The sequence below is a fragment of the Streptomyces sp. SX-6 genome, from assembly GCF_059089585.1.
Genome location: NZ_JBTHHU010000046.1, coordinates 1 through 56,744 on the forward strand (window position 1 = coordinate 1; position 56,744 = coordinate 56,744).

The following is a 56,744-nucleotide window of genomic DNA, read 5'->3' on the forward strand; positions in this document are numbered from 1 at the left end:
TTTTGCCCCTTTCTTTCCCCCCCCCACGGCCCTTGTCATGACCGCCACTTGAGCGCGAACCACAGCTCCATCCGCACATCCGCGTCCCCCAGGTCCGCGCCCAGCAGCGCCTCGGCCCGCGCGACGCGCTGCCGGACCGTGTTGCGGTGCACGCCGAGCGCCACGGCCGTACGGTCCCAACTCCCGTGCAGGGAAAGCCAGGTGTGTACGGTCTCCAGGAGCGCCCGCTGTCCCTCCAGCGGCGCCAGCCGGCGGCCGGCCAGGGCCCGCGCCCCGGCCTCGTCCACGAGCGACGCGAGCCCCGCCCCGTCGTCCGCCCGGTGCCGTACGAGCGGTACGCGCTCGGCGAGCGCCCGCCGCAGGGCCCCGGCCGCCTCCGCCGCGCCGCGCGCGAGCTCCGCCACGGGCACGGGCGCCGCGGCGCCCAGCGTCCAGCCGGGCTGCGCCGACAGCGTTCCGCCGCCCGGTACGAGCGCGGCGAGCCCGTCCCCGTCGACAGCGATCAGCGACGTGCCCAGCCCGGCCGCGAGCGCGCCCGCCGCATGGGGGTCCCTCCCATGCCCTTCAGGCCATGGGGGAGGATCGCCGGGCGCGGTACGCCCCTTGCGCCGACCGCGGACGACGGTCCACTGCGCCTCACCCGTCAACAGGCCCGCCACATCGGCAGGTCGGTCCCCCAGGAGCAGCCGGACGAGCGCGGCCGTGCGCTCCGCTTCGCCCGACGCCGGGCGGGCGGCGGTCAGCAGCGTGAGCAGGACGACGGCGACGCCCGCGATCGCGTCGTCGGCCGCGTCACGACGCGGCACACACACGCCGAGCACCAGCGGCTCGGGCCCGCCGAGGCCATATGCGCACAGGCTCGCCCCGTCCGCCGCTGAGGACAGGCCGCCGCGCACCCGCGCGGCCAGTTGAGCCAGCGCCTCGCGGACGGAGCCGGCCGGGCGGGCGCCGGATGCGACGACTTCACTCCCGTCGTACGCGAACAGAACGGCCCAGCCGTCGAGTTGGGCCGCGAGTCGGCCCAGGACGGCGGGCACGGGGTGCGGCCGGGCCGCGGCCGTGGTCAGCGCCTGCTGGGCCTCCGCGAGACGGTGCAGGGCGCGGTGCCTCAGCGCCGCGGCCAGTTGCCCCATGGCGCGGCCGACGGCCGTGAACGGCGTCGGCTCCGGCACCTCCACGAGCCGCAGCCCGTGCCGGTCGCAGGCCGTGGCGAGCGCCTCCGGCACGGCGTCGTGCACGGGTGCCACGCCGAAGCCGAGCGCCGCCGCTCCCGCCTGGACCGTACGGGCCGCGTAACGGTCCCAGTACGTGTCCCGGCCGCGCTCCGGGGCCGCGACGCCCGCGCTCAACAGCAGCTCGCCGCCGAGGAGATAGGGGACGGGGTCCGACATCTCGCTGGTGTGCACGGAGTGCACCCCGACGTCCGTACGCGGCCCGGCGATCTGCCGCAGCCCCAGCTCCGGATGGCCGAGGAGCGCGGACAGGGGGACGGGAACAGCCTGGGGAAGGATCTCGCGCATCTCATGGCCCCCGATGGATGGTTCGTCCGGCACATGGCCGACGGATGGAGGAAAAGTACACTTCACGGCCGCTTCACGGGACGCCTAGGGTCACGGCCATGTCCGTCGTCGACTACGCGGTGATCGTCCTCTATCTCGCGGGCATGCTCGCCATGGGCTGGTGGGGCATGCGCCGCTCCACCACCGCGGGCGAGTTCCTCGTCGCGGGCCGCCGCCTGGGGCCCGGCCTGTACTCCGGCACGATGGCCGCGATCGTGCTGGGCGGCGCGTCGACGATCGGCGGCGTGGGGCTCGGCTATCAACACGGCCTGTCGGGCGCGTGGATGGTCTTCACCATCGGCCTCGGGCTGCTGGCGCTGAGCGTCTTCTTCTCCGCGCGCATCGCCCGGCTCAAGGTCTACACGGTCAGCCAGATGCTCGACCTGCGGTACGGCGGTTCCGCCGGGCTGATCTCCGGCGTCGTGATGTGGGCGTACACCCTGATGCTGGCGGTCACCTCGACCATCGCCTACGCGACCGTCTTCGACGTCGTCTTCGGACTCGACCGGGTCGTCTCCATCCTCCTGGGCGGGGCCATCGTGGTCTGCTACTCGACGCTCGGCGGCATGTGGTCGATCACGCTCACGGACATGGTGCAGTTCGTCGTCAAGACGGTGGGCGTGCTGCTGATCCTGCTGCCCGTCGCGGTCGTCAGGGCCGGCGGCTTCGCGCGGATGAAGGCGGAGCTGCCGGGCGGGTTCTTCTCCCCCATGGGCATCGGTGCGCAGACGGTCTTCACCTATGTGCTGATCTATTCGTTCGGCATGCTCATCGGCCAGGACATCTGGCAGCGCGTCTTCACCGCCCGCAGCGACAAGGTGGCCCGCCTCGGCGGCACAGTCGCCGGTACGTACTGCCTGCTGTACGCGCTCGGAGGTGCCGTGATCGGCACGGCGGCGCGGGTGCTGTATCCCGGACTGGGCAGTCCGGACGAGGCGTTCGCGACGATCGTGCGCGACGCGCTGCCGATGGGGCTGAAGGGGCTGGTACTGGCCGCCGCGCTGTCGGCCGTGATGTCGACGTCGTCGGGCGCGCTGATCGCGTGCGCCACGGTCGCCAACCACGACATCTGGGCACGCCTGCGGGGCGGCCGTCCGGCGCCCGGCAACCGGGTCTTCGTGGTGGTCATGGGCGCCGCCGTCATCGGCATCGCCGTCTCCCTGAACAGCGTCGTCGAGGCGCTGACGGTTGCCTACGACCTGCTCGTCGGCGGACTGTTGATACCGGTGGTCGGCGGACTGGTGTGGCGGCGCGGCACGGGTGCGGGGGCACTGGCGGCGGTGTGCGCGGGGGGTGTCACGGTCGTCGTGCTGATGGCCTGGCTGGGCGTGCTGGCCAACGAGCCGATCCTGTACGGGCTGTTGGCGTCGCTGGCGGCGTACGTCGCGGTGAGTCTGTGCACGGAGCGGACGGATGCGGTGGTGCTGGACGCCTGGCAACGCCGCCTCGCGGGCGCGCCATCCAGCCCGTCCGGCGTTTGAGGCTGCGCTCGATGTGCGGCTCCGCCGCGTGGCCGCGCGAAGCGCGGTTTCGGGGCCCGGGGAGGAGCCCCGGAGGAAACGGTGAAAGGGCGGGGCCGGGGCACAACTCCCCACCCCACAAGCGAAAGGCACCCCCATGGGAACACCCCGCACCGGCGGCGACCTCACCCTCGAATCACTCGCCGCACTCGGCGCCCGTACCGTCTTCGGCCTGCCCGGCCAGCACGCCCTCGCCCTCTTCGACGCCCTGCGGCGCTCGCCGCTCAGCTATGTCGGACTGCGGGCCGAGAACAACGCCGGCTTCGCCGCCGACGCCCACGCGCGCGTGACCGGCACGGTCACACCCCTGCTGGTCTCGACCGGACCGGGCGCACTGCTGACGCTCGCCGCCCTCCAGGAGGCGGCCGCCGCATCGGCCCCCGTGCTCGGCATCTCCAGCCAGATCCCCACCCCCGGCCTCGGCGGCGCCCGCAAGGGCTACCTGCACGAACTCCGCGACCAGCAGGCCTCGTTCCGCGACGTCGTCAAGAGCGTGCACACCGTCCGCACCGCATCGCAGATACCGTCCGCGCTCGCCGCCGCCTGGCGCTCCGCACTCGAGGCACCGGCGGGACCGGTCTGGGTGGAGATCCCGCAGGACGTCCTGCTCGCCCCCGCCACCGCACCGCCGCCGCGCTCGCTGGACGCGCACCCGCGCCCGCTCCCTCCCCGGCCGGAACTCATCGAGGAGGCCGCGGCCGTCCTGGGCGCGGCCGAGCGCCCGGTGATCCTCGCGGGCGGCGGCGTCGTACGGGCCGGAGCCCGGCACGCACTCCGCGCCCTGGCCGAGAAACTGGACGCACCCGTGGCCACCACGTTCGGCGGCAAGGGCGCGTTCCCCTGGGAACACCCGCTCTCACTCCGCTCCTGGCTGGAGGACCGGCACACCACCGACCTCCTGGAGGACGCGGACGCCCTGCTCGTCGCCGGGTCCGGCCTCGGCGAACTCTCCTCGAACTACCACACGTTCCGGCCCCGGGGCCGGCTCGTCCAGATCGAGGCCGACCTGGGCAAGCTGGAGGCCAACCACCCCGCACTCGGCATCCACGCGGACGCCCTCCCCGCGCTGGAGGCGCTCGCCGCCACCGTGCCCGCGCGGCCCGCGGGCCGGGGCGCGAAGGCGGCGCGGGCACTGCTGGAGCGCGTACACGGCCGCATCGCGGCGCAGGCGCTGGACACGGAACAGCGCGTGCTCGCGGACGTCCGCGCCGCTCTGCCGGACAATGCCCCGAGTTTCTGGGACATGACGATCCTGGGCTACTGGGCCTGGTCCGCGTTCGACCCCCGCACCGGCCCGTTCCACTCCGCACAGGGCGCGGGCGGCCTCGGCTACGGCTTTCCCGCAGCTCTGGGCGCCGCGGCGGCGGACCGCACCCGCCCGGTGCTCGCCGTCTCCGGCGACGGCGGCGCGCTGTACTCGATCGCCGAGCTGGCCACGGCCCGTCAGTACGGGCTGCCCGTCACCTGGCTGATAGTCGACGACGGCGGCTACGGCATCCTGCGCGAGTACATGACGGACGCCTTCGGCGAGGCGACCGCGACGGAGCTGGCCCGCCCCGATTTCGTCGCGCTCGCCCAGTCCTTCGGCGTCCCCGCCGTCCGCAGCGCGCCGGACCGGCTGCGCACGGATCTGGCCACCGCGCTCGCCGCGCCGGGCCCCTCGGTCGTCGTACTCCCGGCCGTACTGCGCATGTTCGCACCAACTCACCTGTAACCCCTCGGTCCATGAGCCCGATGGGAGGAAAGTGGGTCCTTCCCGCGCCGAGCCTGGACCGGGGCTAGGATCTCGGTTCCGTACGGTGCCAGTGACCCAATGGCCTCCGGTTCGTTCACCCGGACAGGGGAACGGACCCTCCAGCGACCCGAGGTGTGCTCGATATGGTGGCCCCGCCGGACAACGACGTGCTCTGGGCACGTGGACTGCACTACTCCTACAACGGTTCCCCGGCCCTGGCGGGTGTCTCCGTCGGGGTCCGTGAGGGCGAGATCCTCGCCCTCACCGGGCCGCGCGGCTCGGGAAAGACCACGCTCCTCAAATGCCTGTCCGGCCAGCTCGTGCCGGATCCCGGCGAGGTGTGGTTCAACAGCGCACCCGTGCACACCCTGTCCCGTCCGGCCCGCGAGCGGCTGCGCCGCGAACGGTTCGGCTGGATCGACGACACCCCGCACCTCGTACCGGAGCTGACCGCGTGGGAGAACGCGGCCCTGCCCCTGCTGGCGCGCGGGGTGGGCCACCGGACCGCGAAGCAGACCGCCCACGAATGGCTCGAGCGCCTCGACGTGGGCGACTGCGTACGCAAGCGCCCCGGTGCGCTGCTGCGCGCCCAGTGCCAGCGGATCGCCGTCGCACGCGCCCTGGCCGGGGAGCCGACCGTGGTCTTCGCGGACGATCCGGCCGCCCCCCTGCACAGCACAGACCGGGCCCAGGTGCTGCGCACCCTGACCACGGCCGCCCGCTCGCACCACATCACGGTCGTCCTCGCCACGCTCGACGAGGAGAGCGCCGGTCTGGCCGACCGCGTGGTCCATCTCGCCGACGGGCGCCGCGGCGGCGCCATCCCCGCGCCCGACGCGTCCGAGGGAGAGGGCAGGGCCGCGTGCTCAGTCTCCGCCTAGCGCGCGGCGCTCACCCGCTCGTCCTGCTCAGACGGCTGCTGGTCGCCGCCGCGGCGGCGGGTGTCGGCTTCCTGCTGCTGTGCGCCCTCGGGTACGCGGCAGCACACCCGACGCAGACGGAGACCTCGGTCGTACGGCTGCTGTGGTGCGCGATCCCGTTCGCGGCAGCGATGCAGTTCGCCGTCGCGGTGGCCCGTACGGACCCCGCCACCCGGCCCCGGGACGGCCTGGACGCGGCCGGTTTCGGCCCGGTGCGGATGTCGGTGCTCGCGGCCACGTCGACGGCCGTCTCGTGTGCGCTCGGCAGCGCGGCCGCGCTGCTGGTGTACCTCGAGCTCCGCGGCGACCTCGGCGGCACACCGGTGAGCGGTCACGCGGCCCGGCTGCTGGACAGCGGCGAGCCCCTGCCGTGGGCCGCGGCCTTCACCCTGCTCGGGCTGCTGCCCGCGTCGGCGGCCGCCGCGTGCGTCATCGCCCTGCGCCCGCGCGAGCAGCGGCGCGGGGCCGTCGTCCCGGCGGACGGCGAGGAGGGGCCCGTCCCGGTGGCCCCGCCCGCGCCGTCGGAGGGCCGACTGTCCTACACCGGCCTGCCCTGGGGCATCACGGTCATCGCGACGGGCCTGGCCCTGGAGGCGTACGTGGGCCACGCGCCCGCCCCCGAGCCCGCCCGGCTGCTCACGCTCCCGGGCCAGGACGGCGCCTCCCCCGGGCTGCTCGGCGGCTGGCTGCTCGCCTCCCTGGGCCTGGTGCTGGCCGGGCCCGGGCTGATCCACTGGTGCGGGGCGGCGGTCTCGGCCGGGCGCCCCGGCCCGGTGCGGATGCTCGCCGGGCGCACGCTCCAGGACATCGCGCCCCGCATCGGCCGCCCGCTCGGCGTGCTGTGCGCGGTCGCCTCGGGCGCGCTCGCCACCGCCCAGCTGTACGGCCCGGCGTGGGAGCGCTCGGCGTCGCGCCCCTTCGGCCCGCTCACCGGCCTGGGCGCGGCCGTCGTCATGGCCTGTGTCACGGCCACCGCGATCACCGCCGCGCTGGACTCCCGTCAGGCCCGCACCACGACCGCCTCGGCCCTGCTGCGCCTGGGCATTCCCGCCTCCCTGCTGCGCAGCGCGGCCGTCGTGCGGACCTGCGTCCTGGTGGCCGTGCTGACGCCCGTCACCTGGGCGGTCGCGGAGCTCACCGCGCTGCCCCTGATGAGGTGAGCCCTCTCCGTTTGACCAATCCTTGACTCAAAAGCAACTCCGCACCCGAAAAGTACGTCTGCATCAAGAGCACGACGCTATCGGGTGAACGGAGCTATTGGTGATCATCGGCCTTGTGACGGCTGTCGCCGCCTCGGCGTGTTACGGCACAGGATCGGTCCTGCAGGCCGTGGGGTCGCGGAAGTCGGCCCAGAGGGAGGCCGCGAAGGCCTCCACGACGGAAGTCACCGGGCGCGGCGGACCCAGCCTCTCCTCGACCGCGAAGGCCGCGGTGACGTGGGAGTTCATGGTCGGCACCGTGCTGGACTTCGTCGGCTTCGGGCTCGGCGCGCTCGCCGCCCGGATGCTGCCGCTCTTCCTCTCCCAGACCGTGATCAGCGCCAATCTCATCGTCACCGCGCTGCTGAGCATCAAGCTGCTGGGCATCCGGCTCAAGCGCCCCGAGTGGGCCTCCATAACCGTGGTCTGCGCGGCACTGGTGCTGCTGGCCACGGCCGCCGGCACGGAGGGCCACGGGACGACCGAGAGGTCCACGCACTGGTGGCTGCTCGGGATCTCGGTGGTGCTGATGGGCGGCGGCACCGTGGCCGTACGCCTGCTGGGTTCCAAGTCCGCGATCCTGGCGGGTCTGCTGTCCGGTCTGGGCTTCGGCGCGATCGGCGTGGGCGTACGCATCCTCGACGGCATCGACCCGTTCGACCTGCCGACGCTCCTCGCGGACCCGGCGCTCTACGCGATCCTCATCTCGGGCAGCGTCGGCATGTACCTGCACACGGTCGCCCTGCAGATCGGCTCGGTCAACGGCGCCACGGCCGCCCTGGTCGTCGGCGAGACCGTCCTGCCGGGCATCATCGGCGTCCTGTGGCTCGGCGACCACTCCCGCCCCGGCTTCGCCTGGGTGGCGATCCTCGGCTTCCTGCTCGCCGTGGCGGGTGCGGTGGCAGTCGCCTGGTTCGGCGAACCGGACGGCCATGCGTCTGCGCCTACGGCGGAGGAGAAGAAGCCCGAACCGGTGACCACGGGCTGAGCCACGGGGCTCCGCCCCGGGCCCCGGAACCGCGCTCCGCGCGGTTGTCCTCAAGCGCCGGACGGGCTGAATTTCAGCCCGTCCGGCGCTTGAGGACGAGCGGCGGAGCCGCGACAGCGGGGTCTGGGGCGCAGCCCCAGGAAACGGCGAAAGGGTGGGACCGGGGCGCCCCACTCACTCCCCCAGCACAACCACCTCGGCCGCGTCGAACTCGACGCCAACCCGAACCCCCACCTCCGGCGCATCACGCAACCCGCAAGCCGCCTCCAACTCCGGCCCGCCGCCAGGCGAAAGCCGCACCACCGCGTGGTCCCCCCGGAACGTCCGGGAAACCACCTCGCACGGCACCCCCTCCGCCGCCGGAACGACCCGCACTCCCCCCGGCCGTACCAGAACACGGCACTCACCGTCCGGCGTCCCCGCCGGCACCGGCACCTTCCCCCACGCCGTGTCGGCGCACTCACCGCTCACCACCGCACCGACCACGTTGTCGAAGCCCAGGAAGCGCGCCACGAACTCCGACGCGGGCCGCTGCCAGACCTCCAGCGGCGTCCCGGCCTGGGCGATGTGTCCGCCGTCGCGCATCACGACCACCCGGTCGGCGAGCGCGAACGCCTCGCCCTGGTCGTGTGTGACCGCCAGCACGGTCGTGCCCAACCTGCCGAAGAGCGCCCGCAGTTCCACGACCAGGCGTTCCCGCAGACTCCGGTCGAGCTGGCCGAGCGGTTCGTCGAGCATCAGCAGCCGCGGCTGCGGCGCGAGCGCCCTCGCGAGGGCGACCCGCTGCTGCTCGCCGCCGGACAGGGCGGCAACGGACCGCCGCTGCGCACCCGGCAGGCCCACCAGGTCCAGCAGTTCCGCGACCGTACGCTCCGACTCCGCGCGCCCGGCACCCCGCATGCGCAGCCCGAAGGCGACGTTGCCGGCGACATCCCGCTGCGGGAACAGCTGGTGGTCCTGGAACATGAGCCCGACCCCGCGCCGGTGCACCGGCACCGCGCCCTGGTCCTCGCCCGCGAGGAACACCCGCCCGGCGTCCGGCCGTTGGAGCCCGGCCACCACCCGCAGCAGCGTGGACTTGCCGCTGCCGCTCGGCCCGAGCAGGCAGACGATCTCGTGCTCGGCGACCTCGAGGTCCACCGCGTCCAGCACGGTGCGCTCGCCGAAGCGGACCGTGACCCCGTCGAGTCGCAGCATCAGAACTCCCCTGTCCGATCGGTGCGTATGCGTTCCAGCACCAGCAGCGCCGCCGCGCAGACCAGCATCAGCACCGTGCTGAGGGCCATCGCCTGCCCGTAGTTGAGCTCCCCGGGGCGGCCGAGCAGGCGGGCCACGGCGACGGGCAGCGTCGGATGGTCGGGGCGCGCGATGAAGACGGTCGCCCCGAACTCGCCCAGCGACACGGCGAAGGCGAACCCGGCCGCCACGGCCAGGGCGCGCCCGACCATTGGCAGGTCCACCTCGCGCCATGCCCGCAGCGGCGACGCCCCGAGCACGGCGGCCGCCTCGCGCAGCCGCGAGTCGACCGCCCGCAGCACCGGCAGCATGGTCCGTACGACGAAGGGGACGCCCACCAGAGCCTGGGCCAGCGGGACCAGGATCCAGGACGTGCGCAGGTCCAGCGGCGGCTCGTCCAGGGCGATCAGGAAGCCGAAGCCGACGGTCACGGCGGACGTGCCGAGCGGCAGCATCAGCAGCGCGTCGAAGCCGCGCACCAGCCGGCCTTCACGCCGGGCCAGCGCCGCCGCGGCGAGGCCGCCGATCACCAGCGCGATGGCGGTCGCGGCGAGCCCGTACGCCAGGGAGTTGCCGATGGCGTCCAGCGGGGCGACGACGAACGTGCCGCCGTTGTCCCCGGCGGAGGCGAGCGCGCGGTAGAACGCGAGCCCCTGGCCGTCCGGTCCGTCGAAGGAGCGCTGGACGAGCACCGCCAGCGGCAGCAGGATCAGCAGGGCGACGACGGCCAGGACCGACCACAGCAGCGCCCACTGCGCCGCGCCCCGCGGCCGACGGGAGGTGTGCGCGGCGTCGACCAGCCGCAGGGCCGACTCCCGTCGCCGTACGGTCCGCCCGTGGACGGCGAGCAGCGCCGCCACGGCCGCGAACTGCACCAGCGTGAGCACCGCCGCCGTGGGCAGGTCGAGCAGTTGCGCGGTCTGCTGGTAGATCTCCACTTCCAGCGTGGAGTAGCGCGGGCCGCCGAGGATCTGGATGACGCCGAAGGAGGTGAAGGTGAACAGGAAGACCATCAGGCCCGCCGCGGCCACCGCCGGGGCCAGCGCGGGCAGGGTCACCCGGCGCCAGGCCGCGAACCGCCCGGCACCCAGCACCCGTGCCGCGTCCTCCTGCCGGGGGTCGAGCTGGGCCCACAGACCGCCGACGGTACGGACGACGACGGCGTAGTTGAAGAAGACGTGCGCGAGGAGGATCGCCCAGACCGTGGTGTCCAGGCGCACCCCCCACAGCTCGTCCAGCAGCCCCCCGTGCCCGAGCAGCGCGAGGAAGGCCGAGCCCACGACGACGGTCGGCAGGACGAACGGGACGGTGACGACCGCGCGCAGCAGCCGCTTGCCGGGGAAGTCGAAGCGCGCGAAGACATACGCGCCGGGGAGCGCGAGCGCCAGCGTGAGCGCGGTGGAAGCGGCCGCCTGCCAGGTGGTGAACCACAGGACATCACCGATGCGTGGATCGGTGAGCACCTCGCCGATCCGGCCGAACTGCCACTGTCCGTCCGCCTTGAGCCCCCGCGAGACGATCGCGGCGACCGGGTAGGCGAAGAAGACGGCGAAGAAGGCGAGCGGCACGACCATCAGGCCGAGCCGCACCAACGACCTCCGCCTTGAGGTCACTTCAGGACGAGCGAGGACCATGCCTTGATCCACTGGTCACGGTTCGCGGCGATCTTCTCCGGAGCGAGCGTACCGGAATCGGTGACCCGCGCTCCGTACTTGGTGTACAGCTCGGGCAGCTTCGTGTCCTTCACGGCCGGGTTGACGAACATCTGGAGCGGCATGTCCTCCTGGAACGTCCTGCTCAGCAGGAAGTCGATCAGCGCCTGGCCGCCCTTGGTGTTCTTCGCGCCCTTCAGCAGGCCCGCGAACTCCACCTGCCGGAAGCAGGTACCGGCCGAGACGCCGACGGGGCTCTCCTTGGGCTGCGGCTTCATGCCGAGCACCTCTGCGGGCGGGCTGGAGGCGTAGGAGACGACGAGGGGCTTGTCGCCCTTGGCCTTCTTGCCCGCGGCCGAGCCGGAGAAGCGGTCATTGTACGCCTGCTCCCAGCCGTCGACGACCTCGGCGCCGTTGGCCTTGAGCTTCTTCCAGTAGTCCTGCCAGCCGGCGTCGCCGTACTTGGCGATGGTGCCCAGCTGGAAGGCCAGGCCGGGCGAGGAGGTGGCGGAGTTCTCGGTGACGAGGAGGTTCTTGTACTCCGGCTTGACCAGGTCGTCGAAGCTCTGCGGCGGGGTCAGCTTGTGGTCCGCGAACCAGGCGCGGTCGTAGTTGACGCAGATGTCGCCGCTGTCGATGGGGGTGACCCGGTGCTTCGCGGCATCCTCCTGGAGCTCCTTGGGGACCCCGTCCAGGCCCTTCGCCTCGTACGAGGTGAAGAGCCCGTTGTCGAGCGCACGGGACAGCAGGGTGTTGTCGACCCCGAAGAACACGTCGCCCTGCGGGTGACTCTTGGAGAGGATCGCCTGGTTGACCGCCTGGCCGGCGTCCCCGCTCTTGAGCACCTTGACGGTGTAGCCGGTGCGCTGCGTGAACTCCTTGAGGACCGCGGCCGACGCGTTGAAGGAGTCGTGCGAGACGAGGGTGACCGTCTTGTCGTCCTTGGCCTCGTCGGATCCGCCGCAGGCGGCGAGCGCCGGAAGGCACAGCGCGGTGACGGCCGCCGCACCGAGGGCGCGCCGGAGGGTGGTGTTCATGGTCGAGCTGACTCCCTACGCCGGTACTAACCGGATCAGGTCCGAGGGTCTGCGGGCCGTGCCGCACTCTCAGCGCTGCGTGCGCTCCCCTGTCGGATTGTTCATTTGTGCGAGTGATGTCAGGTGACAGTATCAGCGCTCGGTCGCGGCGAGCTGACCGCAGGCGCCGTCGATCTCCTGGCCGCGGGTGTCCCGTACGGTCACGGGCACGCCGTGCGAGGCGATCGCGTCGACGAACGCCCGCTCGTCCTCGGGCCGGGACGCCGTCCACTTGGAGCCCGGGGTGGGGTTGAGCGGGATCAGGTTGACGTGCACCCGCTTGCCCTTGAGGAGGCGGCCGAGGAGGTCACCGCGCCACGCCTGGTCGTTGATGTCGCGGATCAGGGCGTACTCGATGGAGATCCGGCGGCCGGACTTCTCCGCGTACTCCCAGGCGGCGTCGAGGACCTCGCGGACCTTCCAGCGGGTGTTGACCGGGACGAGGGTGTCCCGCAGCTCGTCGTCCGGGGCGTGCAGCGACACCGCGAGACGGCACTTGAAGCCCTCGTCGGCGAACCGGTGCATCGCGGGGACCAGGCCGACCGTGGAGACGGTGATGCCGCGCTGCGAGAGCCCGAGGCCGTCCGGCTCGGGGTCGGTCAGGCGGCGGATGGCGCCCACGACCCGCTTGTAGTTGGCCAGCGGCTCGCCCATGCCCATGAAGACGATGTTCGACAGCCGCGCGGGGCCTCCCGGCACCTCGCCGTCGCGCAGCGCGCGCATGCCGTCGACGATCTGGTGCACGATCTCGGCGGTGGACAGGTTGCGGTCCAGCCCGGCCTGGCCGGTGGCACAGAACGGGCAGTTCATGCCGCAGCCGGCCTGCGAGCTGATGCACATGGTGACCCGGTCCGGGTAGCGCATCAGGACGGACTCGACGAGCTTGCCGTCGTGCAGGCGCCACAGGGTCTTGCGCGTGGTGTCGTCGTCGCACGAGATGTGCCGGACCACGCTCATCAGCTCCGGCAGCAGCTCCTCGGCGAGCTTCCCGCGCGACGCCGCCGGGATGTCGGTCCACTCCGCCGGGTCGTGCGCGTAGCGCGCGAAGTAGTGCTGGGACAGCTGCTTGGCGCGGAACGGCTTCTCGCCGATCGCGGCCACCGCCTCCCGGCGCTCGGCGGGCGAGAGGTCGGCAAGGTGCCGCGGGGGCTTCTTGACTCCGCGGGGAGCGACAAAGGTGAGCTCACCAGGCGCAGGGCGTGCCATGGACGGGGACTCCTCGTTACGGCGAATACGGGCGATCTCCGCGTGCGCGGAGCCTACGGGGGGACCATGCCCAAGCCCGGGGATCTCACCGGGGCATCCCCGCTGGTCGCAGGGCCGAAAAGAGCCCGCCGACCAGCGGCGGGCTCTTCCAGGGTACGGCAGTCGCGCTCGGCTCAGGAGCCGACGAAGGCCACCATCAGCAGCCACACCACCGGAGCGGTCGGCAGCAGCGAGTCCAGCCGGTCCATGATCCCGCCATGGCCCGGCAGCAGCTCGCCCATGTCCTTGATGCCCAGGTCCCGCTTGATCATCGACTCGCCGAGGTCGCCCAGCGTGGCGCTGACCGCGACCGCGAGGCCGAGCAGCAGGCCCTGCCACCACATGCCGCCGTCGATGAGGAGCTGCATGCACAGCGCGCCCGCCACCATCGCGAACAGCACCGCGCCGATGAGCCCCTCGCGGGTCTTGCCCGGGCTGATGCGCGGCGCGAGCTTGTGCTTGCCGAACCGCCAGCCCACCGCGTACGCGCCGGTGTCGCTGACCACCGTCAGGACGAGGAAGGTCAGCACCCGCCACGCACCGTCGTCGGCGGCGAGCATCAGCGCCACGAAGGTGGCGAGGAACGGCACGTAGAACGCCGCGAAAATGCCCGCTGTGACGTCCTTGAGGTAGTCGTCCGGCGGCTCCGTCATCCGCCAGACCAGCACGGCGAGCGCGGTGAAGGCCATGGCCACCCAGGCACCCTCGGCACCGTTCACATAGCCCGCGACCGTCATCGCCGCTCCGCCGATGGCGAGCGGCACCAGGGGCGCCCTGATGGACTTCCGCTCGGCGAGCCGGGAGGTCAGCTCCCACAGCCCGACCACCACGGCGACCACGACGACGCCGAGGAACACGGGCTTGTAGATGAACAGGGAGGCGAGGATGACCGCGCCGAGCCCCAGCCCCACCCCTATCGCGGCCCGCAGATCGCGGCCCGCACTCTTCTTTCCCGCCTTCGGGGCGGCAGGCTCCTGCGGACGGATGTCAGGCTCCCTTTCAGCGCGTTCCTCGCGGAAGAGGGGGCCACCGGAACGGGCGGCCCCCTGATCACGGTCGTCCTGGTCTCCGCCTGCGTCGGGCACGATGGGCATGGGCCGAGTCTGCGCCGCCTCGACCGTCCCGTGCACTGGACCCGCCGGAACCGGGGTCCTTCGGTCCGTGGACCCCCAGTGTCCGGCGCTCGGCGGGGCTCCCCAGGATGCGTCGTTCATCAGACCTCGAGCAGCTCGGCTTCCTTGTGCTTGAGCAGCTCGTCCACCTGCGCCACGTACTTCGCGGTGGTGTCGTCGAGCTCCTTCTCCGCGCGGCGCACCTCGTCCTCGCCGGACTCCTTGTCCTTGACGAGCTTGTCCAGGGCGTCCTTGGCCTTGCGGCGCACGGAGCGGATGGACACCTTCGCGTCCTCGCCCTTGCCCTTGGCGACCTTGATGAACTCCCGGCGGCGCTCCTCGGTGAGCTCGGGGAACGTCACACGGATGATGTTGCCGTCGTTGCTCGGGTTGACCCCGAGGTCGGAGTCGCGGATCGCCTGCTCGATGTTGCGCAGCGCGCTCTTGTCGAACGGGGTCACGACAGCCATGCGCGGCTCGGGCACCGAGAACGACGCCAGCTGGTTGATCGGCGTCAGGGCGCCGTAGTAGTCGGCCACGATCTTGTTGAACATGGCCGGGTGCGCACGCCCGGTGCGGATCGCCGCGAAGTCCTCCTTGGCGACCACAACGGCCTTCTCCATCTTCTCCTCGGCCTCGAGGAGGATCTCTTCGATCACCACTTGCTCCTGGTGTTATCAGTAAGCAGAGCCTCGCCCCTGCGCGCGTCTTCTCCTGCACGGTGTCCGACCGGCAGGCAGTTGTCCATCCCCGTGCCGAGGTCTTCCCACGGCCCGGAGTTGCCGTCCGTGCCCGGACGGTTTCCCACGGGCGTTCTCAGTCCCGCGAGTCCTGGTCGCTCACGAGCGTGCCGATCTTCTCACCCTTCACCGCACGGGCGATGTTGCCCTCGGCGAGCAGCTCGAAGACCAGGATCGGCAGCTTGTTGTCCATGCACAGGCTGATGGCGGTGGCGTCGGCGACCTTCAGGCCGCGCGAGAGCACCTCGCCGTACTCGAGGGCGTCGAACTTCACCGCGTCGGGGTTCTTCTTCGGGTCCGAGTCGTAGACCCCGTCGACGCCGTTCTTGCCCATGAGGATCGCCTCGGCGTGGACCTCCAGGGCGCGCTGGGCGGCGGTGGTGTCGGTGGAGAAGTAGGGCATGCCCATGCCCGCGCCGAAGATCACGACGCGGCCCTTCTCCAGGTGGCGCACGGCGCGCAGCGGAATGAACGGCTCCGCGACCTGGCCCATGGTGATGCCCGTCTGGACCCGGGTCTCGACGCCTTCCTTCACCAGGAAGTCCTGGAGGGCAAGGCTGTTCATCACGGTGCCGAGCATGCCCATGTAGTCCGAGCGGGCCCGGTCCATGCCGCGCTGCTGGAGCTCGGCGCCGCGGAAGAAGTTGCCGCCGCCGATGACAACGGCGATCTCGTAGCCCTCCCGGACCACGGCAGCGATCTCCCGGGCGATGGCGTGCACGACATCGGGGTCGACACCGAGCCCTCCGCCTCCGGCGAAGGCCTCGCCCGACAGTTTCAGCAGGAACCGGCGGGGTTTGCCGTTCCCTGCGCTCTTGTCGTCGGCGGCCGTATGGGCGTCCGCACCCTGATTCATTGGAACTCTCCTCGTGCACATACGAAGAAGGCCACTGCCGGTGGGTCCTCGCGGTTCCCTCTGCGGCAATGGCCTCCTCGTCACATCAGCGGCCGGCCGGTGGACGGCCGACTGCGTACGACCCTAGCGGGTCGCAGGTCTTCGCTGCCCTGCTGACGGGCTCAGGCGCCGACGCGGATGCGCGCGAAGCGCTTCAGCGTGACACCGGCCTCGTCCAGAATCTTCTGGACGGTCTTCTTGTTGTCCTTGGCGAAGGGCTGGTCCAGCAGGACCTGCTCCTTGAAGAAGCCGGTGACGCGACCCTCGACGATCTTCGGCAGGGCGGCCTCGGGCTTGCCCTCCTCGCGCGCGGTGGCCTCGGCCACGCGACGCTCGTTCTCCACGACATCGGCGGGGATGGCGTCACGGGAGAGGAACTTCGGCGCGAAGGCGGCGATGTGCTGCGCCACGTCCTTGGCGACCTCGGCGTTCTCCTTGTCCAGCTCGACCAGGACGCCGACCTGCGGGGGCAGGTCCGCGGCGGTGCGGTGCATGTACGCGGAGACGTAGCCGTCGGCGAAGGCGGCGAAGCGGTCCACGACGATCTTCTCGCCGAGGGTGGCGTTGGCCTCGTCCACGAAGGCCTGGACGGTCTTGCCGGCCTCGATCTCGGAAGCCATCAGGGTCTCGACGTCGGCCGGCTTGACCTTGGCGACGTGGGCGGCCAGCGCGTCGGCGACGGCGAGGAACTTCTCGCCCTTGGCGACGAAGTCCGTCTCGCACTTCAGCTCGACGATCACACCGGAGGCGTTGTCGGCGGCGATGTTGGAGATGACAGCACCGTTCTCGGTGGTGCGGCTCTCGCGCTTGGCGACGCCCTTCAGGCCCTTGACGCGGACGATCTCGACGGCCTTCTCGAGGTTGCCCTCGGCCTCCTCGAGCGCCTTCTTGCAGTCCATCATGCCGGCGCCGGTCTGCTCGCGGAGCTTCTTGACGTCAGCGGCGGTGTAGTTCGCCATCCTTGAATCCTTCTCGTGCGCTGCGCCTTGCCGTGCCATCGAAAGCACCTGGCAGGCTGATCCGTCTTGAGGTCACCACAACGGCCGGGTCCCGTCCAACGGACGGCATCCGGCCGTGGATCCGCCGGGAGACCGCGGGGGCACCCGGCCCCCGCGGTCCCGTACGGCAGGTCAGGCCTGCTCGGCGTCCGCGGCCGGCTTCTCCGACTCCGCAGCCTCGGCGGCAGGGGCCTCGGCGGCGGGGGCCTCGGCGGGCTCCTCGGCCTTCTTCTCGCCCTCGAGCAGGTCGCGCTCCCACTCGGCCAGCGGCTCGCCGGCCTTCTCGCCCGGCTTCTGGTCGCCGGTCGCGGCACCGGAGCGGGCGATGAGGCCCTCGGCGACGGCGTCGGCGATCACGCGGGTGAGCAGGGTGACGGAGCGGATGGCGTCGTCGTTGCCCGGGATCTTGTAGTCGACCTCGTCGGGGTCGCAGTTGGTGTCGAGGATGGCGACGACCGGGATGCGGAGCTTGCGCGCCTCACCGACGGCGATGTGCTCCTTCTTGGTGTCGACGACCCAGACGGCGCTCGGCACCTTCTGCATCTCGCGGATGCCGCCGAGGGTCTTCTCCAGCTTGGCCTTCTCGCGGGAGAGGACCAGGAGCTCCTTCTTGGTGAGGCCGGAGGCGGCCACGTCCTCGAAGTCGATGAGCTCGAGCTCCTTCAGGCGCTGCAGGCGCTTGTAGACGGTCGAGAAGTTGGTGAGCATGCCGCCCAGCCAGCGCTGGTTGACGTAGGGCATGCCGACGCGGGTCGCCTGCTCGGCGATGGCCTCCTGGGCCTGCTTCTTCGTACCGACGAACATGATGGAGCCGCCGTGCGCGACGGTCTCCTTGACGAACTCGTAGGCGCGGTCGATGTACGACAGCGACTGGAGCAGGTCGATGATGTAGATGCCGTTGCGCTCGGTGAAGATGAAACGCTTCATCTTCGGGTTCCAACGACGGGTCTGGTGACCGAAGTGGACGCCGCTCTCCAGCAGCTCCCGCATCGTGACGACGGCCATGGCCGCGCTCCTTGTGATACTCGGTTCCACGGCGGCCGGGCGGCCGCCGCTCCTGACGCCCCGACGCGCCTTGCCAGGAAACTCCGTGGGGGTCACTGGACCGAGAGACACGGCCACCGGGAGTACCGATGGCGGGGCGTGCGAAGTCGACCCGGTGACCCGGGTCGCCACGAGAAGTGTACGGGACGGGGAAAGGACCGGGTGACGGAGCTGTCCACAACCCGTGAGTAGTCCACAGTTCCCGGTCAAGATCCCCGCGCTGCGCGGGGATCGGCCACGGTGGTGGCCATGCGACTCGTCCTCCTGATCACCGGGGCGTTCACGGCCCTCACCCTCTGCCTGGCCGGCGGTCCCCCGGCCACGGCCGACGACGTACCGGGCGGGCCCGGCGGCCCGGATCCCGCCCGGCCCGCCGCGGACCGGGCCTGGCCGGTCACCGGTGCGGGCGGCGGACGGCCGGTGGTCGTACGGGGCTGGGAACCGCCGCCCGTGCGCTGGGCCGCAGGCCACCGCGGGGTGGATCTCGGCGCCCGGGCGGGGCAGCCGGTGCGGGCCGCGGCGCCGGGCACGGTGTCCTTCGCGGGCACGGTCGCGGGGCGCGGAGTGGTGTCGGTGGAGCTGCCCGGGACGGGCACGCCCCCGCTGCGCACCACCTATGAACCGGTGCGCGCCGTCGTGCACCAAGGCGACCGGGTGGCGTCCGGGGCGACGCTCGGGGAGCTGGAGGCGGGTCCCTATCACTGCCCCGAGGGATGCCTGCACTGGGGCCTGCTGCGCGGGCGGGAGTATCTCGACCCGCTGAGCCTGCTGCCGCCGTGGATGCTGCGCCGCGGCCCCTCACGGCTGCTGCCGCTGTCAGCCGCGGACGCCCCGCAGGGCCATGGCGACCGCGGCCTCGGTGATCTGCTCGGGTTCCTCGACGCCGAGCTCGATGCGGCGGACGGCGGCGTCCACCACGGACTGCAGCAGCATGGCGGCCAGCCGCGGCTGCTCATGGCCGAGGGCGACGAGGGCCTCGCCGACCATGCCGATCAGACCGCCGTGGGCGGCACGGATCCTCTCGCGCGCGCCCGCGTCCAGTTCCCCGGCTGAGATGGCGACCACGGCCCGGTGCCTGCGGTCGCCGACGAGCGCCAGTTGCCGCCGCACATACGCCTCGATCTTCGCCTCGGGCGTGTCGGCGCGCTCCATCGCGGACTCGACCTCGGCCGCCCACACGGGGAAGTCGACGGCGCACAACTCCTCGACCACGGCGGCCCGGGAGCGGAAGTACTCGTAGACCGAGGACCGGGCCAGCCCCGTGCGTTCGGCGAGGGCGGGGAAGGTCAGCGCCTCCGTACCGCCTTCGGACAGCAGGGAGCGGGCGGCGTCCAGCAAGGCGCCGCGCTGCATCGTCCGGTGCTCGGCCACTGAGGCCGCTCGAATCCTGGGCACGCTCCCACTCTACGGACACGCCGTAGCGGCGACGACGGCGGCGGGACGATTCCGCGGGCCCTCAGCGCCCCACGTCCGCCAGCTTGGCCCGCAGCTGGAGCACCGACTTGGTGTGGATCTGGCTGACCCTGCTCTCCGTGACGCCGAGTACGTTCCCGATCTCGGCGAGGGTGAGGCCCTCGTAGTAGTAGAGGGTGACGACGGTCTTCTCGCGGTCCGGCAGGGTGTTGATGGCGCGGGCGAGCAGCCGGCGCAGCTCGTGATCCTCGGCCACCTCGACCGGGTCGTCGGCGGCGGTGTCCTCGAGCGTGTCCATCAGGCTCAGCCGCTCGCCGCCCTCGCCCCCCACGTGCAGCAGCTCCTCCAGGGCCACCACGTTGGCCAGCGACAACTGGCTGAAGACCGTGTGGAGTTCGTCGAGCGAGATCCCCATCTCCGCGGCCACCTCCGCCTCGGAGGGCGTGCGGTGCAGCGCGGCCTCCAGGGTGGCGTACGCGCGCTCGACGGCGCGGGCCTTCTGCCGCACCGAACGCGGGATCCAGTCCAATGCCCGCAGTTCGTCGATCATCGCCCCGCGGATGCGGGTGATGGCGTAGGTCTCGAACTTGATGGACCGGCCGGGGTCGAACTTCTCGATGGCGTCGATCAGTCCGAAGACCCCGGAGGAGACGAAGTCCGCCTGCTCGACGTTGGGCGGCAGCCCGACGCTGACCCTGCCCGCCACGTACTTCACCAGCGGCGAGTAGTGCAGGATCAGCTGCTCCCGCAGCCGCTCGTCACCCGACGCCTTGTACGACCTCCACAGTTCGTCGAGCGTCGAGGGTGCGGGAGGACGCACGGCTCCGCGCGCTGCGGGCGGAGCCGCCGCGCGATCGGACCCGGAGGGTTGCTGGGGCATTCGTCGTCTTGAGCCGTTCTGCTGTGACGTGTCTGCTGTGACGTGGTCGAGTGGTACGAATGGCGGTAATTCCGTGAGCGTAGCGTGATCGGAGCACTGCGCTGCGCGACAGGAATCCCTTCGGTGTACGCGGACGCGGCCACCGGGGCCCTGCACCGCACGAAGCCCGGCGTATCGACCGCCGCGGTCACGGCCTTAACCCTTTCACCCGATCGCCCCAGGTCAAGGACCGCCTCGCCGCACAGCGGGGCGCCGTCCGGGGGGCTTGGATGTGCCGGATGTTGACGGCGGGTCAGCCAATTGCCAGCAATCGCCCCGGCGCTCCACGAATCCGAGGGCCTGGAGTTCGTACAGCGTGCCGAGCGCGCGGTCCCGGCCCAGACCCGCCCGCAGGGCGACGTGTTCCGCGTCCCCGCCGCGGCCGGGCACGGCCTCCAGCACCCGGGCCGCCAGGGGATCCAGCAGATCTCTGGCGACCACGGGCCCCCGGCGCTCGGGCGCCAGTTCCCCCATGCCGCCCACCAGTTCGGCGACATCGTCGGCGTCGGTCACCAGGCACGCCCCCTCCCGCAACAGCTCGTGCACCCCCGCGGAGAGCCCCGAGGTGACCGGTCCCGGGACGGCCATCGTGTGCCGCCCCAGCTCCCGGGCCCGGCGTGCTGTCACCAGCGAACCGCTGCGGTACTCGGCCTCCACGACGACCGTGCCCCGCGTCAACGCGGCGATGACGCGGTTGCGCAGCACGAAGCGGCTCCGGGTCGGGTGCCCGCCGGGCGGCAACTCGGCCAGCAGCAGGCCCTGTTCCGCGATCCGGCCGATCAACTCGGCGTGCCCGCGCGGATAGGGCACGTCCACCCCCGACGCCAGCATCGCCACGGTCGCCCCGCCCGCGCCGAGCGCTCCGCGGTGCGCCGCGCCGTCGACCCCGTACGCGGCACCCGAGACGACCACCCAGCCGCGCTCGGCGAGCCCGGCGCCGAGGAGGGCCGCGACATGCGAGCCGTAGTCCGTGCAGGCGCGGGCGCCGACCACGGCGACGGAGCGCAGCGCCCACAGCCGTACGTCCGGGCTGCCGCGCACCCACAAGCCCAGGGGGCGGGCGTCGCCGAGGTCGTCGAGCTGCTGCGGCCACTCCCGTTCGCCGGGGCACACGAAGCGGCCGCCCTGGCGGGCGACGGTCTCGAGGTCGCGGGCGGGATCGAGCGCGGCGGCGCGGGCCCGGCAGCCCGCCAGGCGCTCCGCCCCCGCCCCGCGCGGGGGCGGGCCCGCCCCCGTCAGCCCCCGCACCAGGCCCACGGCCCCCATCTCCCGCAGCCAGCGCCCGACGCTCTCGTCCCCCGGCTCGGTCAGCCGGGTCAGCGCGGCCCGGGCGAGCCGCTCCTCCGGCCCGGTCCCGGTCATGGCACACCTCCGGCCAGGACCGCACCGCGCCGGACCCCCGTGCGCAGCTCCAGCGCCTGGCGCACGTCATGGACACCGGGACGGTCGCGGCCGGCGAGGTCGGCCACCGTCCAGGCGACCCGGAGCACCCGGTCCAGCCCGCGCGCCGTCAGGAGCCCGCGCTCCATGTCGCGTTCGGCCTCCTCCAGCGCCTCCGGCGCGGGCCGCCAGCGGGTCCTCAGCTCATGGCCGGGCACCTCGCTGTTGGTGCGCCAGGGGGTGTCCGCGTACCGCGCGGCGGCCCGATCGCGCGCGGCGCCGACCCGGGCGGCGACCACGGCTGTCGGCTCGGCCCCGCCTCCTGTCAGCTCGGCCCGGGCGACGGGCTCGACGGACACCCGCAGATCCACCCGGTCCAGCAACGGCCCGGACAGCCTGGCGAGATAGCGTCTGACGGCCGACGGCGGGCAGTCGCAGCCGTCCCCGGTCAGGCCGTGCCTCCCGCACGGGCAGGGGTTCGCGGCGAGGGCCAGCAAGAAGCGAGCCGGAAGCCGCATCACCCCGCCCGAGCGAGCCACGACGACATGCCCCGACTCCAGCGGCTGACGCAGCGCGTCCAGCACGCGCGGACTGGCCTCCGGGGCCTCATCGAGAAAAAGAACACCGTGGTGTGCCAGGGAGACAGCGCCCGGGCGCGGCAGCCCCGACCCGCCGCCGACGAGCGAGGCCATGGACGCCGAGTGATGCGGCGCGCAGTACGGCGCCCGGTCGATCAGGGGCTGGCCGGCGGGCAGCGTCCCGGCCACCGAATGCACCGCCGTGACCTCCAGCGACTCCTCCCGTGTGAGCGGCGGCAGTAGCCCCGGCAGGCGCTCGGCGAGCATCGTCTTGCCCGCGCCCGGCGGGCCCAGCAGGAAGAGGTGGTGCCGTCCGGCGGCGGCCACCTCCAGGGCCCGGCGGGCCCGCTGCTGGCCCGCGACCTCGGCGAGGTCGAGATGGTGATCAGCAGCCGTCGCACCGTGGCCCGCGCCCGGCACCGCCAGGCCCGCCAGCATCGGATCCGGCCGCCCCTCGCCCGGCGGCTCTTCCTCCTCGGGCACCGGTTCGTCCGTGAGCACCGCGATCAGCTGGCGCAGGCTGCGGACGCCGAGCACCGCCACGCCCGGCACCAGCGACGCCTCCGCCGCCGTGCGCTCGGGGACGACGACCTGCCGGTAGCCCGCGTCGGCGGCGGCCAGCACCGCGGGCAGCACGCCGCGCACCGGGCGCACCCGGCCGTCGAGGCCGAGCTCGCCGATCATCATCAGGTCCGCGATCCGGCACGGCTCGACGCGCTCGGCGGCGGCGAGCACGGCACAGGCCACGGCGATGTCGAAGCCGCTGCCGCCCTTGGGGACGGAGGCCGGGCTCAGCCCCACGGTGAGCTTCTTCTGAGGCCAGGCGACCCCGGAATTCACGACCGCGGCTCGCACCCTGTCCCGGCTCTCGACCAGGCTCTTGTCGGGCAGGCCCACCAGCGTGAAGGCCGCGACGCCCGGCTCCAGGTCGGCCTGGACCTCGACCACCACGCCCTCGACGCCGACCAGGGCGACCGAGCAGGTACGGGCGAACGCCATCACGTCACCCCCCTGACGTGCTGCACGGCCGCCGCACCCCGGCGCGGCACGACCACCCCGACCAGATCGATCCGCACCCCGCCCGGCGGCGGGCCGCCGTACCGCTCGAGCCAGCGCTCGGCGAGCAGCCGCAGCCGCTCGGCCTTGCGCGGCGTGACGGCCGCCATCGGATGCTCGTACGGCCCCGCGCGGCGGGTCTTCACCTCGCACACGACCAGCGCGTCGCCGTCGAGCGCGACGACATCGATCTCTCCGTCCCCGCAGCGCCAGTTGCGCGCGAGCACGGTCATCCCGGCCTCGGTCAGCCGGCGCACCGCCAGGTCCTCCCCATAGCGGCCGACGGCCTGACGGGCACGTCCGGAACCCGACATCGGCACCACCTCCGGCACCGACTGTGGGGCATCCGCGCCCAACTGTTGGATCTTGGTGGACTACCGGCCGGTTGTGGACAACTCAGCCACCCGGAAGGTCGAGGTCCGCCTTGTTCAGCTCCTCGATGTTGACGTCCTTGAACGTCAGCACCCGCACCTGCTTCACGAATCTCGCGGGCCGGTACATGTCCCACACCCAGGCGTCGGCCATCGAGACTTCGAAGAAGACCTCTCCCTGTACGGAGTGGACCTGCATCTCGTAGTCGTTCGTGAGATAGAACCGTCGCTCGGTCTCGATCACGTATTTGAACAGACCGACGACGTCGCGGTACTCCCGGTAGAGCTTCAGCTCCATCTCGGTCTCGTACTTCTCGAGGTCCTCGGCGCTCATGGCAGTTCCCCTTCAGCCGTGCGTCCCCCCATTGTGCGTCAGGCCCGCTCCGTCTCCAGGAGCACCGGCACACTCGGAGGACCCTCGTCGAGCAGTGCGCGGAACAGCTCGGCGAGCTTGGTCGGATACACCGTCTCACGGGCCGCGAGGAGTTCCTCGCAGGTCCACCACCGCAGCCCGTCGACACTGCGGCGTTCCAGCTCCGTCTCCCCGCCGGTCCAGGACGCGGCCTGCCGGGTGCGGGCCAGGAAGTAGTACTCCTCCTGGTCCCAGTGCCGACCGTCGAAGGGGAAGGAGCAGTGGCGCCGCCACAGCAGCGGGCCGAGCTCGATGTCCGTGATGCCCGTCTCCTCCTCGAGCTCGCGGCGGGCGGCCTCCTCCCAGCCCTCGTCGCCCTCCAGCCCGCCGCCCGGGGTGAACCACCAGGTCTCGGAGGGATCGCCGGGCTCGTAACCGTGCATCAGAAGGATCCGGTCCTGCCCGTCGAGCAGGACCACCCGGGCGGCCTTGCGCGTACCCGCGACATCCTCGCTCGCATCAGCCATGGGGTGCTGCCGCCTTTCCGGCCTTTTCGTTTCAGACAGGCGAGTCCCTCGCCGCCCGGCCCGACAGCCGGCGCTCCACCGGTCCGTACGCCGCACCGGCCAGGATAAGCACCGCCCCGGCGATCACGGCGGTGAGCTGGAGCGGGAGCGGGCCCTGCCGGGAGGTGCCGCCGGGCAGCGCGGCGAAGGCGTCCGGGCGGCCGAGCATGCCCCAGCCGCCGACCGGCCACGCGGTGGCGTCCACGCGGGCGCTGACCGCGGAGGCCGGAACCGTGCCGTGGTCCGTGGTCAGGTGGGAGCGGGAGTCGAGCGAGTCGGTGCGGTGGTCGCCGAGCAGGAACAGCTGCCCTTCGGGGACGGTGGCGGAGAAGCCCGTCGGCGAGGCGGGGCCCCCGCCCTCGAGGTACGGCTCCTCGACCGGCTTGCCGTCGACCGTGAGGCGGCCCTGCCGGTCGCAGCAGGCGATGGTGTCCCCGCCGACGCCGACGACCCGCTTGACCATCGGCACGTCGCCCCAGACCTTGTCCCGGAAGACGACCACGTCGCCACGGCGTACGTCACCGCCGTGGATGCGCTCGGCGAGGACCCGGTCGCCCTGGCCGATGGTGGGGGCCATGGAATCGGTGGGCACCGTGTAGGGCTTGTACACGACGGCTCCCCAGACGAAGCCGCCGAAGAACAGCACACAGCCGACGGCCACGGCCAGCCCGGACAGCACCCTGCCCGTGCGGCCGCGGCCGTCGTCCGTACGTCCTGCTCCGCTCATCGTGTTCCCCCGCCGTGTGGTGGACGGACTCCGGGTGCCCTGGGGCACGGAGTCGCACACTACCCGGGGGTAGGGACGAGAGTCAGCCCCTCACCTCAGCCCTTCACGTCAGCCTTCACGTGCGAGAACTCCCGCTGCGAGAACTCCCGCCCCGCCTTCACCGTCAGCCGGCGCCGCCGCCAGAGCACCAGCGGCACCGCGCCCGCGAGGCCCAGCGCCGGAGGCGCCACGGCCGCCGCCGCGTTCAGCCCGGACTGGTCGAAGGTGTCCGGGACGGGCAGGGTGGCCCAGCGGTTGATGGGCCAGGCGACGACGATCGCGCGGCCGACGACGTCGTCCACCGGGACCGTGCCGTCGTGCATGCCCTGGTGGTAGCGCGAGTCCAGCGAGTTCTGGCGGTGGTCGCCCATCACCCAGATCCGGTCCTTGGGGACCTTGATCGGCCCGAAGGGCTTGTCGCCGCAGGGGGTGTTGCCGGGGGCGATGTACGGCTCGTCGAGAGCCTTGCCGTTGACCGTCACGGGGCTGTTGCCGCCCTTGCACTCGACGGTGTCCCCGCCGACCGCGATGACGCGCTTGATCAGGTCCTTCTCCTCGGCCGAGGGCATCAGGCCGATGAAGCTGAGGACCTTCTGGACGCCGCCGCCGAGGCCGGACGCCGGAGCCGGGTTCTCGGGCAGCCAGCCGCCCGGATCATGGAAGACGACCACCTCGCCGCGCTCGGGTTTGGACCCGAACCACGGCGTCAGCTTGTCCACCAGCACGCGGTCACCGCGCTGGAGCGTGTCCTGCATCGACTCGGACGGGATCGAGAACGCCTGTACCAGGAACGTCTTGATGAACAGCGCGAGGATGAGGGCGACGCCGATGAGGATCGGCAGTTCCTTCCAGAAGGATCGTTGTTTCTTGGGCTCCTTCTCGCCCTTCTCGCCCGGCCCTCCGTCGTCGACGGAACCGGAAGCCGCCTCGGCGGACTCCTTCGGACCGTCCGCGGGAGCGCCGGACGGGGGGACGGTCTCGTCCGGCGCCTGGCTCCTGGACTCCCCCTCAGCGTTCCCGGGCCGCTTCTCGGGCTCTCCATGACCGGAACGCGCGCCGACCGCCAAATCCCCCACATCCACTCCTCACTCCGCGCCGATGCCTGTCGCGCATCCGCCGCAGGCCCACTACTCCCATAACGAGCGGGAGTTCCGCAGGGGTCGGGAGCCGGATCATTCCTTCCTGATCCGTGGGGGACACACTATGCGCCGAATCACCGGTCCGTGCCTGTGGGCCCGCCGCGTTTCGGACCGATGCGAAGGTGTCCGGCTCCTCGAGACCACGCCAGTGCCCGAAGGGCCAGGCGATCAGCATTGCCCGCCCGATGACCAGGTCCTCCGGGACTGTTCCCTCCCCCGGCTCGTCCAAATGCGCTCGTGAATCGGCCGAGTTCGAGCGATGGTCGCCCATCACGAAGATCCGCCCGGCCGGGACCCGTACCTCGAACCTCATCTGTGAGGGAGGATTCCCCGGATGGAGATACGGCTCGTCGAGCGGTGTGCCGTTGACCGTGATTTTGCCGCCCTTGTCGCAGCACTTGACCGTGTCGCCCCCGACTCCGACCACCCTCTTGATCAGATCCTGTTCGTTCGCGGACGGCAACAGGCCGATGAAGCTGAGCAATTGCTTCGCCTGCTTGATCCCGACGGGATCCGGCCCGGACTTCTGCTGCTCCCCGTCGAGCCACTTGCCGGGGTCCTTGAAGACCACCACGTCACCACGGGAGGGCCGGGAGCCGAACCACGGCGTCAGCTTGTCCACCAGCACCCGGTCGCCGATCCGGATCGTCTGCTCCATCGAGCCGGACGGGATCACAAACGCCTGCACCAGGAACGTCTTCAGCACCAGGGCGATCAGCAGCGCCACCCCTATGAGGATCGGCACCTCCTTGACCACGGACCGCCGCCGCCGGTTTCTGGCCCGCCGCGCGGACCTGCGGCGCTCCGCCCGTCCGCCGATGCCGGGCTCCGGCGCGACTTCGCCGTCCGTCCCGCGCCCCTGGCGCCTATGACCTCCCATGCGCGCTCCCGCCGTGCGACGGTGGTGGCACGTCCGCGAAGGCGTCGGTCCGCTCCAGCGTGGTCATGTGCCCCAGCGGCCAGCCGATCCAGTCCGCGCGGCCGATGACCCGGTACACCGGGACCATGCCACCGCCGGGCTCCCCGAGATGGTCGCGGGAGTCCCGGGAGGCGCTGCGGTGGTCGCCCATCACCCACAGCTTCCCCTCGGGCACCACGACATCGAACGGCACCCGGGAGGGCACGTCCCCCGGGTAGAGGTAGTCCTCGGTCACCGCCCGCCCGTTGACCTCGATCCGTCCGCGCTTGTCGCAGCAGACCACCCGGTCACCGCCGACGCCGACGACCCGCTTCACATAGTCGGTCGCCGCGGGCCGCATCAGGCCCACGGACGACGCCACCTTGCGCACCAGCGCGGTGGGCAGGTTCTCGGAGGGCCTCTCCTGGACGAACGAATCCGTCCCGTCGAAGACCACCACGTCGCCCCGGCGCGGCTCGTCCCCGAAGTCGTAGGCGAGCTTGTTGACCAGCACCCGGTCACCGACCCGGAGCGTGTTCTCCATCGAGCCGGACGGGATCGCGAAGGGCTGTACGGCATAGCTGCTGACCAGCAGCACGCAGATCACGCACGCCACCAGCAGCAGCCCGGCCTTCCGCAGCGGCCCTCCGCGGGTGAGCCACTGCCGTACAGCACTCAGGCGCGTACGCCCGGAAAAACGCGAGGAGCGCGACCGCTGCTCCTCCCCCTGAACGGGTTCGGGAGAGCGGTCGCGCTCCGAGAGCTCTGTATCGGTGTCCATCGAGCCGAGAGCCTATCCGGCCAGGCCGGGACACCGGACGGAACTTCAGTTGTCGCGCTTCTCCTTGATCTTCGCGGCCTTGCCGCGCAGCTCACGGAGGTAGTACAGCTTGGCGCGGCGGACGTCACCGCGGGTGACCAGCTCGACCTTCTCGAAGATCGGGCTGTGCACCGGGAAGGTGCGCTCGACGCCGACGGAGAAGGAGACCTTGCGGACCGTGAAGGTCTCGCTGACGCCGGCGCCCTGGCGGCGGATGACGACACCCTTGAACTGCTGGATACGGGAGCGGTTGCCCTCGATGACGCGGACGTGGACGTTCACGGTGTCACCGGGACGGAAGGCCGGGACGTCGGTGCGCAGCGACGCGGCGTTGACGTTGTCGAGCAGGCTGGACATGATCATCTGCTTCCTCGCCGATGCCACAGGTCATCAGCGGAATCTCGTACTGAAGTCGGAAATCGTGCCGATCGCGGCGGGCGGACGTCGTTCCCCCTGTGGCAGGGGCGTGCGCCGGACGCAAGGCAACGGCTCATTCTTCCACGTCGGGGCCCAGACGCCCAAATCGGCCGTCGGGGCCCGGGGCCCAGCCCAGGATCGAGAGCATCTCGCGGTCCTTCTTGTCGAAGGACGCCGGGTCGGCCCGTGCGATCAGGTCGGGGCGGTTGAGGTCCGTACGGCGCAGGGCCTCGTCGCGGCGCCACCGCGCGATCTTGCCGTGGTGGCCACTGACCAGCACCTCCGGGATGCCCCGGTCGCGCCACTCGGGGGGCTTGGTGTAGACGGGGCCCTCGAGGAGGTCGGCCATGGCGCCGGGGGCGAAGGAGTCGTCGCGGTGCGACTCGGCGTTGCCGAGCACCCCGGGCAGCAGCCGGGCGACGGCCTCGACCATGACCAGGACGGGCGCCTCGCCGCCGGCCAGCACATAGTCGCCGATGGACACCTCACGCACGTCGAGGCGGTCGCCGTACTCCTCGATGACGCGGCGGTCGATGCCCTCGTACCGGGCCGGGGTGAAGACCAGCCAGGGCCGCTCGGACAGCTCGACGGCGAGCTCCTGGGTGAAGGGGCGGCCGCTGGGCGTCGGGACGACCAGCGTGGGCAGGCCCTCGCCGGACTCGATCACGGAGTCGAGCGCCTCGCCCCAGGGCTCGGGCTTCATCACCATGCCGGGGCCGCCGCCGTACGGGGTGTCGTCGACGGTGTTGTGCTTGTCGTGCGCCCAGTCCCGCAGGTCGTGGATGCGTACGTCCAGCCGGCCGCGGGCCCGGGCCTTGCCGACGAGGGAGACGTTCAGCGGTTCGAGGTACTCGGGGAAGATCGTGACGACGTCGATGCGCATCAGGCGCCGCCCTCTTCGCGAGTGCCCGCGACATCGGCCTCGGCGCTGTCGAGCAGACCGCGCGGCGGGTCGACGGTGGCGCGCTGCGCCTCGAGGTCGATGCCGGTGACGATCTCGGAGACGAAGGGGATCATCACCTCGCCGCCGTCGGGCCGCTCCACGATGAACAGATCCTGCGACGGCAGGTGGGAGATCTCGGTGATACGGCCGACGACGGTGCCGTCGACGGTGACGACCTCGAGGTCCATGAGCTGGTGGTCGTAGTACTCGTCGGGGTCCTCCGGCGTCTCCTCCGGGTCCACCTCGGCGATCAGGAGCGTATTGCGCAGCGCCTCGGCGGCGTTGCGGTCGTTCACGCCCTCGAAGCGCAGCAGCAGCCGTCCGCTGTGCACGCGTCCGGACTCGATGGTCAGCGGCCCCATGCCGGCCGGGTCCGTGGCGAGCACGGCACCGGGTCCCAGCCGCAGCTCGGGCTCGTCCGTACGCACCTCAACGGTGACGTCACCCCTGATGCCGTGGGCACGGCCGATCCTGCCGACTACGAGCTGCACGATCCTTCGTCCTTCTCTACGTTCTCTTCAAACGCTCTTCAAACGCGACAACGGGCCGGGAAGGGAAACCCTTCCCGGCCCGTGCCGGTGTGCCGGGATCAGCGAACCTGATCCACGTCGACAAGGTCGACGCGGATGCCACGGCCGCCGATGGCGCCCACGACGGTGCGCAGCGCGCGGGCGGTACGGCCATTGCGGCCGATCACCTTGCCGAGGTCATCGGGGTGGACCCGGACCTCCAGCACGCGCCCACGGCGCAGGTTGCGCGAGGCGACCTGCACTTCGTCGGGGTTGTCGACGATGCCCTTCACGAGGTGCTCAAGGGCCTCCTCGAGCATCCTCAGGCCTCGGTCGACGCGGACTCGGCCTCGGCGGCCTCGTCCTTCTTCTCCGACTTCTTGGCCTTCGGGGTGATGGCCTCACCCTTCGCGTCGTTCGCCTCGAGAGCCTTGGTGAAGGCCTCGAACGCGGCGCGCTTGTCCTTCGGCTCGGCGACGAGCATCGGCGCCGGGGCGGGCAGACCCTTGAACTTCTGCCAGTCACCGGTGACCTTGAGGATGGCCATGACCGGCTCGGTCGGCTGCGCGCCGACGCTCAGCCAGTACTGGGCACGCTCGGAGTCGACCTCGATGCGCGACGGGTTGTACGTCGGCTGGTACAGACCGATCTCCTCGATGGCCCGGCCGTCACGGCGGGTACGGGAGTCGGCGACGACGATGCGGTAGTGAGGCGAACGGATCTTGCCCAGACGCTTCAGCTTGATCTTGACTGCCACGGAAGTGGTGTCTCCTGGTCTTGACGTGGTTGGGCACAACAAGATGCCACGTGGGGTTGCGGTACTCGGAGTGCCCGATGGACGCGTCAGCCGGAGGAGAGAGGGGTCCTGTACGACTGTCGAGTACAGCGACCCATTGTGCCACACCCTCCGGGGCGGACGCGTCCCACCTCCGGCTCAGCCGACCGGAACCGGCTCCGGGATCCGGAAGGGCTGGCCGCAGCCACCGCACATGATCGGCGCCTGCGCGAGCACGGACGGCACGACCCGGACATTGCGCCCGCAGTCGCACACGGCCTTCACCCGCACCCCGCCGCCGGACGAGCCATGACGCGCCGCCGGGCCGCGGAAGGTCCGCGAGGTGTCCGCGGCGGTGGCCACCGTGTGGGCCTTGAGCGCACGCTGCAGTCTGTCGATGGTCGGGCGGTAGCGCTTGCGCGCCTCCGGGGTGAGCACGACCAAGGAGAAACCGCTGCTGGGATGCGGTTCATCACTGTGGTCGAGCCCCAGTTCCTCGGCGATCGCCAGGAACCGGCGGTTGTGGTAGCGGCCGGCGCGGGACGTGTCGCGGACACCGCGGGCTGCCGCGATGCCGTGCACTGCCTCGTGCAGCAGCCTTTCGAAGGAGAGCTCGGCGCCACAGGCGGACGACGACTCCCCGATCAATGATTCGGGCGCGGCGAGATCTGGCAGCTCGGCGTGGTACCGCTGAATATCGGCCCACGCCTGTGCCAGCTCTGCGGCGAGAACAGGTGGTGTCGTGCTCACGTCGTGACAACGAGTCGGGACGGCCCGGTGTTCCGATACCGGGCCATCCCAAATAATTTGCACGTACCAGTCAGTTTCCCGGCGGGCCAACACAAGCTGGGGCGAACTGACTCTCGAGTCAGCAGAGGACTCGAGAGGGGCTCAGTAGGCGCGAGCGACGATGGCGATCGCACCCGGAGCGTCGTCGGAGTCCGGCACGGACCCGTCCTCGCCCACCAGGCAGCGCACGGTCACGGCCTGCTCGGCCAGCTTGGCCTCGCCCTCCGGACCCAGCTGCGCCCACGGGATGCGCGCCCAGCCGCCGGCGGCAGCGGCCCCGGCCGCCTCCTCGATGGTGGCGACGTCCGTCGTCCGCGACTCGCGGCGCTCGCGCGACTGACGCAGCAGCAGCTCCTGGTCCTCCTCGAGAACCTTCGGCAGCAGCGTCGCCAGGTCCTCGATGCGCACCGGCTCCTTGCCCCCGGGGATCCGGCGGGCCAGCATCGCGGTGCCGTTCTCCAGGTCGCGCGGGCCGATCTCGATGCGGACCGGCACGCCCTTGAGCTCCCAGTCCACGGCACGGCGGCCGAAGGGGGTGTCCGTACGGTCGTCGACCTGCACCCGCACACCGGCGGCCTTGAGCACGTCGCCGATCTCGCGGACCTTGGCCAGCACCGCGTCGTCGCCCTTGATCGCCAGCACGACGGCCTGGACCGGCGCGAGGCGCGGCGGGACCCGCAGGCCGTTGTCGTCGCCGTGCGACATGATCAGACCGCCGACCATGCGGGTCGACACGCCCCACGAGGTCTGCCAGACCAGCTCCTGGTGCCCGTCCTTGGACAGGTACGAGGTGTTGAACGCCTTGGCGAAGTTCTGGCCCAGCTCATGGCTGGTGCCCAGCTGCAGCGCCTTGCCGTCGCCCATCATGCCCTCGAGCGTGAGGGTGTTGATCGCGCCCGCGAAGCGCTCCTTGGGCGTCTTGCGGCCGAGGATCACGTCGATGCCGAGGACGTTGACCATGAAGTCGCGGTAGACGTCGCGGTGGATGCGGGCCGCGTAGTCACGGGCGTCCTCGTACGTGGCGTGCGCGGTGTGCCCCTCCTGCCACAGGAACTCGCTGGTGCGCAGGAAGACGCGCGGGCGCATCTCCCAACGCACCACGTTCGCCCACTGGTTGATCAGCAGGGGCAGGTCGCGGTAGCTCTGCACCCACTTGGAGAAGTACTCGTTGATGATCGTCTCGGAGGTCGGCCGGACGACAACCGGCTCCTCCAGTTCCTTGCCGCCGCCGTGCGTGACGACCGCCAGCTCGGGCGCGAAGCCCTCGACGTGCTCGGCCTCCCGCGTCAGGTACGACTGCGGGATGAAGAGCGGGAAGTACGCGTTGGAGGCGCCCGCGTCCTTGATGCGGGCGTCCATCTCCTGCTGCATGCGCTCCCAGAGCCCGTACCCGTACGGTCGGATGACCATGGTGCCGCGCACCGGGCCGTTGTCGGCCAGCTCGGCCTTGTTGATCAAGTCCTGGTACCAGCGCGGGAAGTCTTCCGCCTGGGGGGTGAGAATGGGAGCCTTTGCCATGGTGCGAATGGTACGGGGCCGCTACGGCCGAGTGTGAATCCGTCCCCTCGCAACCCCCCGTTCCCCGCCCCTTTCCCCGGCTTTCCCCGGCCGCGATTTGGCACATGCCATCGGGGGCATACCGGAACCTTCCTCGCACCACCCCCTGGACTCGGGCCCGGAAGCGCAGTTCCCTGGCATCGGGGGTGCTTCACCGGCAGGGCGCACGGCAGCACACATGGGGGCGGAACTTCGACCTGAACACGTCATGCGGCGGATGGGGGCCCATGCGATGACACCAACGCTCGTCCGACGGCACCGGCCGTCCTCATCGCACCCGCCCCTGTCGCGGGCCCGCGACTGGGCGGAGATCCAGGAACGGATGCTCGTACCGCTCTACGAGGCGGTCCACGAACGGCTCGAGGTCGGCCCCGACACCCGGCTGCTGAGCCTGGGCTGCGGTTCCGGGCTCGCCCTGCTGATGGCCGCGGCCCGCGGCGCCTCGGTCAGCGGCGTCGACACCGACGCACGCCGCCTCGACCTCGCGCGCGAACGGCTCGACGGACGGCCGTACGGAACCGGGGCCGCCCGGCTCGGGCAGGGCGGTCCCGAATGCGTACCGGCCCCGGACGGCCGTCCGTTCAACCTCGTCACGGCCTTCGACCCGCTGCACTGCGCCGGCGGGAGCTCCCCCGAAGCGGCCTCGCCCGGCACGGCACACGCCCTCGCACGCGCCGCGGCCCGCGCCGAACGCGGCACACCGGTCGTCCTGGCCGGCTGGGGCCCGCCGGAACGCTGCGCCGCGTCCACCGTGCTGCGGGTCGCCGCCCGTCTCGCAGACCCGACGACCACGGCGGCGGGCCACCGGCCGTGCGGCCGGGACGACCTGGAGAACCTGGCCCGCCTGGCCGGCCTGCGCCCGGACGGCTCCGGGCGCGTGTCCTGCCCGTACGGCTACGCCGACCTGGGCAGCGCGGTACGCGGCCTGCTGTCGACCGGCAGCTTCGACGCGGCGCTGCGCGTGACGGACGAGGAGCAGGTGATCAAGGAGCTGACGGAGGCACTCCAGCCCCATCTGCGTGCCGACGGCACGGTCTGGATGCCGAACGTCTTCCGCTACTTGATCGCCCGCGTGAGGTAGAGCATCAGCCCATGAACTTCTTGAACTCATCCGGGAGTTCGAAGTCCTTCTGGTCCTGACCGGCGGCGGGCAGGCCCAGCGGGTTGGCCGCCTGCTGCTCGCGGCGGGCGGCAGCGGCCTGCTCCTCGGCCTTGCGCTTCATCGGGTTGCCGCTCTGCCGCTTGCCCTTGCCCTGCTTGACCTGCTTCTTCTTGCGGGACGCCCCGCCACCCATGCCCGGCATCCCCGGCATTCCGGGCAGGCCGCCGCCCTGGGCCATGCGCGACATCATCTTGCGAGCGTCGAAGAACCGCTCGACCAGCGACTTCACCGCGCTGACCTCCACACCGGAGCCCTTGGCGATACGGGCCCGGCGCGAGCCGTTGATGATCGTCGGGTCCTGGCGCTCGGCCGGGGTCATCGACTTGATGATCGCGGCGGTGCGGTCGACATCGCGCTCGTCGAGGTTGTTGATCTGGTCCTTGATCTGGCCCATGCCCGGCAGCATGCCGAGGAGCTTGCTGATGGAGCCCATCTTGCGGACCTGTTCCATCTGGGCCAGGAAGTCGTCGAGCGTGAACTCCTTCGGCCCCTTCGCCAGCTTGGCCGCCATCTTCTCGGCCTCGGCCTGGCTGAAGGTCTGCTCGGCCTTCTCGATCAGGGTGAGCACGTCGCCCATGTCGAGGATGCGGGACGCCATGCGGTCCGGGTGGAACGCGTCGAACTCGTCCAGCTTCTCGCCGTTGGAGGCGAACATGATCTGCTTGCCGGTGACGTGCGCGATGGAGAGCGCGGCACCGCCTCGGGCGTCGCCGTCGAGCTTGGAGAGCACGACGCCGTCGAAGCCGACGCCGTCGCGGAAGGCCTCGGCGGTGTTGACCGCGTCCTGACCGATCATGGCGTCGACGACGAACAGCGTCTCGTCCGGCTGGACGGCGTCGCGGATGTCCGCGGCCTGCTGCATCATCTCGGCGTCGATGCCGAGGCGGCCGGCGGTGTCGACGACGACCACGTCGTACTGCTTGGAGCGGGCGTACTCGATCGAGTCCTTGGCGACCTGGACCGGGTCACCGACGCCGTTGCCCGGCTGCGGCGCGTAGACCGCGACGCCGGCGCGCTCGGCGACGACGCTCAGCTGGTTGACGGCGTTGGGGCGCTGGAGGTCACAGGCGACGAGCAGGGGGCTGTGCCCCTGCGTCTTCAGCCAGAGGCCGAGCTTTCCGGCGAGCGTGGTCTTACCGGCACCCTGGAGACCGGCGAGCATGATCACGGTCGGGGCGGTCTTGGCGAACCGGAGGCGGCGGGTCTCGCCGCCGAGGATCGTCACGAGCTCGTCGTTGACGATCTTGATGACCTGCTGGGCCGGGTTGAGGGCCTGCGAGACCTCCTGGCCCGCGGCCCGCTCCTTGACCTTCTTGATGAACGCCCGGACGGCGGGCAGGGCCACGTCCGCCTCGAGCAGGGCGATGCGGATCTCGCGCGCCGTGGCGTCGATGTCCGCCTCGGAGAGGCGCCCCTTGCCGCGAAGATTCTTGAAAGTCGCTGCGAGGCGATCGGAAAGAGTGTCGAACACGGCGGTCGCAGATCCTCGGGTCAGGGGGCAGGTCGTCTCAGTCGTCCTCCAGGGTATCCGGCCCGGGGAGGAGGGAGTCCTCGCCTGCCGGATCCGGGGTGGGTGGGGGTGGAGTTACGCCCCGGTCCCGCCCTCTCGCCGTCTCCCGGGGCTCCGCCCCCGGACCCCACTTGTCGCGGCTCCGCCGCTCGTCCTCAATCGCCGGACGGGCTGAATTTCAGCCCGTCCGGCGATTGAGGACAACCGCGCGAAGCGCGGTTTCGGGGCCCGGGGGCTTGCCCCCGGAGGAGACGGTGAGAGGGCGGGACCGGGGCACCTCCACCCCTCACCCACCCCGGAGCACCCGCTCCACCTCCCCCGCCACATCCTCACTCACACCCACCCCCGTCACGTAGAACGCCCCCACCACACTCGCCCCCAACGCACTCACATGCGCACTCCGCACCCACACTCCCGACGCCTCCAGCGCCCGTCCGATCCGGTACAGCAGCCCGGGCGCATCCTGGGCCCGTACCTCCAGCACCGTCGCGTCGTGCGAGCCGCCTTCCGCGACGGTCACCGTCGGGGGGACCGGCACGACGCCCCGGCGCTGCCGGGCGTACGCGGCCTCGCGCTCGTCGAGGCGGGCGGCGATGTCGAGCGAACCGTCGAGCGCGCGGACGAGGTCGTCGCGCAGGCGGGCCGGCTCCGGCGGCTCGCCGTACTCGGCGGAGACCCGCCACCGCAGCAGCAGAACCTCTCCCCCCACCAGCTCCGCCGCCTGGACCGTGAGCCGGTTGAGGGCCAGCACCCCCGCGACCGCGGGGAGTACACCCGGCTGGTCCGGGACGGCCGCCGTCAGCGCCGCGCCGGACAGCGTCACGGCGGGGGCGCCCGTACGCCGGGCCTCCTCGATCAGCGCCAGCTGCTCCTCGCTCGGCGGCGCCTGCGGCGCCCTCCGCTCCGCGACCGGCTCGCCCGCGAGGGCCGCCGCCGTGCGGCGGACGAGCTCGGCCACGAGCGACGCCCGCCAGGCGCTCCACGCCGCCGGGCCCGTGGCGAGGGCATCGGCCTCGGTGAGGGCGTGCAGCAGCTCGAGGGTGTCGGCCCGGCCGACGGCGGCGGTCACCGCACGCACGGTGGCCGGGTCGTCGAGGTCGCGCCGGGTGGCGGTCTCGGCGAGCAGCAGATGGTGGCGGACGAGCGTGGCCAGCGTCCCCGCGTCCTCGTCGCCGAAGCCGAGCCGGACGGCCACGCCCCGCGCGATGGCCTCGCCGGCCTCGGAGTGGTCGCCGGGACGCCCCTTGCCGATGTCGTGCAGGAGCGCGGCGACGAGCAGCAGATCGGGCCGGGCGACGCGGCGCGTGAGGGCCGCGGCCTGGACCGCGGTCTCGACGAGGTGCCGGTCGACGGTCCACCGGTGGACGGGGTTGCGCTGCGGCCGGCACCGTACGTGCTCCCACTCCGGCAGCAGCCGGGAGATGATCCCCTCCGCCTCGAGCGCCTCCCAGGCGGCCACCGTGTGCTCGCCCGCACCGAGCAGGGTGACGAGCTGGGCACGCGCCTCCTCCGGCCACGGCACCGGCAGCGGCCCGGCAACCGCCAGGCGCCGCACGGCGTGCGTGGACAGCGGCAGCCCGGCCCGCGCTGCGGCGGCGGCCGCGCGCAGCGGCAGGACGGGGTCGAGCTCGGGCCGTGCCGTACGGGCCAGCACCGCCTCGCCGTCCTGCTCGACCACGCCCTCCGCCAGCGGCACGCGCTCGGGTTCCACGAAGCCGCCCCGCCCCCCGCGCCCGCCGAGCACCCTCCGCAGCCGGGGCTGTCCGGAGCGGGCGCGCAGCACCCTGCCGACCTCGCGCCAGGTGACGTCGGAGGCGTAGGAGACCGTACGGCCCGCCTCGTACACCCGGCGCAGCAGGGCATCCGCGTCCGGGAGGCCGAGCCGCGCGGCGACCTGGTCCTGCTCCTGGAGCGCGAGCCGGTCGGTGGCGCGTCCGGTGGCCAGGTGCAGGGCGTCGCGGGTGTCGAGGAGCAGGTGACGGGCCGCCTCCAGGCCCTCGCGGGGGGCGTCGGCGAGCCAGGAGGCGGCGACGGCGCGCAGTGCGGCCGCGTCGCGCAGGCCGCCGCGGGCCTCCTTGAGATCGGGTTCCAGCAGAAAGCGCAACTCGCCCTGGCGGCGGGCCCGTTCCTCGCAGTGCTCGCGCAGTTCGGGGAGCCGGGCGGGGGCCTGGGCGCGCCAGTCCTCGTAGGCGGTGGTGCGCAGTGCGGCGGTGAGGCGGGGGTCCCCGGCGAGGTGCCGGGCGTCGAGGAGGCCGAGGTGGACCTTGAGGTCCTCGGCGGCGACCTCGCGGACCTGGGCGGGGGTGCGGACGGCGTGGTCGAGGGCGAGGCCCATGTCCCACACGGGGTACCAGACGCGGTCGGCGACCTCGGCGACGCCCGCGGGGTCGGCCGAGCCGTCGTGCAGGAGCAGCACGTCGAGGTCGCTGCGCGGGGACAGTTCGCCGCGCCCGTAGCCGCCGACGGCCACGAGCGCGACGTCCCGGGCGTGGCCGAGCAGGGCGCTCAGCCATGCGTCGGTGAGCCGGGCGAGTGCGGTGCGCAGCGCGGGCCCGGTCAGGGCCTTCCCGTGCAGGAGGCTCAGCCGGGCCGCCGCGTAACCGCCGGTTCCCGAGTCGGTGTCGTGCAGCCTGGTGTCGGTCAACTCGGGCTCCCTCGTCGGTGGTTCCTACAGTGCGTCGGGTCCGCGTTCGCCGGTCCGTACCCGTACGACCGTCTCGACCGGGACGACCCACACCTTGCCGTCGCCGATCTTGCCGGTCTGGGCGGCGCGGACGATGACGTCGACGATGTCGGTGGCGTCCTCGTCCTTCGCGAGGATCTCCACGCGGATCTTGGGCAGGAGGTCGATGCGGTACTCGGCGCCGCGGTAGACCTCGGTGTGGCCGCGCTGACGGCCGTATCCCTTGACCTCGGTGACGGTCAGGCCCTGGACCTTGAAGCCCTGCAGGGCTTCCTTGACCTCGTCGAGCTTGAACGGTTTGACGATGGCGGTGATCAGTTTCATGCGTCCACCTTCTTGTGCTGGGGCTGCTCGGCGGAAGAGGCGGAGGCGGCGGAAGTGGCCGATGCGGACGAGGTGCCGCCGGCCGCGCTGAGGTCGTAGGCGGTCTCGGCGTGGAACGCCTGGTCGATGCCGCCGAGTTCGTCGTCGGTGCTCGCCCGGAAGCCGACGGTCTTGTCGACGAGCTTGGCGAGGACCCAGGAGACGGCGAAGGAGTAGGCCATGACGGAGAACGCTCCGACGGCCTGCCGGCCCAGCTGGGTGGCGCCGCCGACGCCGTCGGTGGCGAGGACGCCGACGAGGAGGGTGCCGATGACGCCGCCGACGAGGTGGACGCCGACCACGTCGAGCGAGTCGTCGAAGCCGAGCTTGAACTTGAGGGCGACGGCCCAGGAGCAGACGGCACCGGCGACGACGCCGATGAGGAGGGCGCCGAAGGCGTTCACGGCGGCGCCGGAGGGGGTGATGGCGACCAGGCCGGCGACGGCGCCGGAGGCCGCGCCGAGGGTGGTGAACGCGCCGTGCCGGATGCGCTCGTAGGCGAGCCAGCCGATCATGGCGGCCCCGGTGGCCACCTGGGTGTTGAGGGCCATGTTGGCGGCGGTGCCGTTGGCGGCGAGCGCCGAGCCGGCGTTGAAGCCGAACCAGCCGAACCACAGCAGTCCCGCGCCGAGCATGACAAGGGGGAGGCTGTGCGGGCGCATGGGGTCCTTGTTGAAGCCGATGCGCTTGCCGACGACGAGCACCGCGGCCAGCGCGCCGATGCCCGCGTTGATGTGGACGGCCGTGCCGCCGGCGAAGTCGATCACCTTGAGCTTGGCGAGCCAGCCGTCGGGCTGCCACACCCAGTGCGCCACCGGGAAGTAGACGACCGTCACCCACAGCGTGATGAACAGCGACCAGGCGCTGAACTTCACGCGGTCCGCGAGCGCTCCGCTCATCAGCGCGGGAGTGATGACGGCGAACATCATCTGGAAGAGGGCGAAGGCGAAGACCGGGATGCCCTCCTTGCCGCCGGTCAGGGTGTCGGGGTGGATGCCCTTGAGGCCGATGTGGTCGAGATTGCCCAGCAGCCCGGCCCCCGTGTCGTCGCCGAAGGCGAGCGAGTACCCGTACAGCACCCAGAGCACCGTGACGATGCCGAGCGAGACGAAGGACATCATCAGCATGTTGAGCGCGCTCTTCACCCGCACCATGCCGCCGTAGAAGAAGGCCAGGCCGGGTGTCATCAGCATCACGAGCGCAGCACTGATCAATACGAACGCGGTATCTGCGCCATTCATGGTCGGTGTCTCCTCGCAGCCTCGGCCCGTGCCCCCGTGCGGGCTGCCGTCCTCGTGGGCCGGTGTGGCCTTGAGGCTGACGCAGCACGGTTTCGGCCAGGACAGCTGGCTGTTTCACACGGGTGACGAAGGCTGCGAGCGTGTTACGCGCGGGTGAATTCGGCCGTACCCCCTTCACTGCCGTTGCACGCGTCACGGCCTCCGGAAGGCCCGGTGACCCGGCGCGACCGACCGCGGCGACCGTCCGGAGCGACCTGGCGTGGGGGAGCCGAGTCGGGCTGTTCGGAGGATCGCCGCGGCCGGGGACCGTGGCCGGAAGAGGCCTGCGGGGGCCAGTGGGGTCATACCGCCTGGGCGGCCCGCACCGATTCCGGCAGATGGGCGGAGAGTTGCTCGGTCAGTTCCCGCACCTCCGCGACCTCGCCGAAGTCGCGCACGGCGCTGTCCACCGTCTTGCGCAGCCGGTTGTTCACCCGCTCCGAGCGGACCTGTTTGGCGATCTTCATGGCCCTGGTCGCGTGCACCGCGCCTTCCTCGGGCTCGCGTTCCATCAGGTCGACGGTGGCCAGGCCGATGAGGTTGAGCGCATACGACCGCTGGTGCTCGCCGTCCACCGCGAACAGCTCGACCGCGCGCTCCATCTTGGGCCGCGCCAGCGAGGCGTACGTCGGGCTGCGGCCCGCGACGTAGGCGAGATCCCGGAAGGAGTGCGCGTTCTCCGCGTTGAGCTCGGCCTCGGAGAAGAAGCGGATCCAGTCGGGGTCGCTGTCGCCGGACAGGCAGTCGGCGAAGCAGTCCTCCGCCATGTTCACGGCGCGCTTGCACTTGGCCGACTGGCCCATGCTGGCGTAGGCCCGGGCCTCCATCGCGTACAGCATCGCCTGCGTGCGCGCGGTGGCCGTCTCGCGCGAGCCGTACTGCCCGAGATGGATGAGCTCCAACGCGTCGTCCGGGCGCCCCAGATGGATCATCTGGCGGCTCATGCTGGAGAGGATGTACGAGCCGAGCGGGCGGTCCCCCGCCTCCTTCGCGGCGTGCAGCGCGAGCACGAAGTACTTCTGCGCGGTGGGGTGCAGCCCGATGTCGTAGCTCATCCAGCCCGCCAGCTCGGCCAGTTCGGCGGCGACCTTGAAGAGCAGCCTGGAGGTGGCCTCCGACTGCGGCTCCTGGAGCAGGTCGGTGACCTCGTGCAGCTGGCCCACGACGGCCTTGCGGCGGAGCCCGCCGCCGCACTGGGCGTCCCAGGCCCGGAACATCTTGGTGGTGGACTCCAGCAGCTCCAGCTCCGGCCCGGACAGCCGCGGCGCGCGCCGGACGCGCTCCGCCGCGAGCCCGTCCGGCCTGGTCCCTCCGGTCGGGCCGGGGACCAGCCAGCGCTGCATGGGCTCGATCAGCGCGGGGCCGGCGGAGAGCGCGAGCGAGGTGCCCAGGAAACCGCGCCGCGCGAGCATCAGGTCGCTGCGGGAGAACTCGCTGAGCAGCTCGACGGTCTTGGGGCCCGCCCAGGGCAGGTCGACGCCCGAGACGGACGGCGACTGGTGCGCGGCGCGCAGCCCGATGTCCTCCACGCCCACGACACAGCCGAACCGCTCGGAGAACAGCTCGGAGAGGATCTTCGGGATCGGCTCCCGGGGCTGCTCGCCGTCCAGCCAGCGGCGCACCCGGGAGGTGTCCGTGCTGATGTGGTGGGCACCCAATTGCCGCGCCCTGCGGTTCACTTGCCGCGCGAGCTCGCCCTTCGACCAGCCGCTGCGCAGGAACCAGGAACCGAGCTGTTCATTGGGGCGCTTCTCGGCCTTCTCGGTGCGGTCGGCCGCACCGGCCCCGTCCGCCCTGCCGGCACCAGCGGTGCCATCGACGTCGACGCCCACTGGAACGCCCCCATCCCCTGCTTTGGTCATGCTTCGCTTCCGCCTTCGCTTTCGCGCATACGAAATCCGCGCATACGACGCGCATACGAAGCGTCCTGTTGTGCGAACCGCCCATGGCATGCCGCCCGTTGATCGGGGCCATTCTCCAGCGGGTTCGCGCGACCCACGCACCGAAAGTAATCCTACGATCACCGCTGAAGCGAGCTCAGTCCAGTAAACGCCACCATTCGCCACCCCAAGGAATGAACTCCTCGGGCCCTCCTCACGATTGACTTGACACGACTCGATCACCGAAGAGCCGGACGAGGTGCATTGACGCACGCCACAGCGCGCGCACCGCACTTCGCCACCCGCGGAACACCGTCACGCCGTCGCACTTCCGGTCGCCCGCGACCGTACGTGTCCGGGACACTCCGACCCGTAACCATCTGCGAAGACGACCCGTTGGAGGGAGCATGGGCTTCACAATCGGCGGCATCCGGGACCTGCGCTCGAGCTCTCGGCGCCGAGGCCGCGCATCGGAATCCGTGACGACGGTCGCGGAATACACCGGCCTTTGGGGGTGGGATGTGGTGCCCGGCGCCCGCGCCTCGCGCAGCGGGCGCGTGAGCTGCTCGTGCGGCACCGCCAACTGCCCCTCCCCCGGGGCTCATCCGCTTTCTTTCGCCCCACGGGTACCGGCAGGTGCCACGCTGGACGAGGCGACGGCCGCCTGGGCCGAGGCGCCCGGTGCGGCCGTACTACTGCCCGTCGGGCGGTCGTTCGACGTACTGGAGGTCCCGGAGGCGGCCGGGCGGCACGCGCTGGCACGGCTGGAGCGGATGGGGCTGCCGCTCGGCCCGGTGGCGCTCACGCCGCACGGGCGCGCGCTGTTCTTCGTCGCGCCGGGGGCCGCCGCCGAACTCCCTCAGCTCCTCTACCGCATGGGGTGGGACGACACCCGGCTCGATCTGCGCGGGATGGGCCCCGGCGACCACATCACCGCCCCACCCTCCGACCACGCGGGCCTGGGCCCGATGCGCTGGCTCCGCGCACCGGGGCTGGACACCGCGGACCGCCCCCCGGAGGCCCGGCTGCTGCTGGGCACGCTGGCGTACGTCTGCCACCGGTCGGCCGCGACCTGACGGTACTGTTGATCAACGACGGGCCCTGTCGCGGCTGTTGCGACAGGGCCCGTTGCCGGAGCGATCGGCGATTACTCGCCGATGAGCGCGTCCACGAAGGCTTCCGGCTCGAACGGCGCCAGGTCGTCGGCGCCCTCGCCCAGACCCACCAGCTTGACCGGCACGCCGAGTTCGCGCTGGACCGCGACGACGATGCCGCCCTTGGCCGTGCCGTCGAGCTTGGTCAGCACGATGCCGGTGATGTTCACGACCTCGGAGAACACCCGGGCCTGCACCAGGCCGTTCTGGCCGGTGGTCGCGTCCAGGACGAGGAGCACCTCGTCCACGCTGCCGTGCTTCTCCACGACGCGCTTGACCTTGCCGAGCTCGTCCATGAGCCCGGTCTTGGTGTGCAGCCGGCCCGCGGTGTCGATGAGGACGACGTCCGCGTTCTCGGCGATGCCCTCCTTCACCGCGTCGAAGGCGACCGACGCCGGGTCGCCGCCCTCGGGCCCGCGGATCGTACGGGCGCCGACGCGGTCGCCCCAGGTCTGCAGCTGCTCGGTGGCGGCGGCGCGGAAGGTGTCCGCGGCGCCGAGGACCACGGACTTGCCGTCGGCGACGAGCACGCGCGCGAGCTTGCCGGTGGTGGTGGTCTTGCCGGTGCCGTTGACGCCGACGACCATCACGACACCGGGCTTCTCCTCGCCGTTCGTCCCGACACCGGGCTCGGTGTGGACGGAGCGGTCGGCGTCGGTGCCGATGAGCGTGAGCAGCTCCTCACGGAGCAGCGCCCGCAGTTCCTCGGGGGTGCGGGTGCCGAGCACCTTCACGCGCTCGCGCAGCCGCTCCACCAGCTCCTGGGTGGGCGCGACGCCGACGTCGGCGGTCAGCAGGGTGTCCTCGATCTCCTCCCAGGTGTCCTCGTCGAGGTGTTCGCGGGAGAGCAGGGTCAGCAGGCCCTTGCCCAGGGAGTTCTGCGAACGGGAGAGCCGGGCGCGCAGCCGGACGAGGCGGCCCGCCGTGGGCTCCGGCACCTCGATCTCCGGTGCGGCCGGCGCGGGCGCCTCCGGCTCGACGACGGGCGCCTCCGGGGCCGTCTCCTCGGCCGGCGGAAGCTCCACCTCCTCGACGGTGCGGCGCTTCTCTTCGCGCGGGGCCTCGGCCTCCTCGCCCACCTGGGGCTCGGCGGGCGGCGCGGTGACGGACGGGCTGCTCGGCGGCGCCGGGGGCAGCTGCTTCTTCTTGCGGCTGCTCACCACGAGCCCGCTGATCGCGCCGAGCGCGATCACAGCGATGACTACGGCAAGGATGACGAATTCCATAACGCAACCCAGTATCGGCCACCGCGCTGCCGGGCGTCCGACGTGTGAGTTTGTGCGTCGTACTGAGGACCAAAGTCACTAAACGGCCAAAGTTGGAGCAAACTACGATGGCGTATGTCGAGGCGACGCGCGTAGAGTCCCAGCGTCCCCTCTTGCCCAGGTACTACCAGGGCCCTCCCCTCACCCCGCTTTATTGCACGGAGCCCCTCTATGGCCCCCCACAAGGACAACGTGAGCACCACCGACCCCGAAGGCGCGATAGAAACCCGCGGCATCGAGCCCGTTCCTGACCACGAACGGCACGGTCGGGTCAGGGAGCTCTTCCCGACCTGGGTCGCGGCCAACATCAGCGTGCTGCTGCTCACCATGGGCGCCGCCCTGGTGGTCTTCAACAAACTGAACTTCTGGCAGGTACTGATCGTCGCGGCCTGTGCCGCGCTGGCCTCCTTCGGCCTGGTCGGTGTGCTGTCGGTCTCCGGCAAGTGGGGCGGCGCCCCGGGCGCGATGCTCTCCCGCGCGACGTTCGGCGTCCGCGGCAACCTCTTCCCGGGTTCGATCCTGTGGGTCGCCCGCTTCGGCTGGGAGACCATCAACGCGGTCACCGGCGCGTATGCGGTGCTGACCGTCCTGGACCTGCTCTTCGGCATCAAGAGCAACACCGCGCTCATCCTCATCACGCTGTTCGCGTTCGTCGCCTGCACGTTCCTGGTGAGCGGCATGGGGCGCAAGGCGCTCGCCGTGTGCAACAAGTGGTCGACGTACCTCTTCGGCGTCTTCAGCGTGCTGGTCCTCGGCTACCTGATCGCCCACATCCACTGGGGTGACGTCTTCTCCAAGCCCGCCGGCTCCACCGCCATGATGATCGCCGGCATCGGCACCATCGCGGCGGGCGGCATCAGCTGGGTGCCGACCGGCCCCGACTTCACGCGCTACCTGCCGCACAAGGCGTCCGGCAAGAAGATCGTCGGCACCACGGTGTCCGGTGCGGGTCTGGTCATGGTGCCGATGGTCCTGATGGGCGCGGTCATGGCCGTCGCCACCCCGGGCCTGGCCAAGGCGCAGGACCCGGTCTCCTTCCTCGGCGACATCCTGCCGACCTGGCTGGCCGTGCCCTACCTGCTCACCGCGATCGTGGGCATGCTGCTGATCAACAGCCTCTCGATGTACTCGGCCGGTTTCACCGCGCAGACCATGGGCGTCAAGCTGCCCCGTGCGATGGCGGTCAGCATCAACGCGGTCATCTCCCTGGTGGCCGGCGGTCTGCTGATGCTCGTCGCGACGAGCTTCCTGGGCTCCTTCATCACCTTCCTGATCCTGCTCGCGGTCTCCTTCTCCGCCTGGATCGGCGTCTACGCGGTGGACATGGCCCGCCGCCGGAAGCGCGCCGTGCGCTACGACGCGGAGGCGCTGATGGACACCGGCCGTACGAGCCGCTACTGGTACGTGGGCGGTTTCTGCTGGCAGGCGATGACCGCCTGGGCGGTGGCCCTGCTGGCGGGCATCAGCTTCACCCAGTGCGACTGGTTCTCCGGGCCGCTGGCCGACACGTTCATCGGCAAGTACGGGCTGGGCTGGGCCGCGACGATCGTGATCTCGGCGATCGTCATGGCGGTCCTCCCGACCCCGCGCGAGAACGCCCCGGCGGCCATCCCGGCCCAGCGCGACGCGGACGCCGACCGCGAGAAGGTCTCCGCGTAAGCGGACCGCCGGACAACGCGACGGCCCCCCTGCTCCGTGGAGCAGGGGGGCCGTCGCGTTGTCACTCGGTGGAGATCTTGTGGACGGTGGTGTCGTCGGGGTCCAGCCGACGCCCGTCCTCGGACAGCACTTCCAGTGCGCGGAGGCGATGTCCCTGCCGGCGGTCGACCAGCTGTGAGTGCGGTTCGCCGGAGGCGAAGAAGTGCTGTTCGCCCCACTGCCGCAGCGCCACGATGACGGGGAAGAGCGCCTTGCCCTTCGGAGTCAGCACGTACTCGCGGTAGGCGCTGCCGTCCGAGGCGGGGACGGATTCGAGGACACCGCCGGCGACCAGGGTGCGCAGGCGCGAGGTCAGGATGTTCTTCGCGACGCCGAGGCTGCGCTGGAACTCCCCGAAGCGCCGGCTTCCGTCGAAGGCGTCCCGCACGATCAGCAGGGACCACCAGTCGCCGATCGCGTCCACCGACCGGGCGACGGGACAGTCGCTGTCGTCGAAGCGCGTCCTGGTCACCATGGCGTCCCTCACTCTCACAACGGTTGCAACATGCTACCAAGCGCGTTAGCGTCGGCCACTGGTAGCAAGATGAAACCAGATATACGGAGGAGTGCTGATGCCCGGTAGCGGTGTCCTGTCCCGTGGTGTCGTCCTACTGTTCGCCGTCGCCTGCGGGGCCGCGGTGGCCAACGTCTACTTCTCCCAGCCGCTCCTGGTGACCATGGGCCACGACCTCGCCATGAGCCCGGCGCTCGTCGGCAGCGTGGTCACCCTCACGCATGTCGGATACGGGCTGGGGCTCTTCTTCCTCGTACCGCTGGGCGACATGGCCGACCGCAGGCGGCTCATCGTGGCCCAGTTACTGCTCCTGGTGGTGGCGCTGGCCGTGGTGGCCGCCGCCCGCACGGCGGCGGTCCTGCTCGCGGGCATGGCCGCGACGGGGCTTCTCGCGGTCGTCACGCAGACGCTGGTGGCCTTCGCGGCATCGCTGGCCCCGCCCGCCGGGCGCGGACGGGTCGTCGGCCTGGTCACCAGCGGCGTGGTCACCGGAATCCTGCTCGCCCGCACCGCGTCCGGCCTCCTGGCCGATCTCGCGGGCTGGCGCTCCGTCTACCTCGCCTCGGCGTCGCTCACCGCCGTGCTCGCGCTGGTCCTGTACCGAGTGCTGCCGCGCCAGAGTGACGTCCCGCCGGCGACCCTGCGCTACGGACAGCTCCTGCGCTCCACGGTCGCTCTGTTCGCACGGGAACGGCTGCTGCGGCTCCGGGCCCTGTTCTGCCTGCTGGTCTTCGCCTCCTTCAGCACCCTGTGGAGCAGCGTCGCGCTGCCGCTCAGCGAGGCCCCGTACTTCTGGTCCCACAGCGCGATCGGGGCGCTGGGGCTGATCGGTGTCGCCGGCGCCCTGGCCGCGACCGTGGCGGGACGCCTGAACGACCGCGGGCTCTCCACGCGGACCACCGGCATCGCCCTGGCACTGCTCGCCGCCTCGTGGCTGCCCCTGGCCTTCACCCGCAGCTCGCTCTGGGCCCTGGTCGTCGGGGTGATCCTTCTCGACCTCGCCGTGCAGGCGGTCCATGTCACCAACCAGACCCTGATCTACGCGCTGCACCCGGACGCGGGCAGCCGGCTGATCGGCGGGTACATGGTCTTCTACTCGATCGGCAGCGCCACCGGCGCCATCGCCGCGACCTCGCTCTACACGGCGGTCGGCTGGGGCGCCGTATGCGCTCTGGGTGCCGCGTTCAGCTGCCTCGGGCTCGTGCTGTGGGCGTTCACCCGGCACGTCACCCCGGCTCCCGCCGCCGCGACTCCCGCCGTCCCGGACCCCGCCGCCGAGGTGATCCCGGCGGAGTGACTCCGTGGTTCGACGGCCGCCTATCCGTGGTCCGGACCCGGCTTCGCGGGTGCGGGGGTGTGGAGGACCTCCCGGGCCTGGTCCGCGGCGCGGGCGATGCTCTCGGAGACGAAGTCGAGGAAGCGTGCGATGTTCTCGAACCGGGCGGCGGCCGGGGTGCCGGGGACGAGGACACCGACGCCCTGCCGTGCGACCTCGACGAGGTGGGCGGTGGCGCGGGCGCTGGCCATCATCGACTGGTACCAGACGTCGTCGTCGACGAAGTAGCGCTCGCGGCGGCGTTCATCGCGTTCCCGGCGGACGAGGCCCTGGCTCTCGAGGAACGCGACCGCCTTGGAGACGGACGCCGGGCTGACCTGGAGGCGTTGCACGAGTTCGGACGCGGTGAGGCTGCCCGCGTCGCTGATGCACAGGCAGGCCAGCACCCGGGCCATCATCTTGGGCGTGCCCGACTGTATGAGGACGGTGGTGAACGTCTCCTCGTACTCACGCACCGCCTCGGCGTCGCGCCCATAGGCCTGCGGCGGCGCCTTCGGCCCCCGGGGCGCGGCCTGCCTGCGGCGTTGGGCACGGTGTTCGGTGGCGCGGTGGGCCAGGTCGGCGCGGTAGGCGGTGGGGCCGCCGTTGCGCATCACCTCGCGCGTGATGGTCGAGGTCGGGCGGTCCAGGCGTCTGGCGATCTCCGCGTAGGCGAGGCCGTCGGCCAGCCCCAGCGCGATCTGCTGGCGTTCCTGCTGGGTGAGCCTGCCTCCCGGCATCGCGGCCTCCTTTGTGGCCTGTGATGCCTCCAGCCTAGCGTTCACTTCCACTTCATTGCAACGACAGGGCCGGAGTTATTGCATTACCGCTCAGACCGTTGCAACGATTTCCCGCCTTCTACCTGCGGAAATAGCAATCAGACGCAACGAAGCTGTTGCTTGACCATCGAACGCAACGTAGCTTTCCATCATCAGAAACAACGACCGAACACGGGAGAGCACGATGCAGAAGTTCGACACCACCGCCCCGATCGCCGCCGTCCTGGACATCCCCGCCGGGCGCGTCCAGTTCATCGCCGCCGACCGCGCCGACACCACCGTCGAGGTCCTGCCCGCCAACCCCGACAAGAGCCGCGACGTCCAGCTCGCCGAGCAGACCACCGTTGCCTACGCCGACGGCGTCCTGCGGATCCGCACCCCCGAGCCCAAGAACCAGCTCTTCGGCCACTCCGGGGCCCTGGAGGTCACCGTCCAGCTGCCCGCCGGTTCCCGCGTGGAGGCCAGGACCGATGCGTGCGAGCTCCGCGGTGTCGGCCGCCTCGGCGACGTCGCCTTCGAAGGCGCGTACCGCCAGATCAAGATCGACGAGGCCGCGAGCATCCGTCTCACCGCGACCGACGGCGACGTCGAGGTCGGCCGGCTCAACGGCCCCGCGGAGATCAGCACCGCGCGGGGCGACATCCGGATCACCGAGGCCGTGCGCGGCACGGTCGTGCTCCGGACCCAGTCCGGCGACATCTCGGTCGGCGCCGCCGCCGGTGTCTCGGCCGCCCTGGATGCCGGCACCAGCTACGGCCGCATCAGCAACGCCCTCAAGAACGACGGCACCGCCGAACTCGACATCCGTGCCACCACCTCCAACGGCGACATCACCGCCCGCAGCCTCTGAGAAAGCGGCACCAAGGCCGTCCGGCCGGGCCCGCGATCAAGACGTCCGACACGACCAGGGGGACCACATGACGAAGAACGGCACTTCCTCGACCAGCTCGAAGTGGACTGGCATGGTGCCGGTCGACGATACGGCCCTGGCCGTCACCGACACCGGCGGTCCCGGCATCCCCGTGGTCTACCTCAACGGCCAGTTCGCCACCCAGGGGTACTGGCGGCGCGTCATCGCCGAACTGGGAACGGGGTGGCGGCACATCACCTACGACGAGCGGGCTCGCGGCAAGAAGTCGCACTGCTCGGCGGACTACTCCTTCGAGGCCGCCGTCCGCGATGTCGATGCCGTTCTCGCGGCCCGGGGTGTGGACCGGGCGCTGGTGGTGGGCTGGTCCTACGGAGCGTGCGTCGGGGCGCACTGGGCCGGCCGGAATCCGGAGCGCGCCCTGGGCGCGGTCCTGGTCGACGGCGCCTACCCGTACGACTGGCTCGACGAGGCCATGGAGCAGCGCATCCGGAAGCTGTTCCGGCGGACGAGCCGGTTCGCACCGCTGCTGCGCCCGACGGGCCTGCTCCCGCGGATGAATGCCGAACAGATGGCGGACAGCAACATCGAGCTCGGCAGGCTCTCCCGCGAGCACGAGCTGGGCCCCGTACTGGACGACATCACCGTCCCGGCGCGATATGTGGTCGCTTCGGGGAAGTCCTTGGGAAACCGCGGTGACGAGCTGGAGCGGATACGCACCAGCCTCGGCGCGGTGACCGGCCGCAACCCGAACATCAAGGTGAGCGCGAAGGTCGCGAGCAACCACAGCGCGATCCTGCGCAAGGACTTCCGCGCCGTCGCCGAGGCCGTACGCGAAGCCGCCGCCCTCGCGATCGACCCCCCGGCGGGGAGCTGAAACGCGCGGAGGGCCGCCCCGGAAACCGGGACGGCCCTCGCGAGGAGACGGGCGGCGGGGGATGTCAGCCCATCTCCTCCAACGCCTTGCCCTTCGTCTCCTTCACGAACTTCATCACGAAGGGGATGGAGAGCACGGCGAAGACCGCATAGATGATGTACGCACCCGACAGGTCCCAGTCGGCCAGGCTCGGGAAGCTGGCCGTGATGGCCCAGTTCGCCACCCACTGCGCGGCGGCGGCGACACCGAGCGCCGCGGCGCGGATCCGGTTGGGGAACATCTCGCCCAGGAAGACCCAGACCACGACACCCCACGAGAGTGCGAAGAACAGCACGAACGCGTGGGCCGCGATGAGGGCGACCGTGCCCTGGGCGGTCGGCAGCGTGCCGGCCGAGGTCTTGGCGGCGAAGGCCCAGGCCTCCAGGGCCAGGGAGACCGCCATACCCGCGGAACCGATGAGCGCGAGCGGCTTGCGGCCGATGCGGTCGACGAGAACCATCGCGATCACGGTGCCGACGATGTTGATGATCGACGTCGTGAAGCTGTAGAAGAACGAGCTCTCGGGGTTGATGCCCACCGACTGCCACAGCGTCGAGGAGTAGTAGAACGCGACGTTGATGCCGACGAACTGCTGGAAGACCGACAGGCCGATGCCGACCCAGACGATCGGCAGGAAGCCGAAGCGACCGCCGAGCAGGTCCTTGAACGTGGACTTCTGCTCGCTGTGCATCGCGTGCTCGATCTCGGCGACGCGGGCGTCGAGGTCCATGCCCGTGCCCTCGACCTCGGCCAGGACGGCCTTGGCCTTGTCGGTCTTGCCGACCGAGATCAGGAAGCGGGGGGACTCGGGAATCGCGAAGGAGAGCAGGCCGTACAGCACGGCCGGGACCACCATGACGCCGAGCATCAGCTGCCAGGCCTCGATGCCCAGCAGGTGACCGCGCTGGTTGCCGCCCGCAGCGTTGAGGATGCCCCAGTTGACCAGCTGCGAGATGGCGATGCCGACGACGATCGCGGCCTGCTGGAAGGAGCCGAGACGGCCGCGGTAGGCGGGCGGCGAGACCTCGGCGATGTAGGCCGGGCCGATGACCGAGGCCATACCGATGGCGATGCCGCCGAGGACGCGCCACATGGCGAGGTCCCACAGGGCGAACGGCAGGGCCGAACCGATGGCGCTGATCGTGAAGAGCACCGCGGAGATCTGCATCGTGCGGATGCGGCCGATGCGGTCGGCGAGGCGGCCCGCGGTGGCGGCACCGATGGCGCAGCCGACCAGTGCGATGGCGATCACCTGGGCGAGGGCGGCCGAACCGATGTCGTACTTCCCGCGGATGCCCTCGACCGCGCCGTTGATCACAGAGCTGTCGTAGCCGAAGAGGAAGCCACCCATGGCCGCGGCAGCGGTGATGAAGATGACATGACCCAGGTGGTCCGGTGCGCCCTTGCGGGCCTCCGACCCCTGCGCCATCGCAGTGCTGGTCAACGTGTACTCCTGGAGTCCGGCGACACTGCCGGGCGGTGGGGGGTGGCCATTCCAGTGGTGCACAAGATCGAATCAGCCACCACTTGAAGGCATAAGCAACGCAGCAGACCCTATGTCTTCAATTTTCTAAGTCAATAGATTGTGACGAAGAACCATCCCCCACGTTTCGGGCGGATTGACTTCACTAGTTGAAGATTCGGCTCAGCGCAGCCGCTGGCTGATGACCTTGGAGACACCGTCGCCCTGCATGGATACGCCGTAGAGGGCGTCCGCGACCTCCATCGTGCGCTTCTGGTGCGTGATCACGATCAGCTGGGAACTCTCCTGGAGTTCTTTCATGATCCCGATCAGCCGCTGGAGATTGGTGTCGTCCAGCGCGGCCTCGACCTCGTCCATCACATAGAACGGGCTCGGGCGGGCCTTGAAGATCGCGACGAGAAGCGCGACGGCCGTCAGGGAGCGCTCACCGCCGGAGAGCAGGGAGAGCCGCTTGACCTTCTTGCCCGGCGGGCGGGCCTCCACGTCCACGCCGGTGGCCAGCATGTCGTCGGGATCGGTGAGGACGAGCCGCCCCTCGCCGCCAGGGAAGAGGCGCGAGAACACGCCCTCGAACTCCCGGGCCGTGTCCCGGTAGGCCTCCGTGAAGACCTCCTCCACCCGCTTGTCGACGTCCTTCACGACCTGAAGGAGGTCGGTACGGGTCTTCTTGAGGTCCTCGAGCTGCTCGGAGAGGAACTTGTGCCGCTCCTCCAGCGCCGCGAACTCCTCGAGCGCCAGCGGGTTCACCTTGCCGAGCTGCTGGTACGCCCGCTCGGCGGCCTTCAGCCGCTTCTCCTGCTCGGCCCGGACGTAGGGCACGGGCCGGTTCCTGGGGTGCCCGGGGTCCTCGGGCAGCTCCTCGCCGTCCGCGGGGGGCGAGGGGGGTACGGGCTGGTCCGGCCCGTACTCCTGCGCCAGGCCCGTCGGTTCGACGCCGAACTCCTCCAGGGCCTTGGCCTCCAGCTGCTCGATGCGCAGCCGCTTCTCCGCGCCCAGCACCTCGCCCCGGTGCACCGAGTCCGTCAGCTTGTCCAGCTCCGTCTTGAGCTCGCGGGCCCGGTTCCGTCCGTCGACGAGCTCCTGCTCGCGCTCGTTCTTCGCCGCCTCGGCCGCCTGCCGCTCCTCGTCGGCCCGGACGAGCGACACCTCGACATGGGCCAGCAGCTGCCGGGCACCGGCCGCGACGGCCGAGGCGACCTCGGCCTCGTGGCGCAGCCGGGCGCGGCGCTGCTCGGCGCGCGTCCGCGCCTCGCGTTCGGCGCGCGCCGCCCGGTCGAGCCCGTCCGCCCGTCCCGCCAGGGCCTTGACCCGCTCCTCGTGGGTGCGGACCTGCAGGCGGGCCTCCATCTCGGTCTGCCGTGCGTTGGCGCCGTCGGCGGCGAGCCGGTCGCGTACGGACGTGTCGGGTTCGTCCGCGGCGTCCTCGTCGCCGAGCGTCTCGGCGACGGCCAGCCGTTCGGCGAGCTCCTCGGCCTCCTCGGCGGCCCGGACGAGCCCCTCCTCGGCACGGGCGGCGGCGGCCTCGGTCCGCTCGGCCTCGCCCGCGGCGGCCCGTGCCGCCCCGGCGAGCCGGCCGAGGTCCTGGGCGAGCCGCGACTTCTCCCGGTCGGCCGAGCCGCGCAGGGCCGAGAGCTCCTCGACGAGCGCGGCGCACTGCGTACGTCTCTCCTCCGCGGCGCGGCGCGCGGCGCTCGACTCGGTGCAGCGTCCGTCCAGTTCGGCCAGTTCTGCCGTGGCCTCGTCGACGGCCGCCTGCACCTCGAGCAGGCTCGGGGCGCCGCCGGAGCCGCCCTGGGCGAGGTGGGCGCCGAGCAGGTCGCCGTCGGCGGTGACGGCGACGAGGTGCGGCTGCGAGGCGACGAGGTCCTCGGCCTCCTCCAGCGTGTCGACGACCACGACATCGCGCAGCATCCGGCGCACGGCGGGCAGCAACTCGCGCGGGGCGTCGACGAGTTCGGCCGCGAGGCGGTGGCCGTCCGGGCAGGCTGCGGGTGCCGTCTCGGGGGCTCCGGCGAGCAGCAGCACGGCGCGGCCCGCGTCCTCCTTCTTCAGCAGGCGCAACGCCTCGGCGGCGGACGGGAGTCCGGCGACGGCGACTCCGTCGGCGGCCGCGCCCAGGGCGGCGGCGACGGGCAGCTCGTATCCCGGTGCCACGGACAGGAGTTCCGCTGCCGGGCCCAGCAGTCCGGCCAATCGTTCCTGCGCCGACAGCAGCGCGCCCGTGCCGTCCTTGCGGCGCAGCCCGAGGGCCAGGGCGTCGCGGCGGGCGGTGAGGGCCGCGCGGTCGCGGTCGGCCGCCGACGCGGCCTCGCGGGCGGTGCCCAGTGCGGCCTCGGCTGCGGCCAGTTCCCGCTTGGCGGCGTCCTGGCGGTCCGCCAGTTCGGTGTCGCCCGCCTCGGCGCCGTCGGCCTCGGCCTGCCGGCGCTCGTACTCCGCCTGTGCGGTGGCCGCCCGTTCGCGGGCCTCGTCGCGGGCGGCGGCCAGCCGGCCGATCTCGGCCTCGGCGGAGGCCACCCGGCCGCGGGCCGCGGTCACCTGCCCGTGCAGCCGGGCGAGTTGCTCGCGGCGGTCCGCGCTGGCGCGGGCGGCGTCCCTGAGGCGGCGTTCCTCCTCCGCGAGCCGGCGCTCCAGCTCGGCCCGGTGCTGCGCGGTGTCCTCGAGGGCCCGGCCGGCCGCCTCCAGCGCGGCCTCCAGCTCGGCCTCCTGCTCACGGACGCGTGCCGCCTCGCGCTCGAGATCCTCGGGGTCGCGCCCGCGCCGTTCCTCGGCGGGCGCCGCGCTCGCGCTGGCGACACGGGCGTCCGCGAGGCTGACCGTGCCGCGCACCCGCTCGGCCAGCCGCGACAGTTCGTACCAGGTCTGTTGGGCCGTCGCCAGGCGCGGCGTGAGCTGTGCGACCTGTTCCTCCAGTGCGGCCTCGCGCTGCGCCGCCGTCCGGAGCTCCGCCTCGGCGGCCTCCTTGCGGCCCTTGAGCGCCGTCTCGTCCGCCACCTCGGCGCTCAGCGCCTCGCGCAGGGTCACCAGGTCGTCGGCGAGCAGCCGCAGCCGGGCGTCGCGCAGGTCGGCCTGGATGACGGCGGCCCGCCGGGCGACCGCGGCCTGCCGTCCCAGCGGCTTGAGCTGGCGCCGCAGCTCATCGGTGAGGTCCTGGACGCGGGCGAGGTTGGCACGCATCGCCTCGAGCTTGCGCAGCGCCTTTTCCTTGCGCTTGCGGTGCTTGAGGACGCCCGCCGCCTCCTCGATGAAGGCGCGGCGGCCCTGGGGGTCGGCATGCAGGACGGAGTCGAGCTGCCCCTGGCCGACGATGACGTGCATCTCGCGGCCGATGCCGGAGTCGGAGAGGAGCTCCTGGATATCGAGGAGACGGCATGTGTCGCCGTTGAGCTGGTACTCGCTGCCGCCGTTGCGGAACATGATCCGCGTGATGGTCACTTCGGCGTAGTCGATGGGCAGCGCGCCGTCGGAGTTGTCGATGGTGAGCGAGACCTCGGCACGGCCCAGCGGGGGCCTTCCGGTGGTACCGGCGAAGATGACGTCTTCCATCTTGCCGCCGCGCAGCGACTTGGCGCCCTGCTCACCCATCACCCAGGACAGGGCGTCCACCACGTTGGACTTGCCCGAGCCGTTCGGTCCCACGACACAGGTGATGCCGGGTTCGAAGCGAAGGGTCGTGGCCGAGGCAAAGGATTTGAAGCCGCGCAGCGTCAGGCTCTTGAGGTGCACGCGGTAGGACTCTACCGTTCATCTCGGTTTCACCCTGGAAGGTGCAGGGCACATGATGCGGTGTGGGGGGTGGGGATCCGGAAACACACCGAAAATGACGAAGGGACGCCGAAGCGTCCCTTGCAGCATTCAAGCGGCTGACAGTGCAGCCCGACCGGGCCCCCGGGGCAGGGCGTACGGTCAGGCGAGCGCAGGCTCCGCCTGGGATACGTCGATGGAGTCGAGCAGCGAGTCACCACGGTGAGCGGCGGCAGACAGGGCATCGTTCTCGGCCTGCATCCGAATGAGCTCGGATTCCAGGTCCTGGACACGCTGCTGAAGCCGTCGCATCTCGGAGAGGACTCGGGGGTCGGAGCCGCCGACGTAACCGAGAAGCGCCTTTGCCATGATGGATGGTCCTCCACACTGAGTGACCGACCGAAGCGGTGTGGGTCGTGAGGGATTCGCACCCGCGGTGTCTGCCATCACTACTGCGGTGTTTCAATGCCAAACAGCTAAGGTGCGCGGGGCTTCCAGAGTCTCACCAAAAGGTTTGACGGTCAACACGATCACACCCCGTATCGACAGGCGTCCCGGGGGCGCGGCGGGCGATTCACGCGGCGCTTTCCTCTTCCGGAACCCCAGGGGTGTGGAGATCATCCGTCGGAAGGCAGCCTTGCACGGTGCGGCCGTCTTGGCAACCATCAGGCAATTCCTCCCGCATGAACGTGCTTATGGCATATGCCAAAGCGCGCACTTCCGACGGATTCCGCTTTTCCGGCCGCCAGGTCAGCGGATCTCGAAACCGTCGTAGCCACCGCGCGGCGTGGCCCAGATCTCCGTCACGCCGTCCACGCGCCCCGGGGTGTCGCCCGCCCGCAGCCAGTCGAGCAGCTGTTCGCATCCGGCGCGCGGCCCCTCGGCCACGACCTGGACCCGGCCGTCCGCGAGGTTCGAGGCGAAGCCGATCAGATCCCCGATGCGCATTGCGTTCTCCCGGGTGAA

The 56,744-nt window shown here is 71.5% G+C and carries 51 protein-coding genes, 1 pseudogene and 1 riboswitch (1 of these 53 running past the window's edge); of the genes and pseudogenes, 12 read left to right on the plus strand and 40 right to left on the minus strand.

What is annotated here, in order from left to right; all coding sequences use genetic code 11:
* Positions 1-35: 35 nt before the first annotated feature.
* The gene (locus tag ACV530_RS33555; RefSeq protein WP_494336482.1) at positions 36-1,520 is read right to left on the minus strand and encodes a PucR family transcriptional regulator; all 1,485 of its coding nucleotides are present in this window, start codon (positions 1,518-1,520) and stop codon (positions 36-38) included.
* A 98-nt stretch (positions 1,521-1,618) separates the two neighbouring features.
* On the opposite strand from ACV530_RS33555, the gene ACV530_RS33560 reads away from it, so the two are divergent.
* From ACV530_RS33560 to ACV530_RS33580, 5 genes are all read left to right on the plus strand, one after another.
* Complete coding sequence (locus ACV530_RS33560; protein ID WP_494336483.1) at positions 1,619-3,040, plus strand: sodium:solute symporter family protein; 1,422 nt, start codon at positions 1,619-1,621, stop codon at positions 3,038-3,040.
* Positions 3,041-3,176: 136 nt separating this feature from the next.
* Positions 3,177-4,793, plus strand: coding sequence for a thiamine pyrophosphate-binding protein (locus ACV530_RS33565; RefSeq protein ID WP_494336484.1), 1,617 nt, complete (start codon positions 3,177-3,179; stop codon positions 4,791-4,793).
* Between the two features lie 164 nt (positions 4,794-4,957).
* Complete coding sequence (locus ACV530_RS33570) at positions 4,958-5,695, plus strand: ABC transporter ATP-binding protein (protein WP_494336485.1); 738 nt, start codon at positions 4,958-4,960, stop codon at positions 5,693-5,695.
* A complete protein-coding gene (locus tag ACV530_RS33575) occupies positions 5,677-6,894 on the plus strand; it encodes a hypothetical protein (protein WP_494336486.1) in 1,218 nt (405 codons plus the stop codon). The genes ACV530_RS33570 and ACV530_RS33575 overlap by 19 nt, the downstream gene beginning before the upstream one ends.
* 100 nt (positions 6,895-6,994) lie before the next feature.
* Positions 6,995-7,921, plus strand: coding sequence for a DMT family transporter (locus ACV530_RS33580; protein WP_494336487.1), 927 nt, complete (start codon positions 6,995-6,997; stop codon positions 7,919-7,921).
* Positions 7,922-8,095: 174 nt separating this feature from the next.
* Here ACV530_RS33580 and ACV530_RS33585 read toward each other — a convergent pair whose 3' ends face one another.
* From ACV530_RS33585 to rpsB, 9 genes are all read right to left on the minus strand, one after another.
* Positions 8,096-9,118, minus strand: coding sequence for an ABC transporter ATP-binding protein (locus ACV530_RS33585; RefSeq protein WP_494336488.1), 1,023 nt, complete (start codon positions 9,116-9,118; stop codon positions 8,096-8,098).
* Positions 9,118-10,731, minus strand: coding sequence for an ABC transporter permease (locus tag ACV530_RS33590; RefSeq protein ID WP_494336526.1), 1,614 nt, complete (start codon positions 10,729-10,731; stop codon positions 9,118-9,120). Before ACV530_RS33590 ends, ACV530_RS33585 begins: the two co-directional genes overlap by 1 nt.
* A gap of 35 nt (positions 10,732-10,766) precedes the next feature.
* Positions 10,767-11,846: a thiamine ABC transporter substrate-binding protein gene (locus ACV530_RS33595; RefSeq protein WP_494336489.1), complete on the minus strand. Its 1,080-nt coding sequence runs from the start codon at positions 11,844-11,846 to the stop codon at positions 10,767-10,769.
* A riboswitch (TPP riboswitch) is annotated at positions 11,842-11,947 on the minus strand. Its footprint overlaps the gene before it by 5 nt.
* A gap of 31 nt (positions 11,948-11,978) precedes the next feature.
* On the minus strand, positions 11,979-13,091 hold the full coding sequence (gene rlmN / locus ACV530_RS33600; protein ID WP_494336490.1) for a dual-specificity RNA methyltransferase RlmN: 1,113 nt from the start codon (positions 13,089-13,091) through the stop codon (positions 11,979-11,981).
* 173 nt (positions 13,092-13,264) lie between these two features.
* Complete coding sequence (locus ACV530_RS33605; protein ID WP_494336491.1) at positions 13,265-14,344, minus strand: phosphatidate cytidylyltransferase; 1,080 nt, start codon at positions 14,342-14,344, stop codon at positions 13,265-13,267.
* The gene (frr, locus tag ACV530_RS33610) at positions 14,344-14,901 is read right to left on the minus strand and encodes a ribosome recycling factor (RefSeq protein WP_462694572.1); all 558 of its coding nucleotides are present in this window, start codon (positions 14,899-14,901) and stop codon (positions 14,344-14,346) included. Before frr ends, ACV530_RS33605 begins: the two co-directional genes overlap by 1 nt.
* 157 nt (positions 14,902-15,058) lie before the next feature.
* A complete protein-coding gene (pyrH, locus tag ACV530_RS33615; RefSeq protein ID WP_494336492.1) occupies positions 15,059-15,838 on the minus strand; it encodes a UMP kinase in 780 nt (259 codons plus the stop codon).
* Positions 15,839-15,999: 161 nt separating this feature from the next.
* Positions 16,000-16,836 (minus strand): translation elongation factor Ts, encoded by an 837-nt coding sequence (gene tsf, locus ACV530_RS33620; RefSeq protein WP_494336493.1) that lies wholly within the window; start codon positions 16,834-16,836, stop codon positions 16,000-16,002.
* Between the two features lie 171 nt (positions 16,837-17,007).
* Entirely contained in the window at positions 17,008-17,880 is an 873-nt protein-coding gene (gene rpsB / locus ACV530_RS33625) for a 30S ribosomal protein S2 (RefSeq protein ID WP_494336494.1), read from the minus strand.
* Between the two features lie 288 nt (positions 17,881-18,168).
* Here rpsB and ACV530_RS33630 point away from each other — a divergent pair.
* Positions 18,169-18,618, plus strand: a pseudogene (locus ACV530_RS33630) (peptidoglycan DD-metalloendopeptidase family protein); the annotation flags it as partial.
* A gap of 117 nt (positions 18,619-18,735) precedes the next feature.
* On the opposite strand, the gene ACV530_RS33635 reads toward ACV530_RS33630, so the two are convergent.
* The 18 genes from ACV530_RS33635 to proS all read right to left on the minus strand — a co-directional run bounded on the left by ACV530_RS33635 (position 18,736) and on the right by proS (position 33,128).
* The gene (locus tag ACV530_RS33635; protein ID WP_494336527.1) at positions 18,736-19,272 is read right to left on the minus strand and encodes a TetR/AcrR family transcriptional regulator; all 537 of its coding nucleotides are present in this window, start codon (positions 19,270-19,272) and stop codon (positions 18,736-18,738) included.
* 103 nt (positions 19,273-19,375) lie between these two features.
* The gene (whiG, locus tag ACV530_RS33640; RefSeq protein ID WP_494336495.1) at positions 19,376-20,212 is read right to left on the minus strand and encodes an RNA polymerase sigma factor WhiG; all 837 of its coding nucleotides are present in this window, start codon (positions 20,210-20,212) and stop codon (positions 19,376-19,378) included.
* Between the two features lie 222 nt (positions 20,213-20,434).
* Positions 20,435-21,613 carry a DNA-processing protein DprA gene (gene dprA, locus ACV530_RS33645; protein ID WP_494336496.1) on the minus strand — a complete coding sequence of 393 codons (1,179 nt, stop codon included), beginning with the start codon at positions 21,611-21,613 and terminating at the stop codon, positions 20,435-20,437.
* Positions 21,610-23,208 carry a YifB family Mg chelatase-like AAA ATPase gene (locus tag ACV530_RS33650; RefSeq protein WP_494336497.1) on the minus strand — a complete coding sequence of 533 codons (1,599 nt, stop codon included), beginning with the start codon at positions 23,206-23,208 and terminating at the stop codon, positions 21,610-21,612. Before ACV530_RS33650 ends, dprA begins: the two co-directional genes overlap by 4 nt.
* Positions 23,208-23,579 carry a YraN family protein gene (locus ACV530_RS33655; protein WP_494336498.1) on the minus strand — a complete coding sequence of 124 codons (372 nt, stop codon included), beginning with the start codon at positions 23,577-23,579 and terminating at the stop codon, positions 23,208-23,210. Before ACV530_RS33655 ends, ACV530_RS33650 begins: the two co-directional genes overlap by 1 nt.
* An 82-nt stretch (positions 23,580-23,661) precedes the next feature.
* On the minus strand, positions 23,662-23,970 hold the full coding sequence (locus tag ACV530_RS33660; protein WP_494336499.1) for a DUF2469 domain-containing protein: 309 nt from the start codon (positions 23,968-23,970) through the stop codon (positions 23,662-23,664).
* A 38-nt stretch (positions 23,971-24,008) separates the two neighbouring features.
* Positions 24,009-24,515 (minus strand): NUDIX hydrolase, encoded by a 507-nt coding sequence (locus ACV530_RS33665; protein WP_494336500.1) that lies wholly within the window; start codon positions 24,513-24,515, stop codon positions 24,009-24,011.
* A gap of 31 nt (positions 24,516-24,546) precedes the next feature.
* Positions 24,547-25,281, minus strand: coding sequence for a signal peptidase I (gene lepB, locus ACV530_RS33670; protein ID WP_494336501.1), 735 nt, complete (start codon positions 25,279-25,281; stop codon positions 24,547-24,549).
* Between the two features lie 95 nt (positions 25,282-25,376).
* Positions 25,377-26,387, minus strand: a complete 1,011-nt coding sequence (gene lepB, locus ACV530_RS33675; RefSeq protein ID WP_494336528.1) for a signal peptidase I — start codon at positions 26,385-26,387, stop codon at positions 25,377-25,379.
* Positions 26,329-27,339, minus strand: coding sequence for a signal peptidase I (gene lepB / locus ACV530_RS33680; RefSeq protein WP_494336502.1), 1,011 nt, complete (start codon positions 27,337-27,339; stop codon positions 26,329-26,331). The genes lepB (ACV530_RS33675) and lepB (ACV530_RS33680) overlap by 59 nt, the downstream gene beginning before the upstream one ends.
* A complete protein-coding gene (gene lepB / locus ACV530_RS33685) occupies positions 27,326-28,138 on the minus strand; it encodes a signal peptidase I (RefSeq protein ID WP_494336503.1) in 813 nt (270 codons plus the stop codon). Before lepB (ACV530_RS33685) ends, lepB (ACV530_RS33680) begins: the two co-directional genes overlap by 14 nt.
* A 45-nt stretch (positions 28,139-28,183) precedes the next feature.
* On the minus strand, positions 28,184-28,534 hold the full coding sequence (gene rplS / locus ACV530_RS33690) for a 50S ribosomal protein L19 (protein WP_168096161.1): 351 nt from the start codon (positions 28,532-28,534) through the stop codon (positions 28,184-28,186).
* Positions 28,535-28,667: 133 nt separating this feature from the next.
* On the minus strand, positions 28,668-29,477 hold the full coding sequence (gene trmD / locus ACV530_RS33695) for a tRNA (guanosine(37)-N1)-methyltransferase TrmD (protein WP_494336504.1): 810 nt from the start codon (positions 29,475-29,477) through the stop codon (positions 28,668-28,670).
* Complete coding sequence (rimM, locus tag ACV530_RS33700; RefSeq protein WP_494336505.1) at positions 29,477-30,028, minus strand: ribosome maturation factor RimM; 552 nt, start codon at positions 30,026-30,028, stop codon at positions 29,477-29,479. Before rimM ends, trmD begins: the two co-directional genes overlap by 1 nt.
* A gap of 98 nt (positions 30,029-30,126) precedes the next feature.
* Entirely contained in the window at positions 30,127-30,366 is a 240-nt protein-coding gene (locus tag ACV530_RS33705; RefSeq protein ID WP_020868149.1) for an RNA-binding protein, read from the minus strand.
* Positions 30,367-30,368: 2 nt separating this feature from the next.
* Complete coding sequence (rpsP, locus tag ACV530_RS33710) at positions 30,369-30,803, minus strand: 30S ribosomal protein S16 (RefSeq protein WP_494336506.1); 435 nt, start codon at positions 30,801-30,803, stop codon at positions 30,369-30,371.
* Between the two features lie 177 nt (positions 30,804-30,980).
* The gene (locus tag ACV530_RS33715) at positions 30,981-31,571 is read right to left on the minus strand and encodes a hypothetical protein (protein WP_494336507.1); all 591 of its coding nucleotides are present in this window, start codon (positions 31,569-31,571) and stop codon (positions 30,981-30,983) included.
* Positions 31,572-31,712: 141 nt separating this feature from the next.
* On the minus strand, positions 31,713-33,128 hold the full coding sequence (proS, locus tag ACV530_RS33720; protein ID WP_494336508.1) for a proline--tRNA ligase: 1,416 nt from the start codon (positions 33,126-33,128) through the stop codon (positions 31,713-31,715).
* A gap of 271 nt (positions 33,129-33,399) precedes the next feature.
* Here proS and ACV530_RS33725 point away from each other — a divergent pair, with 271 nt between their 5' ends.
* Positions 33,400-34,248: a class I SAM-dependent methyltransferase gene (locus ACV530_RS33725; RefSeq protein WP_494336509.1), complete on the plus strand. Its 849-nt coding sequence runs from the start codon at positions 33,400-33,402 to the stop codon at positions 34,246-34,248.
* 4 nt (positions 34,249-34,252) lie between these two features.
* On the opposite strand, the gene ffh is transcribed toward ACV530_RS33725, so the two are convergent.
* The 5 genes from ffh to nsdA all read right to left on the minus strand — a co-directional run bounded on the left by ffh (position 34,253) and on the right by nsdA (position 42,027).
* Positions 34,253-35,800, minus strand: a complete 1,548-nt coding sequence (gene ffh, locus ACV530_RS33730) for a signal recognition particle protein (protein WP_494336510.1) — start codon at positions 35,798-35,800, stop codon at positions 34,253-34,255.
* Positions 35,801-36,125: 325 nt separating this feature from the next.
* Complete coding sequence (locus tag ACV530_RS33735; protein ID WP_494336511.1) at positions 36,126-38,483, minus strand: [protein-PII] uridylyltransferase; 2,358 nt, start codon at positions 38,481-38,483, stop codon at positions 36,126-36,128.
* 24 nt (positions 38,484-38,507) lie between these two features.
* Complete coding sequence (locus ACV530_RS33740) at positions 38,508-38,846, minus strand: P-II family nitrogen regulator (RefSeq protein WP_494336512.1); 339 nt, start codon at positions 38,844-38,846, stop codon at positions 38,508-38,510.
* On the minus strand, positions 38,843-40,126 hold the full coding sequence (locus ACV530_RS33745) for an ammonium transporter (RefSeq protein WP_494336513.1): 1,284 nt from the start codon (positions 40,124-40,126) through the stop codon (positions 38,843-38,845). The genes ACV530_RS33740 and ACV530_RS33745 overlap by 4 nt, the downstream gene beginning before the upstream one ends.
* A gap of 341 nt (positions 40,127-40,467) precedes the next feature.
* Entirely contained in the window at positions 40,468-42,027 is a 1,560-nt protein-coding gene (gene nsdA / locus ACV530_RS33750; protein WP_494336514.1) for a transcriptional repressor NsdA, read from the minus strand.
* A 425-nt stretch (positions 42,028-42,452) separates the two neighbouring features.
* Between nsdA and ACV530_RS33755 the strand changes: the two genes are divergently transcribed.
* Positions 42,453-43,121 (plus strand): bifunctional DNA primase/polymerase, encoded by a 669-nt coding sequence (locus ACV530_RS33755; RefSeq protein WP_494336515.1) that lies wholly within the window; start codon positions 42,453-42,455, stop codon positions 43,119-43,121.
* Positions 43,122-43,192: 71 nt separating this feature from the next.
* Here the strand turns inward: ACV530_RS33755 and ftsY are convergent, their stop codons facing one another.
* Positions 43,193-44,425: a signal recognition particle-docking protein FtsY gene (gene ftsY / locus ACV530_RS33760; protein WP_494336516.1), complete on the minus strand. Its 1,233-nt coding sequence runs from the start codon at positions 44,423-44,425 to the stop codon at positions 43,193-43,195.
* 210 nt (positions 44,426-44,635) lie between these two features.
* On the opposite strand from ftsY, the gene ACV530_RS33765 reads away from it, so the two are divergent.
* Entirely contained in the window at positions 44,636-46,123 is a 1,488-nt protein-coding gene (locus ACV530_RS33765) for a purine-cytosine permease family protein (protein ID WP_494336517.1), read from the plus strand.
* A 61-nt stretch (positions 46,124-46,184) separates the two neighbouring features.
* On the opposite strand, the gene ACV530_RS33770 is transcribed toward ACV530_RS33765, so the two are convergent.
* A complete protein-coding gene (locus ACV530_RS33770; protein ID WP_494336518.1) occupies positions 46,185-46,637 on the minus strand; it encodes a winged helix-turn-helix transcriptional regulator in 453 nt (150 codons plus the stop codon).
* 97 nt (positions 46,638-46,734) lie between these two features.
* Between ACV530_RS33770 and ACV530_RS33775 the strand changes: the two genes are divergently transcribed.
* Positions 46,735-47,973 carry an MFS transporter gene (locus tag ACV530_RS33775; protein WP_494336519.1) on the plus strand — a complete coding sequence of 413 codons (1,239 nt, stop codon included), beginning with the start codon at positions 46,735-46,737 and terminating at the stop codon, positions 47,971-47,973.
* A 20-nt stretch (positions 47,974-47,993) separates the two neighbouring features.
* Here the strand turns inward: ACV530_RS33775 and ACV530_RS33780 are convergent, their stop codons facing one another.
* Positions 47,994-48,731, minus strand: a complete 738-nt coding sequence (locus tag ACV530_RS33780; RefSeq protein WP_494336520.1) for a GbsR/MarR family transcriptional regulator — start codon at positions 48,729-48,731, stop codon at positions 47,994-47,996.
* 223 nt (positions 48,732-48,954) lie between these two features.
* On the opposite strand from ACV530_RS33780, the gene ACV530_RS33785 reads away from it, so the two are divergent.
* Both ACV530_RS33785 and ACV530_RS33790 read left to right on the plus strand, forming a co-directional pair.
* Positions 48,955-49,620, plus strand: coding sequence for a DUF4097 family beta strand repeat-containing protein (locus ACV530_RS33785; protein ID WP_494336521.1), 666 nt, complete (start codon positions 48,955-48,957; stop codon positions 49,618-49,620).
* A gap of 67 nt (positions 49,621-49,687) precedes the next feature.
* Positions 49,688-50,515: an alpha/beta fold hydrolase gene (locus tag ACV530_RS33790; RefSeq protein ID WP_494336522.1), complete on the plus strand. Its 828-nt coding sequence runs from the start codon at positions 49,688-49,690 to the stop codon at positions 50,513-50,515.
* A 64-nt stretch (positions 50,516-50,579) separates the two neighbouring features.
* Here the strand turns inward: ACV530_RS33790 and ACV530_RS33795 are convergent, their stop codons facing one another.
* From ACV530_RS33795 to ACV530_RS33810, 4 genes are all read right to left on the minus strand, one after another.
* Positions 50,580-51,998, minus strand: coding sequence for a sugar porter family MFS transporter (locus ACV530_RS33795; RefSeq protein ID WP_494336523.1), 1,419 nt, complete (start codon positions 51,996-51,998; stop codon positions 50,580-50,582).
* 201 nt (positions 51,999-52,199) lie between these two features.
* Positions 52,200-55,760: a chromosome segregation protein SMC gene (smc, locus tag ACV530_RS33800; RefSeq protein ID WP_494336524.1), complete on the minus strand. Its 3,561-nt coding sequence runs from the start codon at positions 55,758-55,760 to the stop codon at positions 52,200-52,202.
* A gap of 180 nt (positions 55,761-55,940) precedes the next feature.
* Positions 55,941-56,147 carry a hypothetical protein gene (locus ACV530_RS33805; protein ID WP_171172550.1) on the minus strand — a complete coding sequence of 69 codons (207 nt, stop codon included), beginning with the start codon at positions 56,145-56,147 and terminating at the stop codon, positions 55,941-55,943.
* Between the two features lie 381 nt (positions 56,148-56,528).
* Positions 56,529-56,744 carry the 3' portion of an acylphosphatase gene (locus ACV530_RS33810; protein ID WP_494336525.1) on the minus strand. 66 nt of this gene lie beyond the right edge of the window, so 216 of the gene's 282 nt are visible here — the last part of the coding sequence; its start codon lies beyond the right edge, outside the window; it ends in the stop codon at positions 56,529-56,531.

Excerpts from the sequence above, each read along its gene's own strand:
- ACV530_RS33555 (WP_494336482.1), bottom strand. The coding sequence starts at position 1,520 with ATGCGCGAGATCCTTCCCCAGGCTGTTCCCGTCCCCCTGTCCGCGCTC.
- ACV530_RS33560 (WP_494336483.1), top strand. The coding sequence starts at position 1,619 with ATGTCCGTCGTCGACTACGCGGTGATCGTCCTCTATCTCGCGGGCATG.
- ACV530_RS33565 (WP_494336484.1), top strand. The coding sequence starts at position 3,177 with ATGGGAACACCCCGCACCGGCGGCGACCTCACCCTCGAATCACTCGCC.
- ACV530_RS33570 (WP_494336485.1), top strand. The coding sequence starts at position 4,958 with ATGGTGGCCCCGCCGGACAACGACGTGCTCTGGGCACGTGGACTGCAC.
- ACV530_RS33585 (WP_494336488.1), bottom strand. The coding sequence starts at position 9,118 with ATGCTGCGACTCGACGGGGTCACGGTCCGCTTCGGCGAGCGCACCGTG.
- ACV530_RS33590 (WP_494336526.1), bottom strand. The coding sequence starts at position 10,731 with ATGGTCGTGCCGCTCGCCTTCTTCGCCGTCTTCTTCGCCTACCCGGTC.
- ACV530_RS33595 (WP_494336489.1), bottom strand. The coding sequence starts at position 11,846 with ATGAACACCACCCTCCGGCGCGCCCTCGGTGCGGCGGCCGTCACCGCG.
- rlmN (WP_494336490.1), bottom strand. The coding sequence starts at position 13,091 with ATGGCACGCCCTGCGCCTGGTGAGCTCACCTTTGTCGCTCCCCGCGGA.
- ACV530_RS33605 (WP_494336491.1), bottom strand. The coding sequence starts at position 14,344 with ATGAACGACGCATCCTGGGGAGCCCCGCCGAGCGCCGGACACTGGGGG.
- pyrH (WP_494336492.1), bottom strand. The coding sequence starts at position 15,838 with ATGAATCAGGGTGCGGACGCCCATACGGCCGCCGACGACAAGAGCGCA.
- tsf (WP_494336493.1), bottom strand. The coding sequence starts at position 16,836 with ATGGCGAACTACACCGCCGCTGACGTCAAGAAGCTCCGCGAGCAGACC.
- rpsB (WP_494336494.1), bottom strand. The coding sequence starts at position 17,880 with ATGGCCGTCGTCACGATGCGGGAGCTGCTGGAGAGCGGCGTCCACTTC.
- ACV530_RS33635 (WP_494336527.1), bottom strand. The coding sequence starts at position 19,272 with ATGCAGCGCGGCGCCTTGCTGGACGCCGCCCGCTCCCTGCTGTCCGAA.
- whiG (WP_494336495.1), bottom strand. The coding sequence starts at position 20,212 with ATGCCCCAGCAACCCTCCGGGTCCGATCGCGCGGCGGCTCCGCCCGCA.
- dprA (WP_494336496.1), bottom strand. The coding sequence starts at position 21,613 with ATGACCGGGACCGGGCCGGAGGAGCGGCTCGCCCGGGCCGCGCTGACC.
- ACV530_RS33650 (WP_494336497.1), bottom strand. The coding sequence starts at position 23,208 with ATGGCGTTCGCCCGTACCTGCTCGGTCGCCCTGGTCGGCGTCGAGGGC.
- ACV530_RS33655 (WP_494336498.1), bottom strand. The coding sequence starts at position 23,579 with ATGTCGGGTTCCGGACGTGCCCGTCAGGCCGTCGGCCGCTATGGGGAG.
- ACV530_RS33660 (WP_494336499.1), bottom strand. The coding sequence starts at position 23,970 with ATGAGCGCCGAGGACCTCGAGAAGTACGAGACCGAGATGGAGCTGAAG.
- ACV530_RS33665 (WP_494336500.1), bottom strand. The coding sequence starts at position 24,515 with ATGGCTGATGCGAGCGAGGATGTCGCGGGTACGCGCAAGGCCGCCCGG.
- lepB (WP_494336501.1), bottom strand. The coding sequence starts at position 25,281 with ATGAGCGGAGCAGGACGTACGGACGACGGCCGCGGCCGCACGGGCAGG.
- lepB (WP_494336502.1), bottom strand. The coding sequence starts at position 27,339 with ATGGGAGGTCATAGGCGCCAGGGGCGCGGGACGGACGGCGAAGTCGCG.
- lepB (WP_494336503.1), bottom strand. The coding sequence starts at position 28,138 with ATGGACACCGATACAGAGCTCTCGGAGCGCGACCGCTCTCCCGAACCC.
- rplS (WP_168096161.1), bottom strand. The coding sequence starts at position 28,534 with ATGTCCAGCCTGCTCGACAACGTCAACGCCGCGTCGCTGCGCACCGAC.
- trmD (WP_494336504.1), bottom strand. The coding sequence starts at position 29,477 with ATGCGCATCGACGTCGTCACGATCTTCCCCGAGTACCTCGAACCGCTG.
- ACV530_RS33705 (WP_020868149.1), bottom strand. The coding sequence starts at position 30,366 with ATGCTCGAGGAGGCCCTTGAGCACCTCGTGAAGGGCATCGTCGACAAC.
- proS (WP_494336508.1), bottom strand. The coding sequence starts at position 33,128 with ATGGCAAAGGCTCCCATTCTCACCCCCCAGGCGGAAGACTTCCCGCGC.
- ACV530_RS33725 (WP_494336509.1), top strand. The coding sequence starts at position 33,400 with ATGACACCAACGCTCGTCCGACGGCACCGGCCGTCCTCATCGCACCCG.
- ACV530_RS33740 (WP_494336512.1), bottom strand. The coding sequence starts at position 38,846 with ATGAAACTGATCACCGCCATCGTCAAACCGTTCAAGCTCGACGAGGTC.
- ACV530_RS33745 (WP_494336513.1), bottom strand. The coding sequence starts at position 40,126 with ATGAATGGCGCAGATACCGCGTTCGTATTGATCAGTGCTGCGCTCGTG.
- nsdA (WP_494336514.1), bottom strand. The coding sequence starts at position 42,027 with ATGACCAAAGCAGGGGATGGGGGCGTTCCAGTGGGCGTCGACGTCGAT.
- ACV530_RS33755 (WP_494336515.1), top strand. The coding sequence starts at position 42,453 with ATGGGCTTCACAATCGGCGGCATCCGGGACCTGCGCTCGAGCTCTCGG.
- ftsY (WP_494336516.1), bottom strand. The coding sequence starts at position 44,425 with ATGGAATTCGTCATCCTTGCCGTAGTCATCGCTGTGATCGCGCTCGGC.
- ACV530_RS33765 (WP_494336517.1), top strand. The coding sequence starts at position 44,636 with ATGGCCCCCCACAAGGACAACGTGAGCACCACCGACCCCGAAGGCGCG.
- ACV530_RS33770 (WP_494336518.1), bottom strand. The coding sequence starts at position 46,637 with ATGGTGACCAGGACGCGCTTCGACGACAGCGACTGTCCCGTCGCCCGG.
- ACV530_RS33775 (WP_494336519.1), top strand. The coding sequence starts at position 46,735 with ATGCCCGGTAGCGGTGTCCTGTCCCGTGGTGTCGTCCTACTGTTCGCC.
- ACV530_RS33780 (WP_494336520.1), bottom strand. The coding sequence starts at position 48,731 with ATGCCGGGAGGCAGGCTCACCCAGCAGGAACGCCAGCAGATCGCGCTG.
- ACV530_RS33785 (WP_494336521.1), top strand. The coding sequence starts at position 48,955 with ATGCAGAAGTTCGACACCACCGCCCCGATCGCCGCCGTCCTGGACATC.
- ACV530_RS33790 (WP_494336522.1), top strand. The coding sequence starts at position 49,688 with ATGACGAAGAACGGCACTTCCTCGACCAGCTCGAAGTGGACTGGCATG.
- ACV530_RS33805 (WP_171172550.1), bottom strand. The coding sequence starts at position 56,147 with ATGGCAAAGGCGCTTCTCGGTTACGTCGGCGGCTCCGACCCCCGAGTC.